This window comes from Veillonella sp. (assembly GCF_018364065.1).
Classification (GTDB): domain Bacteria; phylum Bacillota; class Negativicutes; order Veillonellales; family Veillonellaceae; genus Veillonella_A.
Genome location: NZ_JAGZMO010000004.1, coordinates 173,015 through 230,685 on the forward strand (window position 1 = coordinate 173,015; position 57,671 = coordinate 230,685).

Annotated in this window: 54 protein-coding genes and 2 riboswitches (2 of these 56 running past the window's edge); of the genes, 41 read left to right on the top strand and 13 right to left on the bottom strand. The window is 39.9% G+C overall.

Annotated elements, in window-relative coordinates; translation table 11 throughout:
• The 17 genes from rpmI to KHZ77_RS05765 form a co-directional block, all read left to right on the top strand.
• Window positions 1-136, top strand: the 3' portion of a protein-coding gene (gene rpmI, locus KHZ77_RS05685; protein WP_295196540.1) for a 50S ribosomal protein L35. It extends 62 nt beyond the left edge of the window; 136 of the gene's 198 nt are visible here — the last part of the coding sequence; its start codon lies off the left edge, out of view; it ends in the stop codon at window positions 134-136.
• 34 nt (window positions 137-170) lie between these two features.
• The gene (rplT, locus tag KHZ77_RS05690; protein WP_295196542.1) at window positions 171-521 is read left to right on the top strand and encodes a 50S ribosomal protein L20; all 351 of its coding nucleotides are present in this window, start codon (window positions 171-173) and stop codon (window positions 519-521) included.
• A 434-nt stretch (window positions 522-955) separates the two neighbouring features.
• Window positions 956-1,825 (top strand): UTP--glucose-1-phosphate uridylyltransferase GalU, encoded by an 870-nt coding sequence (galU, locus tag KHZ77_RS05695; RefSeq protein ID WP_295196544.1) that lies wholly within the window; start codon window positions 956-958, stop codon window positions 1,823-1,825.
• Between the two features lie 63 nt (window positions 1,826-1,888).
• On the top strand, window positions 1,889-3,328 hold the full coding sequence (wbaP, locus tag KHZ77_RS05700; protein WP_295196545.1) for an undecaprenyl-phosphate galactose phosphotransferase WbaP: 1,440 nt from the start codon (window positions 1,889-1,891) through the stop codon (window positions 3,326-3,328).
• Between the two features lie 48 nt (window positions 3,329-3,376).
• Entirely contained in the window at window positions 3,377-4,477 is a 1,101-nt protein-coding gene (gene glf, locus KHZ77_RS05705) for a UDP-galactopyranose mutase (RefSeq protein ID WP_295196547.1), read from the top strand.
• Window positions 4,478-5,245, top strand: a complete 768-nt coding sequence (locus tag KHZ77_RS05710; RefSeq protein ID WP_295196549.1) for a DUF4422 domain-containing protein — start codon at window positions 4,478-4,480, stop codon at window positions 5,243-5,245. It abuts the gene before it with no gap.
• A 29-nt stretch (window positions 5,246-5,274) separates the two neighbouring features.
• Complete coding sequence (locus KHZ77_RS05715; protein WP_295196551.1) at window positions 5,275-6,054, top strand: ABC transporter permease; 780 nt, start codon at window positions 5,275-5,277, stop codon at window positions 6,052-6,054.
• A 29-nt stretch (window positions 6,055-6,083) separates the two neighbouring features.
• Window positions 6,084-6,821, top strand: a complete 738-nt coding sequence (locus KHZ77_RS05720; RefSeq protein ID WP_295196553.1) for an ABC transporter ATP-binding protein — start codon at window positions 6,084-6,086, stop codon at window positions 6,819-6,821.
• Window positions 6,822-6,831: 10 nt separating this feature from the next.
• Entirely contained in the window at window positions 6,832-7,719 is an 888-nt protein-coding gene (locus KHZ77_RS05725; RefSeq protein WP_295196555.1) for a glycosyltransferase family 2 protein, read from the top strand.
• A 14-nt stretch (window positions 7,720-7,733) separates the two neighbouring features.
• Window positions 7,734-8,750: a hypothetical protein gene (locus KHZ77_RS05730; protein ID WP_295196557.1), complete on the top strand. Its 1,017-nt coding sequence runs from the start codon at window positions 7,734-7,736 to the stop codon at window positions 8,748-8,750.
• Window positions 8,747-9,526, top strand: a complete 780-nt coding sequence (rfbF, locus tag KHZ77_RS05735; protein WP_295196559.1) for a glucose-1-phosphate cytidylyltransferase — start codon at window positions 8,747-8,749, stop codon at window positions 9,524-9,526. Before KHZ77_RS05730 ends, rfbF begins: the two co-directional genes overlap by 4 nt.
• Before the next feature lie 2 nt (window positions 9,527-9,528).
• Complete coding sequence (gene rfbG, locus KHZ77_RS05740; protein ID WP_295196560.1) at window positions 9,529-10,581, top strand: CDP-glucose 4,6-dehydratase; 1,053 nt, start codon at window positions 9,529-9,531, stop codon at window positions 10,579-10,581.
• Between the two features lie 26 nt (window positions 10,582-10,607).
• Window positions 10,608-11,417 (top strand): transketolase, encoded by an 810-nt coding sequence (locus KHZ77_RS05745; protein WP_295196562.1) that lies wholly within the window; start codon window positions 10,608-10,610, stop codon window positions 11,415-11,417.
• A complete protein-coding gene (locus tag KHZ77_RS05750) occupies window positions 11,414-12,337 on the top strand; it encodes a transketolase C-terminal domain-containing protein (RefSeq protein WP_295196564.1) in 924 nt (307 codons plus the stop codon). The genes KHZ77_RS05745 and KHZ77_RS05750 overlap by 4 nt, the downstream gene beginning before the upstream one ends.
• A gap of 2 nt (window positions 12,338-12,339) precedes the next feature.
• Window positions 12,340-13,263, top strand: a complete 924-nt coding sequence (locus KHZ77_RS05755) for an NAD(P)-dependent oxidoreductase (RefSeq protein ID WP_295196566.1) — start codon at window positions 12,340-12,342, stop codon at window positions 13,261-13,263.
• Between the two features lie 4 nt (window positions 13,264-13,267).
• Window positions 13,268-14,428: a glycosyltransferase gene (locus tag KHZ77_RS05760; RefSeq protein ID WP_295196568.1), complete on the top strand. Its 1,161-nt coding sequence runs from the start codon at window positions 13,268-13,270 to the stop codon at window positions 14,426-14,428.
• Between the two features lie 274 nt (window positions 14,429-14,702).
• A complete protein-coding gene (locus KHZ77_RS05765; RefSeq protein WP_295196589.1) occupies window positions 14,703-15,452 on the top strand; it encodes a glycosyltransferase family 2 protein in 750 nt (249 codons plus the stop codon).
• Window positions 15,453-15,962: 510 nt separating this feature from the next.
• Here the strand turns inward: KHZ77_RS05765 and KHZ77_RS05770 are convergent.
• Window positions 15,963-16,937 carry a glycosyltransferase family 9 protein gene (locus KHZ77_RS05770; protein ID WP_295196591.1) on the bottom strand — a complete coding sequence of 325 codons (975 nt, stop codon included), beginning with the start codon at window positions 16,935-16,937 and terminating at the stop codon, window positions 15,963-15,965.
• Between the two features lie 464 nt (window positions 16,938-17,401).
• Here KHZ77_RS05770 and KHZ77_RS05775 point away from each other — a divergent pair, with 464 nt between their 5' ends.
• Window positions 17,402-19,180, top strand: coding sequence for a phosphoethanolamine transferase (locus KHZ77_RS05775; protein WP_295196593.1), 1,779 nt, complete (start codon window positions 17,402-17,404; stop codon window positions 19,178-19,180).
• A gap of 124 nt (window positions 19,181-19,304) precedes the next feature.
• Here the strand turns inward: KHZ77_RS05775 and KHZ77_RS05780 are convergent, their stop codons facing one another.
• A complete protein-coding gene (locus KHZ77_RS05780) occupies window positions 19,305-19,502 on the bottom strand; it encodes a hypothetical protein (protein WP_295196595.1) in 198 nt (65 codons plus the stop codon).
• 299 nt (window positions 19,503-19,801) lie between these two features.
• Here KHZ77_RS05780 and KHZ77_RS05785 point away from each other — a divergent pair, with 299 nt between their 5' ends.
• The gene (locus tag KHZ77_RS05785) at window positions 19,802-20,929 is read left to right on the top strand and encodes a M20/M25/M40 family metallo-hydrolase (protein ID WP_295196597.1); all 1,128 of its coding nucleotides are present in this window, start codon (window positions 19,802-19,804) and stop codon (window positions 20,927-20,929) included.
• Between the two features lie 252 nt (window positions 20,930-21,181).
• Here KHZ77_RS05785 and KHZ77_RS05790 read toward each other — a convergent pair whose 3' ends face one another.
• Both KHZ77_RS05790 and KHZ77_RS05795 read right to left on the bottom strand, forming a co-directional pair.
• Window positions 21,182-21,955 (bottom strand): hypothetical protein, encoded by a 774-nt coding sequence (locus tag KHZ77_RS05790; RefSeq protein WP_295196599.1) that lies wholly within the window; start codon window positions 21,953-21,955, stop codon window positions 21,182-21,184.
• Window positions 21,956-22,129: 174 nt separating this feature from the next.
• Window positions 22,130-22,819 (bottom strand): HAD family hydrolase, encoded by a 690-nt coding sequence (locus KHZ77_RS05795; RefSeq protein WP_295196601.1) that lies wholly within the window; start codon window positions 22,817-22,819, stop codon window positions 22,130-22,132.
• A 203-nt stretch (window positions 22,820-23,022) separates the two neighbouring features.
• On the opposite strand from KHZ77_RS05795, the gene KHZ77_RS05800 reads away from it, so the two are divergent.
• Window positions 23,023-24,693, top strand: a complete 1,671-nt coding sequence (locus KHZ77_RS05800) for a sugar-binding domain-containing protein (RefSeq protein ID WP_295196602.1) — start codon at window positions 23,023-23,025, stop codon at window positions 24,691-24,693.
• Window positions 24,694-24,854: 161 nt separating this feature from the next.
• Here the strand turns inward: KHZ77_RS05800 and KHZ77_RS05805 are convergent, their stop codons facing one another.
• From KHZ77_RS05805 to KHZ77_RS05835, 7 genes are all read right to left on the bottom strand, one after another.
• Window positions 24,855-26,054 (bottom strand): O-antigen ligase family protein, encoded by a 1,200-nt coding sequence (locus tag KHZ77_RS05805; protein ID WP_295196604.1) that lies wholly within the window; start codon window positions 26,052-26,054, stop codon window positions 24,855-24,857.
• Window positions 26,054-27,148, bottom strand: a complete 1,095-nt coding sequence (locus KHZ77_RS05810) for a glycosyltransferase family 4 protein (protein WP_295196605.1) — start codon at window positions 27,146-27,148, stop codon at window positions 26,054-26,056. The genes KHZ77_RS05805 and KHZ77_RS05810 overlap by 1 nt, the downstream gene beginning before the upstream one ends.
• The gene (locus KHZ77_RS05815) at window positions 27,145-27,924 is read right to left on the bottom strand and encodes a glycosyltransferase family 2 protein (protein ID WP_295196607.1); all 780 of its coding nucleotides are present in this window, start codon (window positions 27,922-27,924) and stop codon (window positions 27,145-27,147) included. Before KHZ77_RS05815 ends, KHZ77_RS05810 begins: the two co-directional genes overlap by 4 nt.
• 177 nt (window positions 27,925-28,101) lie before the next feature.
• Window positions 28,102-29,670, bottom strand: coding sequence for a polysaccharide biosynthesis protein (locus KHZ77_RS05820; RefSeq protein ID WP_295196609.1), 1,569 nt, complete (start codon window positions 29,668-29,670; stop codon window positions 28,102-28,104).
• 263 nt (window positions 29,671-29,933) lie between these two features.
• The gene (locus tag KHZ77_RS05825; protein WP_295196611.1) at window positions 29,934-31,136 is read right to left on the bottom strand and encodes an OFA family MFS transporter; all 1,203 of its coding nucleotides are present in this window, start codon (window positions 31,134-31,136) and stop codon (window positions 29,934-29,936) included.
• 91 nt (window positions 31,137-31,227) lie between these two features.
• Window positions 31,228-31,309: riboswitch (ZMP/ZTP riboswitch) on the bottom strand.
• A gap of 138 nt (window positions 31,310-31,447) precedes the next feature.
• Complete coding sequence (gene fba, locus KHZ77_RS05830; protein ID WP_295196613.1) at window positions 31,448-32,377, bottom strand: class II fructose-1,6-bisphosphate aldolase; 930 nt, start codon at window positions 32,375-32,377, stop codon at window positions 31,448-31,450.
• A 219-nt stretch (window positions 32,378-32,596) separates the two neighbouring features.
• Window positions 32,597-33,493 (bottom strand): RluA family pseudouridine synthase, encoded by an 897-nt coding sequence (locus KHZ77_RS05835; protein ID WP_295196615.1) that lies wholly within the window; start codon window positions 33,491-33,493, stop codon window positions 32,597-32,599.
• A 421-nt stretch (window positions 33,494-33,914) separates the two neighbouring features.
• Here KHZ77_RS05835 and KHZ77_RS05840 point away from each other — a divergent pair, with 421 nt between their 5' ends.
• The 11 genes from KHZ77_RS05840 to KHZ77_RS05890 all read left to right on the top strand — a co-directional run bounded on the left by KHZ77_RS05840 (window position 33,915) and on the right by KHZ77_RS05890 (window position 42,951).
• Window positions 33,915-34,409: a YajQ family cyclic di-GMP-binding protein gene (locus KHZ77_RS05840; protein WP_295196616.1), complete on the top strand. Its 495-nt coding sequence runs from the start codon at window positions 33,915-33,917 to the stop codon at window positions 34,407-34,409.
• 211 nt (window positions 34,410-34,620) lie between these two features.
• Window positions 34,621-35,778: a cobalt-precorrin-5B (C(1))-methyltransferase CbiD gene (gene cbiD, locus KHZ77_RS05845; RefSeq protein ID WP_295196618.1), complete on the top strand. Its 1,158-nt coding sequence runs from the start codon at window positions 34,621-34,623 to the stop codon at window positions 35,776-35,778.
• A complete protein-coding gene (cbiE, locus tag KHZ77_RS05850) occupies window positions 35,757-36,392 on the top strand; it encodes a precorrin-6y C5,15-methyltransferase (decarboxylating) subunit CbiE (protein WP_295196620.1) in 636 nt (211 codons plus the stop codon). The genes cbiD and cbiE overlap by 22 nt, the downstream gene beginning before the upstream one ends.
• A gap of 34 nt (window positions 36,393-36,426) precedes the next feature.
• Complete coding sequence (gene cbiT / locus KHZ77_RS05855; RefSeq protein WP_295196622.1) at window positions 36,427-37,026, top strand: precorrin-6Y C5,15-methyltransferase (decarboxylating) subunit CbiT; 600 nt, start codon at window positions 36,427-36,429, stop codon at window positions 37,024-37,026.
• The gene (gene cobM / locus KHZ77_RS05860; RefSeq protein ID WP_295196624.1) at window positions 37,023-37,817 is read left to right on the top strand and encodes a precorrin-4 C(11)-methyltransferase; all 795 of its coding nucleotides are present in this window, start codon (window positions 37,023-37,025) and stop codon (window positions 37,815-37,817) included. Before cbiT ends, cobM begins: the two co-directional genes overlap by 4 nt.
• A 61-nt stretch (window positions 37,818-37,878) precedes the next feature.
• Complete coding sequence (locus KHZ77_RS05865) at window positions 37,879-38,964, top strand: cobalt-precorrin 5A hydrolase (RefSeq protein WP_295196626.1); 1,086 nt, start codon at window positions 37,879-37,881, stop codon at window positions 38,962-38,964.
• Window positions 38,965-38,993: 29 nt separating this feature from the next.
• Window positions 38,994-39,683, top strand: coding sequence for a precorrin-3B C(17)-methyltransferase (gene cobJ / locus KHZ77_RS05870; RefSeq protein ID WP_295196627.1), 690 nt, complete (start codon window positions 38,994-38,996; stop codon window positions 39,681-39,683).
• Window positions 39,680-40,453: a precorrin-6A reductase gene (cobK, locus tag KHZ77_RS05875; RefSeq protein WP_295196629.1), complete on the top strand. Its 774-nt coding sequence runs from the start codon at window positions 39,680-39,682 to the stop codon at window positions 40,451-40,453. Before cobJ ends, cobK begins: the two co-directional genes overlap by 4 nt.
• Window positions 40,446-41,114, top strand: coding sequence for a precorrin-8X methylmutase (locus KHZ77_RS05880; protein WP_295196631.1), 669 nt, complete (start codon window positions 40,446-40,448; stop codon window positions 41,112-41,114). Before cobK ends, KHZ77_RS05880 begins: the two co-directional genes overlap by 8 nt.
• On the top strand, window positions 41,114-42,154 hold the full coding sequence (locus KHZ77_RS05885; RefSeq protein ID WP_295196632.1) for an iron ABC transporter permease: 1,041 nt from the start codon (window positions 41,114-41,116) through the stop codon (window positions 42,152-42,154). Before KHZ77_RS05880 ends, KHZ77_RS05885 begins: the two co-directional genes overlap by 1 nt.
• Window positions 42,154-42,951: an ABC transporter ATP-binding protein gene (locus tag KHZ77_RS05890; RefSeq protein WP_295196634.1), complete on the top strand. Its 798-nt coding sequence runs from the start codon at window positions 42,154-42,156 to the stop codon at window positions 42,949-42,951. The genes KHZ77_RS05885 and KHZ77_RS05890 overlap by 1 nt, the downstream gene beginning before the upstream one ends.
• Before the next feature lie 182 nt (window positions 42,952-43,133).
• Here KHZ77_RS05890 and KHZ77_RS05895 read toward each other — a convergent pair whose 3' ends face one another.
• Both KHZ77_RS05895 and KHZ77_RS05900 read right to left on the bottom strand, forming a co-directional pair.
• Window positions 43,134-44,096, bottom strand: coding sequence for an ABC transporter substrate-binding protein (locus KHZ77_RS05895; RefSeq protein ID WP_295196635.1), 963 nt, complete (start codon window positions 44,094-44,096; stop codon window positions 43,134-43,136).
• Window positions 44,096-45,121, bottom strand: coding sequence for a sirohydrochlorin cobaltochelatase (locus tag KHZ77_RS05900; protein WP_295196637.1), 1,026 nt, complete (start codon window positions 45,119-45,121; stop codon window positions 44,096-44,098). The genes KHZ77_RS05895 and KHZ77_RS05900 overlap by 1 nt, the downstream gene beginning before the upstream one ends.
• Window positions 45,122-45,370: 249 nt before the next feature.
• A riboswitch (cobalamin riboswitch) is annotated at window positions 45,371-45,549 on the bottom strand.
• Between the two features lie 891 nt (window positions 45,550-46,440).
• On the opposite strand from KHZ77_RS05900, the gene KHZ77_RS05905 reads away from it, so the two are divergent.
• The 10 genes from KHZ77_RS05905 to KHZ77_RS05950 form a co-directional block, all read left to right on the top strand.
• Entirely contained in the window at window positions 46,441-47,310 is an 870-nt protein-coding gene (locus KHZ77_RS05905; protein WP_295196639.1) for a sirohydrochlorin cobaltochelatase, read from the top strand.
• 169 nt (window positions 47,311-47,479) lie between these two features.
• Window positions 47,480-48,334: a sirohydrochlorin cobaltochelatase gene (locus KHZ77_RS05910; RefSeq protein ID WP_295196641.1), complete on the top strand. Its 855-nt coding sequence runs from the start codon at window positions 47,480-47,482 to the stop codon at window positions 48,332-48,334.
• 93 nt (window positions 48,335-48,427) lie between these two features.
• On the top strand, window positions 48,428-49,135 hold the full coding sequence (gene cobI, locus KHZ77_RS05915) for a precorrin-2 C(20)-methyltransferase (protein ID WP_295196643.1): 708 nt from the start codon (window positions 48,428-48,430) through the stop codon (window positions 49,133-49,135).
• A gap of 68 nt (window positions 49,136-49,203) precedes the next feature.
• Window positions 49,204-50,721: a cobyrinate a,c-diamide synthase gene (locus KHZ77_RS05920; RefSeq protein ID WP_295196644.1), complete on the top strand. Its 1,518-nt coding sequence runs from the start codon at window positions 49,204-49,206 to the stop codon at window positions 50,719-50,721.
• 10 nt (window positions 50,722-50,731) lie between these two features.
• Entirely contained in the window at window positions 50,732-51,394 is a 663-nt protein-coding gene (cobO, locus tag KHZ77_RS05925; RefSeq protein ID WP_295196647.1) for a cob(I)yrinic acid a,c-diamide adenosyltransferase, read from the top strand.
• Between the two features lie 318 nt (window positions 51,395-51,712).
• On the top strand, window positions 51,713-52,105 hold the full coding sequence (locus tag KHZ77_RS05930; RefSeq protein ID WP_295196649.1) for a class II SORL domain-containing protein: 393 nt from the start codon (window positions 51,713-51,715) through the stop codon (window positions 52,103-52,105).
• A 275-nt stretch (window positions 52,106-52,380) separates the two neighbouring features.
• Window positions 52,381-52,650 carry a thioredoxin family protein gene (locus KHZ77_RS05935; RefSeq protein WP_295196652.1) on the top strand — a complete coding sequence of 90 codons (270 nt, stop codon included), beginning with the start codon at window positions 52,381-52,383 and terminating at the stop codon, window positions 52,648-52,650.
• 119 nt (window positions 52,651-52,769) lie between these two features.
• Window positions 52,770-53,999: an aspartate kinase gene (locus tag KHZ77_RS05940; RefSeq protein ID WP_295196655.1), complete on the top strand. Its 1,230-nt coding sequence runs from the start codon at window positions 52,770-52,772 to the stop codon at window positions 53,997-53,999.
• Between the two features lie 295 nt (window positions 54,000-54,294).
• A complete protein-coding gene (locus KHZ77_RS05945) occupies window positions 54,295-57,207 on the top strand; it encodes an insulinase family protein (protein WP_295196657.1) in 2,913 nt (970 codons plus the stop codon).
• Window positions 57,208-57,524: 317 nt separating this feature from the next.
• Window positions 57,525-57,671: the 5' portion of a hypothetical protein gene (locus KHZ77_RS05950; protein WP_295196660.1), read on the top strand. 285 nt of this gene lie beyond the right edge of the window; 147 of the gene's 432 nt are visible here — the first part of the coding sequence; the start codon lies at window positions 57,525-57,527; the stop codon falls past the right edge of the window.

Below are 57,671 nucleotides of genomic sequence, written 5' to 3' on the forward strand. Positions count from 1 at the left end.
ATTTAAGCGTGCAAAAGCATTCAAGAGCCATATCTTGGAAAAGAAAGCTCCTGGTCGTAAACGCAATCTTCGCAAAGCTGCTTTAGTAAGTAAAGCTGACCACAAACGCGTTTCTAAATGCTTACCATACGCATAAGTCGTTAATTTGTAGATAATGGAGGAAACATAGAATGGCAAGAGTGAAAAAGGGCGTTACAGCTCATGCACGTCATAAGAAAATTTTAAAATTAGCTAAAGGTTACCGTGGTACTCGTAGCCGTTTGTTCAGAAAAGCAAACGAAACAGTAATGAAAGCCGGCTACTATGCTCGTCGTGACCGTCGTGCGAAAAAACGCGAATTCCGTAAATTGTTTATCGCTCGTATCAACGCAGCAAGCCGTATGAACGGTTTAACTTACAGCCGTTTCATCGCAGGCTTAACTAAAGCAGGCGTTGCAGTTGACCGTAAAATGTTAGCTGACTTGGCAGTAAATGATGCAGCAGCATTTGCTAAATTCGTAGAAATCGCTAAAAACGCTTAATAACAAAATACAACTTATAAAACACCAATGAGAGAAGAGAACTTTGTATAAAGTTAGCTTTAATTATTGGTGTTTTTTTTTTATATTTGAGGTGATAAGATATTCAAGTCACAACAAAATAATTTACATTAGATATAAAATAATTTGATTATATAGTTTAGCTAAATGATAATAAAATGAAATTGAGTTATTCCTAGTTAAAAACTAGTGATTAAATAAGCAAATTCGAACGATAATAAAGAAGTATTAATATTAGTCTTAATAGTCAATGTTAAATTCATAGCTACATGTTATAATGAAATAATGTGATAATTATTGATGGAGTGTTTGCGGCTGTTATAAAGTTAAAGCAAAAAGGTTTATGTATTAATTTATTTAGAAAGAGCAGCTAGTACACTATTAAAATACCATGTTTTAAGGTGAGGTGCCCTGTTATGTCAAAAGTAAGAAAAGCTGTTATCCCTGCAGCTGGTTTTGGAACACGTTTTTTACCGGCAACGAAAGTTCAACCGAAGGAAATGCTTCCTATTGTTGATACACCGGCTATCCAGTACATTGTGGAAGAAGCGTTAGCGTCCGGAATTGAAGAAATCTTAATTATTACTGGTCGTAATAAGAGAGCCATTGAAGATCATTTTGACACGAGTGTTGAGTTGGAGCAATTGTTGCAACAGCAGGGAAAGAAAAAGCAATTAGACATGGTGCGCAGATTAGCAGATGTGAAGACTCATTTTATCAGACAGAAAGCACCACGTGGACTGGGTGATGCTATTTATTGTGCCAAGGCTTTTGTAGAAAATGAACCGTTTGCAGTTCTGCTTGGTGATGATGTAGTGTACAATCCGGAGTATCCTTGTTTAAAACAGCTTGTTGATGTTTATAATGTACATAATGGGGTTGTACTAGGAACACAGCGTGTGCCGGAAGAACGTATTAGTTCGTATGGTATTATCTCAGGTGATATGATTGAGGATAACTTGTATAAAGTAAACGGGCTTGTAGAAAAACCAAAAAAGGAGTTAGCGCCATCAAATTTAGCTGTATTAGGACGTTACATATTAACTCCTGAAATATTTGAAGCGTTAGAAAATACTCCTTTAGATGCGGGAAATGAGTTACAACTTACAGATGCTATTGCACAATTGAATGGTTCTGTATATGCACTAGCTTATGATGGTATTCGATATGATATTGGTAATCGCTTGGGGTATTTAAAGGCGATGATTGAATTCGGATTACGCCATGAATTAACAGGTAAAGGATTAAGAGAGTATTTAATGAAGTTAGATATTTCTTCATTTTAAGTATACATCTATTTTTTATCTAGGATTATGTCGCGGAAAAACAAGGAAAGGGTTTGCTATGCTATGAATCAAGAAATTCCTTTGCTAAAACGAAACTGTACATACTTACTGCCTTTATGTTTGTTAATAATTGATTACTTTATGGTGGTTTTAGGGCTAAATAGCGCTTTACATCTTCGTAAGATATGGATGTTTCCACCTGTAAGTGAATCATTTTATATACGCAGTATTTATATTTACTTGATAGCACCGGCATTGTTTCTATTCATGCAATTTCTTACCAATTGTTATGAGATTGCATTGCCTTACTGGGACCGTGTTCGAAATATATTTAAAGGCGTTTCCTATAGTGTTTTGCTCACTGTATTTTTAATGTATGCAGCTAATGTGGCCGGAGATGTGTCACGTCTATTTATATTATTTTCCTGGATACTTACCTTCATATGGGTGTTGGTAGGGCGCTATACGTTAGAGCGCATATTAATTTATAAAGGTATCCTTAAAATTCCTGTAATCATTATTGGAGCAGGAAAAACGGCAGAATTACTACTAAAATCTTTTGAACGACATCCGATCATGCGTTATGAAATCGTAGGGTTTATTGATGATAATCCAGTTTGCAAGACTCTAGTAAGAAAATATCCTTTACTCGGTGGATTTTATGATATTGAAAATATAGTGCGCAACAGCAAGATTGAACATGTTATTGTGTGTGCGCCGGGATTACCGCCGGAGCAATTAATTACACTCATAAATCGTTTGGAGATATTAGTTAAAAATGTATCCTTTGTACCAGAATTAATCGGCATGCCGGCAGCGAATGTGTCCGTTCAAGGTTTAATGGAAGAGAATATGCTGTTGGTTAGCGTAAAAAACAACTTGGCAAGGCCTTATTATCGATTTGTAAAACGACTCTTTGATATATGCCTGATTATCCTTTCAAGTTGGTTCATTATACCGCTCATGATTTCTATTGCAGCTTTGATTTATATGTCGGATCCTGGCCCTATAGTTTTTCCACATAAGCGAGTAGGACAACACGGAAAGGAGTTTTACTGTTATAAATTTCGATCTATGGTCATCAATGCAGAACAGGCTTTGAGTGAATATTTAAAAGATAATCCTGAAGCGAGAAAAGAATGGTATCGTGATTTTAAGTTAAAGGATGATCCGCGAATTACTAAAATTGGACAATTTTTACGAAAGACAAGTCTTGATGAATTACCACAGTTGTTAAATGTTTTAAAAGGAGAAATGAGCTTGGTTGGACCACGACCTATTGTTTCTGAAGAAGTTGAACGATATGGAGAGTATATTCAAGACTTTTACCTCGTGCCGCCTGGAATTACCGGTGTATGGCAGGTGAGTGGCCGTAGTGACACGACCTATGATGAACGCGTTCGTATGGACTCCTGGTATGTGCATAATTGGTCAGTTTGGGTTGATATTGTATATTTGGTTAAAACAATTTCGGTAGTAATTAAACGTAAAGGGGCATATTGATTGTGATAAAATTAGCACTTTTAAATAATTTATGTTGGAGGCTCAGAGATGAATATATATGATTATTTAATTGTTGGTGCAGGGCCATTCGGCTCTGTGTTCGCTCATGAAGCATATAAACGTGGTAAAAAAGTGTTAGTTATAGATCGTCGAAATCATATTGGTGGCAATATGTATTGCGAAAATAAAGATGGCATCAATATTCACGTATATGGAGCTCATATTTTCCATACCTCTATGAAATATGTATGGGATTATGTAAATCAATTCGCAACTTTTAATAACTATGTGAATTCTCCAGTAGCTAATTATAAGGGCGAAATATATAACTTGCCGTTTAATATGAACACATTCAGTAAAATGTGGGGCATTTCAACTCCGGATGAAGCAAAAGCTATTATTGAGAAGCAACGTTCAGTGATTACTGATATTCCTAAAAACCTGGAAGAACAGGCTATTAGTTTAGTAGGTACCGATATTTACGAAAAGCTCATTAAAGGCTATACAGAAAAACAATGGGGACGTCCTTGCACGGAAATTCCTTCCTTTATTATCAAACGCTTACCGGTTCGTTATACCTATGATAACAACTATTTTAATGATCGTTACCAGGGAATTCCCGAAGGTGGTTATACTAAACTCATTGAAAATATCTTAGAAGGTATTGAAGTTCGTTTAGGCGTAGATTTTATTAAAGAACGGGAAGAATTATCTAAGATAGCGGATAAAATTGTATATACAGGTCCAATTGATGAGTACTATAATTATGAATTCGGTCAATTGGAGTATCGTGGTTTGCGTTTTGAAACTGAATGTTTAGAAACAGAAAATTATCAAGGCGTAGCCGTAGTGAATTATACAGATGATGATGTACCTTATACTCGAATTATTGAACATAAACATTTTGAATTTGGTAAACAACCGGTTTCGTATGTGACGAAAGAATATCCGGCAGATTGGAAAGTAGGCGATGAAGCATATTATCCTGTAAATAATCAGAAAAACCAGGACTTATACACTAAATATGCGTTAAAAGCCAAGGAAGAAAATAATGTAATCTTTGGTGGGCGTTTAGCCGAGTATGTGTATTATGATATGGATAAAGTAATTGCAAGTGCATTACGCTTAGTGGAAAAGGAATTAAATTAAGTGGTTAATATTAAGATTCTTGTAGCGACTCATAAACAATATTGGATGCCTTCCGATAATGTGTATATGCCAATTCATGTAGGTAAAGAAGGAATGCAGGATTTAGGTTATATAGGCGATAATACAGGGGACAATATTTCGCTTAAAAATCCTAATTATTGTGAATTAACTGCTTTATATTGGGCCTGGAAAAACTTAGAGGCCGATTATATAGGGCTTGTTCATTATAGACGGTATTTTACAAATAAAGAGGTTCGTAATTTAGATAAGAAGAAGCATCAAATTCTTACTGGTGAAAAATGGCAAGAATTGCTATCCAATTATCCGGCAGTAGTAGCTGATAAGCGTAAATATTATATTGAAAGTAATCGCTCTCATTATAATCATGCGCACTATAGTACAGGGCTGGATGTAACAGAGCAAATTATAAGAGAAGTTTGTCCTGATTATAGTTATGCATTTGATCTGGTGTGCAATCGTACATGGGCACACATGTTTAATATGTTTGTAATGAGAAGAGATTTATATAATCGGTATTGCGAATGGCTATTTACTATTTTATTCGAATTAGAGAAGCGAATAGATATTTCAGAATATGATACATATGAAGCTCGGGTATTCGGTTTTGTCAGTGAAATACTGCTAGACGTTTGGCTTGAAAAAAATAACATTCTCTATAAAGAACAAAATGTTTCATTTATGGAGAAACAGAATTGGTTAAAAAAAGGAGGGCGTTTTGTTTTTAGAAAAATACGGAGTTTTATTTAGTAAAATGTTAGTTTATTAAAGAGGTCGCAATGGTAAATAGCAAAATTGATATATTATATAATTATATGCCTTTATTAAAGGAATTAGTTTTAAGAGATTTACGGATTAAATATCGAAAATCTTTTTTTGGATATTTATGGAGTTTAATGAACCCTTTAATGATGATGTGTATCCTGACAATAGTTTTTTCGCATGTCTTCAGATTTGATTTACCTAATTATTCTTTGTATTTAATTATAGGGCAAGTTGTATTTAATTTTGTTTCAGAATCTACTACTTCAGCTATGTACGGAATAGTTGGTAATGCAGCATTACTTAAAAAAGTATATGTACCAAAGATAATATTCCCATTATCAAGAGTACTATCTAGTTTTGTAACAATGTTATTTAGTATGGTTGCAATTTTTATTGTTATGATTGTTACAAATGTACATATTACAAAAAAATTGATACTATTGCCAATACCATTATTACTCCTTTTGGTTTTTTCGTTAGGTGTTAGCTTGATAGTATCTTCTGTTGCAGTTTATTTTCGAGATATGTTTCATCTTTATGGTGTTTTTACAACTGCATGGTCTTTTTTAACACCTATTTTTTATCCATTTACTATTGTCCCAGAAGAGTTTAAACAAATTTTATTATTAAATCCACTTTATTATATTTTATTGTATTTTAGAGAAATTATTTTAAATAATACAATACCATCAATTGAATTAACGGTGTTATGTTTTCTTGTAAGTTTTTTTACTTTAATTGTGGGAACGCTTATCTTCCGAAAACTACAAAATAACTTCTTAATGTATATATAATATAAACTTTATTATTGCTGGAGAAAATTATGGATTGTATTTCGATTAAAAATGTGAGTATGGAATTTTATTTAGCTGAAGAGCAATTTTCAGGCTTAAAAGATTTTGTCATTATGGCAACAAAGCGCCGGCTAAAATTCAAGAAATTTTGTGCTTTAAAAAATATTAATTTAGAGATAAAAAAAGGAGAATCATGGGCACTAATAGGTGAAAATGGATGTGGAAAAAGTACTTTATTAAAGGTCATTTCAGGCATATATAAACCAACAAAAGGAGTAGTACGAGTTAACGGATCTATTGCTCCATTAATTGAATTGGGCGCCGGATTTGACTCTGAACTTACAGCACGTGAAAATATATACTTAAATGGAGCTGTATTGGGGCATAGTAAGAAAGTAATGAACCAATATTTTGATGAGATTATAGAATTTTCGGAATTAAAAGATTTTTTAGATGTTCCTATTAAAAATTTCTCATCAGGGATGGTGGCTCGTTTAGGTTTTGCAATTGCAACAGCAATCAAAGCAGACATAATAATCATTGATGAAATACTAGCAGTAGGTGATTATGCATTTCAACAGAAATGTTATAAACGAATGGAAGAAATGAAAAAAAATGGGACCACAATTATTTTTGTTTCTCATGATGAAGATCAAGTAAGAAGTATGTGTAAGAATGCAGTTTGGATTTCGCATGGTGAAATCCAAGCTATTGGTGAAACTAAAGACGTATGTGATTTATATAAAGAATATATAACGAATAAATAGAGGTGATTAAATGAATGATATTGTTGCTATTGTAGTGACATATAATAGACTTGAGCTATTAAAAGAATGCATTCAGAGTTTGCAAAGTCAGAGTATACCTTTAGATATTTTAGTAGTTGATAATAATTCAAATGATGGGACTAGAGATTACGTTGAAAGTCTTGTTTTAGATCAAGAAAATATTATTTATAGAAACACAGGTAAAAATCTAGGAGGAGCAGGTGGTTTTAATTTTGGAGTGAAACAAGCTGCTAATTTAAACTATAAATACGTATGGATAATGGATGATGATTGTATTGTTCAGCAAAATACATTAACTGAATTTTTAAACTTTACAGGAAAAAATAAAGAAACATATGGTTTTTTAGCAAGTAAAGTGTTATGGAGAGACAGTTCTTTATGTACTATGAATATACAACGAAAGAGTGTTTATAGAAATGTTACTGTGAAGGAATTTAATGAACCTATAATAAAAGTAAAAATGTCATCATTTGTTTCTTTGTTTATTCCGATGTGTGTAGTGAAAGAGGTTGGATTTCCAATAAAAGATTTTTTTATATGGTCAGATGATTGGGAGTATACGCGAAGAATATCTAGAAAATATACTTGTTATTTATTAAATAATTCAACTGTAGTTCATAAGAGTAAATCAAATAAGGGCGCAGATATTTCGACTGCTGATTGGAGAAATATTGATCGGTTTAATTACTTATATAGAAATGATGTTTATTTGTATAGACGTGAGGGAGTTTTAGGATGGACATATCAGGCGTTTAGATTGCCATATCATATCTTAAAAGTTTTGTTAAAAGCACCAAATAATAAAATAAAACGTATAGGTATTATTGTCCGAGCAACACTAAAAGGATTAACCTTTTATCCTAATATAGAGTTTTAAAATTGGTAAAATTTATGGAAAAGATAAGCGTAGTAATACCAACGAATAGGGGCTCATGTATTGAGAAAATAATAAGTGATTGCATTATTCCTTATAAAGGTAAACTTTTTGTTTTCGAAATCCATGATAGTAGTAAAGATAATCAAATAGAGAATTTAATAAAAGAAGTGACTCAATCTTGTGAAATAAATCTGCTATATAAATCTTATCAAACAGATATTAGTGCTGATAATAAGGCAATTAAAGCTATTGAGTCTGTTTCAACGGCTTATTTTTGGTTAATGGGAGATGGAAACTTAGTTGATTTCAATCAAATTGAATCAATCTTATTAAAAGAAAAATATTATTTATATAAGGTAATTAATGTTGATATTGCTAGTAGAAGGGGGCATCTAAATCAAGACTCTGATAAGAAAATAAATTGTATATATGAGGAAGAGGAGTGGTTAGTATATTGCCGTAAGTATTTTTCAAGATTGACGTATTGGGGAGCTCAAATAATACAAACAAGTTTTTATCATCAAGTTTTTTCGCTCAATATTATAGATAAATATATTGAAAGGGAAATTCCTTGGTGGATTGCGTTTAGTTTATTAGAATTAATAGAGCGTGAATGTAAAAAGAAGAATAAATTGGGTTATATTTATACTAATTTTATATCTTACAATCCTAATAAAAAAGATCATTGGTGGACACATGATGAAAGATATTATGTATATGTGTTCAATAAGATTAATGAGGGCTTTTCGATTTTACCTGCAATTTTTAAAAGTATAGAATATCAAGCTATTGATTTTTTTAGAAAAGATGCACTTATGTCTAATAGTTATTTAATATTTTTAAGGAGTATTGGGGTAATAAATCTAGTGTGGGTTAAAAAGTACAGAAACTCAATAAATGTCATCAAGGGAGATTATTTGAAATTGCGTATTATATCTTTAATACCAATTTGGGTCGCAAAAGTATTAATGTACTTTAAGCAATATATTAAGTTATTAAGAAATGTTTTTTGTTTTAGGAGGAGACAATGAAAGTTGTATTGTTAGCAGGTGGCTTTGGAACTAGGATTTCTGAAGAAAGTCAATATAAACCTAAGCCTATGTTAGAGATTGGTGAAATGCCAATTTTGTGGCATATAATGAAGTCATATAATTATTATGGATTTAATGAATTTATTATTTGCGCGGGATATAAACAACATTATATTAAAGAATGGTTTGCAGATTATTTTCTGCATACATCAGATATTACATTCGATTTTACTCAAGGAAATAAAATGATTGTTCATAATAGAACTTGTGAACCATGGAAAGTAACTGTTGTTGATACCGGATTAAATACTATGACTGGTGGACGAATAAAACGAATAGAAGAGTATGTTCAAGGTGAAACATTTATGATGACCTATGGTGATGGAGTATGTGATGTGAATATACTTGACTTATTAAATTTCCATAAAAAACATCATAAGATTGCGACATTAACTGCAGTACAATTGGAACAATCAAAAGGGATATTGAATATAGGTTCTGACAATGCAGTTCAATCATTTAGAGAAAAATCAGCTAGAGATAGTGCACCGATAAATGCTGGCTTCATGGTCTTAGAACCTGAAATTTTTGAATATATTGATGGTGATGACTGTATTTTTGAAAGAAAACCATTAGAGGAGTTGGCAAAAGAAAAGCAATTGATGAGCTATATGCATAAGGGCTTTTGGCAATGTATGGATACTAAACGAGAAAAAGATGAATTAGAAAAATTGTGGAAATCGGGTGCTGCACCTTGGAAGGTATGGGAGGATTAAATATGTATTTTGATAAAGATTTTTATAAAAATAAAAGAGTATTGGTGACAGGTCATACTGGCTTTAAAGGATCTTGGCTTTGTAAAATTCTGGCTAACTTAGGCGCTGATGTCAGCGGATACTCCTTGAAACCACCTACAAATCCAGCTTTATTTACAATTGCAGATATTGATAAAGATATTAAATCTTTTATTGGAGATATTAGAGATTTTTTTACTTTAAAAAAGGTTTTTGATGAGATAAAGCCTGAAATTGTTTTTCATCTTGCGGCACAACCAATAGTTCGAGATAGTTATCAGAATCCTGTATATACTTATGAGACAAACGTTATGGGAACTGTTAATGTTTTAGAATGTATTAGATTAAGCGACACAGTAGTATCTTTTTTAAATATTACTACTGACAAAGTATATAAAAACAATGAATGGGAATGGGGTTATAGAGAAAATGAACCCCTCGACGGTTACGATCCATATTCAAACTCTAAATCCTGCAGTGAATTAGTCACTCATGCTTATCGTAATAGTTTTTTTGAGGAAAGAAATGTTAGTATATCTACAGCTCGAGCCGGTAATGTAATCGGTGGCGGTGATTTCGCTAATGATAGAATTATACCGGATTGTATAAGAGCTGTAGTAGAAAAAAAAGATATAGTAGTTCGCAATCCATTTTCAACAAGACCATATCAACATGTATTAGAACCACTTATGGCATATTTAATGATTGCATATAAACAATATAACAATAAGTCATTTGAAGGTTATTATAATGTTGGGCCTGATGATAGAGATTGTTTTGAAACGGGGCGCTTAGTTGATTTATTTGTTTCAAAATGGGGAGAAGGTATTAAATGGATAAATCAATATGATGGAGGACCTCATGAAGCTAATTTCTTAAAATTGGACTGTTCTAAATTAAAGAAAGTATTTGGTTGGGAGCCTAAATGGGATTTGGAATTAGCTATTGAGAAGGTTGTTGAATGGAACAAATGTTGGCTTTTAGATGGTGATATTAGAGAATGTATGGATAAACAAATATCCGAGTTCTTAAAATAACTTAGTAAATGGAAATGGAGATTGGAATGAAGAGCGAAGAATTAGCAAAGAAAATAAGAATTCATGCTATCAAAATGGTTAGTCATGCTCATGCTTCTCATATTGGTGGGATATTATCTTGTGCAGATGTTATTGCAGTTCTATATAATGATATTGCTAGAATATATCCTAATGATCCTCAAAACGAAAAACGTGATAGGATTATATTGAGTAAAGGGCATAATGGGGTTGCAATATATGCAGCTTTAGCAGAAAAGGGTTTTTATGATATTGAAAAACTGAATACATATGGTGATAATGGTGGATGGTTCTCATCGCATATTTCTCATAAGCTAGTTCCAGGAGTAGAGATTTCAACAGGTAGCTTAGGGCAAGGCGTTTGTGCTGCTTGTGGTATGGCGTTAAGTGGTAAATTACGCAGTAAAGATTATCATGTTTATGCAATTGTTGGCGATGGTGAATGTAATGAAGGCGCCATATGGGAAATGGCATTGTTTGCAGCTCAATATAAATTAGATAATTTTACCGTTGTTGTCGATAGAAATCGCATGCAGGCAATGGGAGATTGTGCAGATGTATTAAATATGGATCCATTAGATGAAAAGTGGAAAGCTTTTGGGTGGAGCGTAATTGATGTAAAAGATGGTAATGATCATAATTCATTGAAAGAAGCCTTTCAATATAAGGGGAATAAAAATAAACCTACAGTGATTATTGCTAATACAATTAAGGGAAAAGGCGTATCATTTATGGAAAATTCGTTATTATGGCACTATAGAGATCCACAAGGTGAGTATTTAGAATCAGCTCTAAAAGAGTTAGGGGGGGAAATATGAGAGATCATGTAATATCAGAATTAGTAGAGTTGGCAAAAGATGACAAAATTATGTTAGCTACTGCTGATTTGGGATTTAATGTTGTAGAAAAATTTAGTGAAAAATATCCTGACAGATTTATTAATGCTGGGATCGCAGAACAAAATATGACTTCAATTGCAGCAGGACTAGCATTAGAAGGGAATGAAGTTTATACTTATTCGATTGGTAATTTTCCAACCTTAAGATGTATTGAACAATTACGCAATCTAGTTTGTTATCATAATGCTAATGTCAAAGTATTGGCTGTAGGTGGTGGATTTGCATATGGAACTTTAGGAATGACTCACCATGCTACTGAAGATATTGCAATGATGAGAGCATTACCTAATATGGATGTGTACGTACCAGCTGATGCTATTGAAGCCATTTGGTGTTTACGAGCAATTCATGATAAAAAAGGACCGGCTTATTTACGTATGGCTCGTGGTAAAGAAGCATTAATTCATAGTGCAGAGGAAAAACTTAATGTCAAATCTATTATTCCAATCAAAGAAAACGGAAATGATGTTACAATTTTGGCATCTGGAACTATTTTATCAGAAGGAATTAAGGCTTATCAGTTGTTAAAAGAACACGATATTAAGTGTAGTGTATATTCTGTTCCTTGTATAAAACCAATTGATGATAAGAGTATAATTGAGCTCGCTCAAAGTTCAAAACTTTTAATTACTATGGAGGAACATAATGTAATTGGAGGTTTAGGTGGAGCTGTTGCTGAAGTCATCAGTCAATTGTCACATCATTCTAGCTTAATTAGATTTGGACTTCAAGATAAATTTTCTTCAATCGTAGGAAATCAAGATTATTTAAGAGAAGTGTATCATATTGATGCTCAATCAGTTTATGAAAAAGTAGAAAAAACTTTAGGAGAGATTTAGAAATGAGAATTGCGATTTTAGGCGCTTCTAGTTTCATAGGTAAACAACTTATAGAATCATTATCTTTATCCAACCATGAGTTATTAGCAATAATTCGAGAAGGAAGTTCAAGCAAAGATTATTTTAAATCATTTGAATCAGTAGAAATAATCGAATGTAATATGGATAAATATCCTACTTTAGCTAATCAAATTATGAATTTAGATTGTTTAGTGTACCTTACTTGGGATGGAACTAGAGGTTCAACTCGAGATGATTATGAAAAACAAGAAAATAATTATAAAATAGGGCTAGATACTATTCATGCATTTGCAAAAAATGGTTGTAAAAAAGTAGTTTTAGCAGGATCGCAAGCTGAATATGGTCCATTATTGGATAACAAAAAAGTTACCGAGAAAGATTTAGCCAATCCGAATACAGAGTATGGAAAGTTTAAGTTAAAACTTTACCAAGACGCATTGGTGCTTGCTGAAAAATACTCTTTTACATTAATTGAACCTCGTTTTTTTAGTTTATATGGTCCTGATGATTATGAAGGGACAATGATTATTTCAGTTTTGCAGAAAATGCTGAAAAATTTGCCTTGTGATTTAACTGAGTGTATTCAAATTTGGGATTTTCTATATATTGATGATGCGATTGATGCCTTAGTAACATTAATTGTGAAGAAAAATAATACTGGAATTTATAATTTTGGTTCTGGAGAGAGTCATAAATTAAAGTATTATATTGAGTGCATGAAAAACATTACTAAAAGTCAAAGTGTATTAAACTATGGAGTTATCCCTTATCCAAAAACTGGAATGGTAAACGTTAATCCTTCTGTGGAAAAATTAAAATCTATTGGATGGTTACCAAAAGTTAAATTTGAAGATGGAATTAAGTATGTTTTAAATTCTATTGAGAATAAAATGAAGGATAATTGATGATATGGATAAACCAAAAAAATTAAAAAAAGAATGGGAAATAGTAAATAAATCATTATATGAAAAATCTTTGCAGCCTTCTTTTAATGATAAATGTGCGATTACATTTGTCTTAAGTGAACAATATATACCTTATTTTACAGTTACATTAATATCCATACTTGATTATATTTCTAAAGATAAGGAATATGAAATTGTTGTACTTACAAGTGAAATCGATTTGCATGATTGTAATATTTTACTTGACTTAGTGAGACCATACCCTAATGTACGTTTAAAGTTTTTCGATCCAAAACCATATGTCAAAGAATATATAAAAAATAGTAGATTCAAATATTTATATTTAAACTATTTTAAATTAGCTATTCCATGGCTATTTAAAGATTATAATCTTGTTTTAAATTTAGGCGCTGATATCCTAGCAAGAAAAGATGTATATGAGTTATTAGAAACAAAATTTACAGATCAAGAATATATCGGCGGTGTTGTTGATTTAGGATATTTAGGACGACTTAAAATGGATATTCCGTTAGAGGAATTAGACTTGAAACATCCTGATGGATATGTAAACGCAGATGTATTACTTTTTGCTGTAGAAAATATTAGACGTGACTTTTCAGCTGATTATGTTATGGGATTATGGCAAGAATATAAATTTAGATGTGCAGAGCAAGATGCTTTTAATGTGTTATTTGATGGTAAGATAAAGCATTTAGATTCTCGTTGGAATGTTTATCCTATTCGGATGGCATCCGTTGAACATATAATGGAAAATAGTAAAGAAAAGATTCAAGAATGGAAGAGTAATTTAAAGAATCCATTTATTGTGCATTATGCTGCTTTTCCAAAACCATGGGATTATCCATTAGTTGGTGAAGGTAAAAGTTGGTGGGAGTGTGCTCGTCGATCTCCATATTATGAAGAAATAATTAGAAAAATGTGTTTACTATCAATGCGTGGAGAGCTTAATGGTCGTAAACGCTTAAATATGAGGCAAATAGCTGAAAAGGTATTCCCAGAGGATAGTGATAGACGATTAATGTTAAGAAAATGGTTTCCCAAATACTCAAAACAAAGAGAATTTATAAAGAAAATCTATTATCTATTTTTCACTAATCCTAATTCTGAATGGAATAAAAAATTTGGGAAAATGATAAAAAAATAATTATTACCTAAGGGCTATCACTTAAATTCAGATCTAACCTGAATTTTACGTGATAGCCTTTTCACATTATTTCATTTAATGATAGTATTAGTCGTAGGTGAGTGAGAGCAGAGGACTTTTTAATTATAAGTCTAAAGTAAGTTTATGAAATGCGCGGAATGCTTCCATTTACTTTTAAATACCTATATCAATTAATATTTTAGTTTAGTGGGTAGCGGCATATAAATATAATAATTCAGTATATACTATACTAAGATAATTTGATTGAGATAATATGTTAGTAAATTTAGGTGATAGAATGTTATCTGTTGTTACATTAACAAAGAACGAAGCTTCTAATATAGTAGCGGCGATTAATAATGCTAAACTTGTTACATCTAGTGTGTTAGTGATAGATTCCGGAAGTGAAGATAATACAGTAGAACTTGCTAAAAAAGCCGGAGCTAAGGTTATATATAGAGCTTGGGATGATGATTTTGCAGCCCAGCGTAATTTTGCATTGGAACATCTTGATAATGAGTGGGTTCTTTATTTAGATGCTGATGAGCGCTTGAGTGATGAACTTATTAGCTCGATTAAGATTGCTGTATCTGAAGGAACTGCTGCTTTATACGAAATGGAACGACGTAATAGTGCTTTTGGAAGGGATTTCAAGTATGGTGTATTATCGGCTGATTCTGTAAAACGCTTATTTCCGGTAAAACAAGGCAAATGGCAGGGTAAGGTCCATGAAAGTGTTAAAACAGAATTACCTACAATTAAATTAAATGGTTATATTCAGCATTATACATACAAAGATTTTGATCAATATGTCTATAAGATGAATATGTATTCTACTATTTGGGCTAAAGATAGTAAGAAAAAGGCTAGTTGGTTTAAAGATATTTTACTACGACCAATTTTTGCCTTTTTTAAGATGTATGTTTTAGAACTTGGCTTTTTAGAAGGCTGGCTTGGATTCATATTGGCTGCCAATTATGGGTTATATACATTAAATAAGTATGCGAAGCTTAAAATTAAATAAGACAAAGGATATCTTTAAAATTTGATAATAAAAAGTAAATAGGAAATATCTTTTAAAAAGTAGAGTTATCACTTAAATTGGGTTTGAAATTCACATTTAGGTGATAACTCTTTTATATTGCTTTATTGAGCGTTAAATATCAGATTTTCGTAAACATATTGATATGGAGGCTTTATTGAGCACTATTTATTCGGAAAGAACTTTGACAGTGGATTATTTTTTTACTAGTGATACGATTGAAAATATTTGTGAATTACCGGAAGAATAAGTCTATATTAATCTAACGGAGAGCAGAGAATGGTTTCTTCAGGGAATATTTGATCTTCCATAATAAGTCTAAGATTGATGTAAACACATTCTGGCATGTAAAAGTGGATACTCTCCAATTTGAGAAAACATAATGGTAGCATGTCTTGAAAGTTTTGTAAGCTTGCATAGAAATATTACAAAGTTAGTGAAATAACAAATCCCTCTTGATATCAGCAAGATATAAGAGGGATTTTAGTCGGCTTATTTTATAGGGTTATTGATAGCGGTGAGATAAGAGGATAAGGTATTAATAATTTGAGAATTGCTTATGTTATTTACATCTTGCTCGTCATATAAATGTAGAACTTCATCTCCAATAATACCCCAATGGGCTATTGATGTTTTCCCGTAAAGTGCTACGACTTTCTTGCTTAATGCGCCGGCAATATGACCTAATCCCCCATCTCCACATAGTACAATATCTGCTGCATTTACATAGGATAAAAATTCATCAAAGTTTGGAGTAGTGAATATTGTTGTGTGTGGGTTAAGGTTAGATTTTAACGAAAGCGCTTTATCGTAGTCTTTTTCTTTGGCTGTGATAAGTATAGAAAAGTTAAATTTTTGTGCTAGGACATTAAGAATTGTTGCTGTTTTTTCTTGGCATAATTGAGATGTTGGTCTATTATTGGATACTTCAACCATGATTTTAGGTAATGTAGTCTCAGGCAAAGAATGTTTAGCAATTAGTGATTGAATAAATTTTGGATAACAGTCTTGAGGAATTTTTGAAAGTGTTTGATCATAATATTTTAAGCTGCAAAGTCCAACGGACATGTTATATAAATCTGAAGTATCCTTACAATGATAAGGGTGATTAAAATATTGTGTAAACATGCTATTTGTAACTCGGCCATACCTTTCTTTGGCACCAATTAGGCGTAGAAACAAACTGTTGAGTTTAGGATAATCCGGCATAGGAGAGAAACCAATATCCGGCTTTATATGAGCATTTTGTAATGCTGTTTTTAAAGTTTGTATATATTTGTTGCCACTGGGAATATGATATACATGTGCATCAGGAAAAAAGTATTTTACTAAAAATGAGTTATGTTTTTCCATAAAAAAATGAAATTCGCATTTTCCATGAATTTTTTCTAAGTAATTACAGATAGGAACAGTACCTGCTATAAAATCCCCTAAACCTGTTCGTCGAATCATGACAATTTTCTTCATTGTATCTCCCTAATAAATAATATTGAGTAAGTCTCTAATAATGTAATTTACCTATAACTATTATTCATTTTAACACATAGATACATACTCTTATAAATCAAAAAAAGTGATTATTTTAGCAAATGTAAAGAGAATGTAATAAATTTTAGGGAATAAAATTTATTATATAGAGAAAGATTTTCAATTCTTTTTATTTTTTATAAATTATAAGAGAAATTAATTTTTATATAGAATATGAATTATCGGTAACGATTGATTATTTAAAAATATTTTCATATTTCACGTAAACCCTCTAGAGCATTTCATCAATTTGTGATACCATAGTTTAGATAAGAAAAGTTTTACAAAATTTTTACTAAAACTTTAATGAAAATCAATAAATTATCAATTATGTAAGAGTTTTGAAAAGTTGATATCGAATTTTATGAATGAGTCGTGTTACCTAGGGAAAGAGGGGGTTAACATTGGATATAAGTTCTGTATATTTAGCACCGGGCTTGTACTTTTTCTCCTATTTTTATTACTTAGCCGTATCTCATGGCTTGGGGAATAAGGCGACGTTTTTACAATTGCGTCGATTTTTGCCATGTGCTATTGTAGCGGTATTGCCGATTCTTATGGGGCATGTAGAAATAACAGCTCCTTATTTGGGTACGAGCCTGCTCACCGGCGTTGCGTGGATTGTGACATATCCGCTGCTATATTTTATTACCTATCGTAAGAGTTCAACTGACTTCGGATTTCATTTTGATCCGGTGTTCGGTATGTACATCATCGGCTGGATGATGGCTTTGAAAGTACTGGTACTGCATTTTAACTTGCTTCCCGTAGTTATGATGCCGATACTAGCCACAATCGAATTTCTAATTTTCATGATTCCGCTTGCCCAGTGGGCCTATTACTACCTGTATCGTTCCTGCGTTACAGAAGATGGAATGATGATGATTCAGGAAACCCATTACAATGAAATCATTGAGTACTTTAAATCCTTTTCTATGGGGTTTAATATTGTAACATTTGCGTCTGTCATTGGAATGTATGCCTTGTTTATTTGGGCTAATTTGCAGTATACGGCGGTTTCAGTAGATTTATGGCAGGCTGTATTCCTGGCCGGTCTTTCCGTGGTTCTAGGCGTTTATATGTGGAAAAAACGCAAAGGTGTTTTCGTCCGTACAGGGATTGTGGAACTATACTTTGATATTAAAGAGTATTTTGAAACTACTATGTTGTATCAGACTAACATGGAAGAGCGTATTAAGGATTTGGAAGTTACGCCATCTACGCCTGTGTTTGATCAACCGTCTACGATTATCTTGGTCATCGGTGAATCCGCTTCGCGCGACTATATGTCGGCGTTTACAGACTACGAACACGAAACGACGCCTTGGTTGTCTGAGAAAAAACGGGATCCTCGTTTTATTTTGTATCCGAACAGTTACTCCAGTATTGCTCATACCGTATCTTGTTTGGAACGAGCCTTAACTGAGTTTAACCAATATAATGACAAGCAGTTCTATACGTCCTGTTCTATCATTGATATCGCTCGTAAGGCGGGGTATACCACACATTGGTATAGTAATCAGGGGCATTTAGGTTGTGCCGATACACCGGTTACCTTGGTAGCCAATACATCAGGCGTAGCAAAATGGACCAAGCAGAATCTCAATGAGGTTCAATATGATGAAATGCTGCTTGATTATCTTGACGAAGTAGATCCAACGAAAAACAACTTTGTTGTTGTTCATTTAAAAGGAAACCATTTTAACTTTATTAACCGTTATCCGCAAAGTTTCGCAAGATTCAGCGAACCGGACAAATATGATTTGATTAATAACTACATTGACTCTATTGCCTATACGGATCACATTTTGCAGAAAATCTGGGAATACGGTAAAGACAAACTCAACATGCAGGCCATGTTGTATTTCTCCGACCATGCAACTATTCCGGACAAACGACGTGCGCCGGACTTTGGCGGATTTGGAACCGTGCGCATCCCGATGTTTACATACTTCTCTGATACTTATATTGATAAGTTCCCGGAAACGTATAAAACATTGGTGAATCACAAAGAGAAATACTTCACAAATGATCTGGCCTACGAATTGGTGTGCGGCATTTTAAATGTAAAATCCAATCACTATGACGAAACCAACAGTTTGGCATCACCACTTTATAAATACACACGCGACATGCTTAAGACAAACTTGGGTGAGCGGAGTATAAGTGAGGATGTGGATTAAATATACTTTAATCTTCCAATAAAAAAGCAGCCTTTAAAGGCTGCTTTTCTTTTTGTTCGGTTATTAAGCTATTGAGTTATTGAGTTATTACATAGCACTGACGCAATTGTAATGTGCCGGTTAATTATCGGCAGCAAGGTCCATAACCGTTGTTATTGTACGTACGGTTATTATTGTAGTTGCTATTGTAGTTACTGTTGTAATTGTCATAGCAGTACTCGGAGTTGCCATAGTTGTTTGAATAGGTGTAAGCTGCTACGAGTGGTGAAGCCATAAGGGCAAAAAGACCTGTGAGTACTAAAATAGATGTTAATTTTTTCATACAAATACCTCCTTAGTAATGAACCTATGTTCAATCGGCTTCCCCCGGGCCGCTTGAAGTGAAGTGCGTGCTATTGTTATAACTGGTGTAATAGTTCTGGCAAGGCTCTAATTGCACCAATATAATGTATGTTTATTTTTTAACAATAGCGATAAAACATGTACTTATTATTTACAATTATAAACTCTTTCATTTTTTAAGACAAGGAGGGGGTATAGGGAAAGGTTGTTTCGTGATACAATACATGTAAGAAGGACATTTGTATTATTTCCTGAATGATTTTAATAGGGGAGGATATTATGATCCAGAAGGAACGGTTATTAAACGAACTTTTTGAATTTGTGCAAATGTATACGCCTACGTTAGATGAACGTGAAATTGCAGACCTTTTAACGAAGCGTTTGGAAGACTTGGGCTTTGAGGTTGTAGAGGATGATGGGGGCAAGAAGTTGGGCGGTACAGCCGGCAATTTAATCGCTACACGAAAAGGGACTGTACCGGATGCACCGATGATTATGTTAACGGCACACATGGACAGTGTGGAACCTTGTAAAGGCATTAAACCACAGATTAAAGATGGTCTCATTGTGTCTGACGGAACGACTGTGCTTGGCGCTGACGATAAAGTGGGGATTGCCGTTATTTTAGAAGCCTTACGCGTTGTAAAAGAACAGAATATTCCACACGGTGATTTGCAGATTGTTTTTAATATTGCAGAAGAAGGCGGCGTTAATGGCTCTCGTGTTATGAATTCGTCATTATTAAAAGCGCAATATGGATTCGTGTTTGATACGATCAATTCGCCGGGCCGGATTGTGCGTAAAGCGCCAGGTAAAAAACGCATTGAGGCTCGTATTATCGGTAAATCTGCTCATGCAGGCAATGCACCGGAAAAAGGTATTAGTGCCATTGTAGTTGCCTCTCACATTATTAACAAATTACCACAAGGCCGTATTGATGAGGAAACAACGGCCAATATTGGTACTATCCACGGCGGTAGTGAAACGAATGTCGTGCCGGACGAAGTTACCATTGCTATGGAAACACGCAGCCGTGATAAAGATAAATTGACAGATCTCACTGACGATGTGGTACGTAAGTTTGAAATGATTGCTCGTGAAATGGGCGCTACCGCAGAAGTTACCGTTATTAAAAACTATTCACCGTTTAATTTAGTACCGGATCATCCAACCGTACAGTTGGCGCAGCGTGCCTGTGAAAACTTAGGCTTTACCGTGAACATTACTGAAGGTGGTGGCGGTAGCGATGCCTGCTTCTTTAACGCTTATAACGTGCCTACCGTAGTACTTGGCGTAGGTATTCGCAATCCACATTCCAAAGAAGAATACATTCCGGAAAAAGAACTCTATGAAACAGCTGAATTGGCGTTGGAGCTTATAAAGGAAGCGGCAGCGATGAAGGTATAAGATATTAGAAGAAGCTAATTTAGATTTCTAATATTTGTGTACTTAGAAATTAACCTAATAGAGGGATATAGGGTAAAATTAATTGCCTTATATCCCTTGTTTAATAAAAAAGAGAGGACATCATATTTAATATATGATGTCCTCTTGGGGGCAAGCCCCAGTCTTTGAAATGTGGCAAATTTGCCAAGAGCGTATAGCTCTGTTGATATCCTAATTATAGGATATGAAACAGGGAATGTCAATTTGGCTTTTTTAAATATTTTGTTTAGTAAATCTCCTTATAATTTCTTGATCTAGCTTATTTAAGGTTTTAGTCGTTAGTTTAAGTTTATACAAGGGATGATGTGTATATTTTGGAAATTTAATTCTAGCTTTACTAATTGTAGTAATGTCGTCTACTCTTAAATAACTGTGTTTTAATAACTTGGGAGAGTCATCTAAAAACTTTTTAAATGATTCTAGATTAGATAAGATTTTATTTAAAACTGATTCCGCATCAATTGTGACTAAATCCTTTGGTAATGCTGCAAACTCATCTTTTAATCTTTTTATATGGGCAGTGCAGTTAGGATAAACAGTAGAGTAGCATCCTATTGCAGGTGTACCAAAACTAAGACCAGTAATATTTTGGCATTGCCTTTCAAGAGCTCTATATGGAATCCAAAATGTAGAACGTTCTTTATTTCTAATTAATGTTTCTAGGTTATCAGCCATTTCATAGCCGATATCTATTTGATGTGGATGCTTTTTTGAAGTGATTGGAACTACGGTAACTTTTGGTGTTTTTTTAGGACTATTATGAAGTGCTACACAATAATGAAAGTTCCTAAATTCACTTTGTATTCCATATCCAAAATTTACTGCTAGTATTTGTCCTCTAGTTATATTGGGGATTTTTTGCTCATAAGGTTTCGAGAAATTTTCGTTTTTAGCAGCAGAAAGATAAATATTCAGCCAATTTCGTATTTGTTGAGCTTGATCTGGATTAATTTTTTCTATTTCTTTTAACTGTTTATATATATTCATATAATTACCCTTTAAATTAAATACTAAATAATATAATGATTAAATAATTTTGCAATTAAAAGCTTATTCTTTCTGATCTTCTTCTAGAAAAATTTAATTCCCTTAATATTCCCTCAGCATTTATCAAGTACATTTGAATTATATCATATAATTCAAATATACGAAACGATGTTCTTATTTATTTAATTCTCCCAATATCTCCAACACATCCTCCGGTTTATGAGCAATGTGCACCGCACCTTTTTCTTTTAAAAGGGCTTCTTCACGGAAGCCCCAGGTTACGGCGATAGGGAGAAGTTTGGAGTTTTGCGCCGTAGCCAGATCGACTTCGGAGTCGCCGATGTATACGGATTCTTCAGTGGTGCTGTTTAATTCTTGAAGTGCAGTATTCACCATGTCAGGAGCAGGTTTGCGAGCTAGGCCCGGGCGTTCGCCGATACCAACCTCGAAGTAGCCTTTGAAATATTGTTCGTTCAAGGCCGTAACGCCTTCCTGAATTTTATTGGACACAACGGCGATTTTATAGCCTTCTTGTTTGAGCGTATCTAGCAGTTCATAGATTCCTTCGTAAGGGGCCGTTTTATCTTGCCAATGTTCAGCGTAGTACTCTTTGAATTGAGCAAGTAGGTCAGCCTGAGTTTCAGCGGATGTGCCTTCCGGTACGCTTCGTTCTACTAATTTGCCTAATCCATTGCCTACGAATCGGCGGATTTCATCGAGAGTTCTTGTAGGATAGTTATTAGCTTTCAGCACGTAGTTCATTGTGTCTGCCAAATCATCGAGAGTGTTGAGTAAAGTGCCGTCGCAGTCAAATACGATGGTAGTGTAGCGTCGATTGATTGATGTATTATTTGTGGATGTCATAAGATTCTCCTTTACCGAAACGTTCATTCTTTTATATTTTAACATAAGATTTGAAAAATATTAAAAACAAGGAATTAGAAAAATGTATGATGATAATTTGATATAAATATTTATGCAAAGTACTTAAATTTCGTAATAAATTAATTGTCTATGTCCACTGATTTAGTATATACTTATATAAGAGAGCATAGGAGGAGTCATTAATGAGTACGATGGAGTTATTACAGCCTGTAGACAACGCATTTCGTGACTACTTGGATTTAAGTGGACAGTGGTTTTTTGCATTTGATCAGGCAAAGGACAAAAGTTATGAATCCGGTGTAGCTCGCGACATTTCAGTTCCTGTTCCCGCCGCGTTACAGGATATTTTTGTGTTGCCTGAAGAACGGGCCTTTTGCGGTAATATGTGGTATGAACGCCAAGTCTATATACCGAAACGGTGGCTAGGCTCGGATGTATTTTTGCGTTTTGACGGCATCGGCAATCGGGCAGTCGTTTATGTAAACGGCATGGAAGCGGGTCGTCATGAAGGCATTTATACATCGTCAACCATTGCGATTACAAGACAGCTTCGTTATGGCGAAGACAATCGCATCGTAGTAAAAGTAAATAATGAATTATCACCCTATGCATTACCGGCCGGACAGGTGGTTTCCTCCCCTAAGGGGCAGCGTGTGAACCAACCTCATTTTGATTTTGCTGTACCATCGGGCATGTATGGTAAGGTAGCGATGTATACGGAACCATCTACACGTTTAATCGATGTTATGGTACAGACTGTATCGATTACGAAGGAGCAGGCGGTGCTTCAATATATGGCACATGTACAGGGGAACTGCTTGGTAACTGCTACATTGCGTACCCGTGATGGTCGTTTAATTGCTACCGGTGTAGGTGGCAATGCAAAATTAGTCATTGATGATCCGCACATTTGGACTGTTGGTGACGGCTATTTATACAATTTGGAATTGGAAGTCAGTCGTTTAGGCAAACAACACGATGCGTATAAGATGAAAGTCGGCATTCGCACAGTGGCTATGGAGAACGGCAACTTTAAACTGAATGACACGATCACTCGCATCAAAGCGGTACATTGGTCAGATTCAGATAACGAAAGTCTCAGCCCATCACCGGCCCAGATCAAAAAGCGTATGCTTCAGATTTTAGCCATGGGCGGAAACTGCATTTACAATGGCGGTCGCGCTTTATCTCCTGACGTATTGGCTATGGCCGATGAATGCGGCTTGATGGTTATCGGGGAGATTCCGGGAGCCGGTCTTAAAGCGAAAGACTTGAAACCGGGTGAAGCGAATTTCAGTAAATCGGATATTAAATCTCGTTTATTAGATGCGCACAAAGAAACCATTCAAGATATCATTCGTCGAGATAAGAATCACCCGTCTATTATTACATGGTCTCTTATGTATAATCCTGTAACTGTTTTAAAAGACGATGAAGCGTATTATCAGGGATTAGTTGATGCGGCTAAAGAAGTTGATTGGGAAGAACGTCCGTTGAGTATTACGGTGAATCAGCTGGTCAATACAATGTGGTCGAACAACTTAAAAGCGTTCAGCATGTGTATTTTGACACAATGGGAACACATGTGGCGCAAGCAGTCGGAACTTTTGGAAAGCGATATTTACAAAGAACTGGTAGCTTGGCAGGCGAAATATCCTGATAAAGGTGTAGTGGTAACTATGGATTCAGCCGTTCATGAGCCATCCATTTCTTACAGCGCTTACAAAGAACAAGTGGAGAAGCTTACTTCTTTGCTGAAAATGTTGCACAGCATGCCAAATGCACAGGGTGAATGTCTCGTAATTAACGATCGAGGGTTGCTGGATGCGTTGAAAGCAAACTGGAACGTTTAGTAAGGCCATTTACGAAACTATTAAGAACTGAAAACATAGAATATTAGAATTTATAAATACATAACATTAAAATTAAAAGTTCTATAAAAAGAGGACAGGCTATAGGCCTGTCCTTTGTTTTTTGCAGAAAGAATATCTTAGAGATAAAATTTCTTTTTAAATTAATTATATTCTTTTGGTAGTGTTTCCAACGATAAACTAATAGCTACATAGTACCAATAGAGTTTCATAATCGCTGAAGCATCAAAGGTATAATCTATTAAGCCGAAAAGTAGAAAGAACGTTGTAGCAGCTAAACGAATATATGCGTAAGGATTTCCCTTTAAAGTGTTTCTGAAAGCTGAGATTTCTATATAACCGAATAATATAAGAAAGGCTAAAAAACCTAAAACACCTGATTCAACGGTAACTTGGATAAAGTTATTATGGGTATGAATCATATTTTGTGTTACTTCCGGTAACTTATAGTGCGCATTGTAAACATTTGAAAACTCACCCGGACCAACACCAAGAATAGGATGATCTTTTATCATCATGGATGCAGATTCCCAAACAACAATTCGATCGGCATTAGAGCGGTCAGTAGTTGTATTAGTTGTTGAAAGAATTCGGTTTTGCATAGCCGGACTGGATGCTATATAACCGCCAATAATAGCAAACAGTATAATGCAGGCAATTAGGAAATATTTATTTTTACGCCAATACTTCATAGAGAAGAATGGTGTAAAGGCTAATAATAACCAACTAGCTCGGCTTTGACCACCAATTAATCCCAAAATACTTGTTAAAATAGATATTGCGGATAGCTTTCTTAATAGTAAGGGGAATACAGTTTCTGCGCTTATAATTACTTGTACCGGAATTGTCATAACTAGAATAGCGGCTAAGTTTAATGGATTATTACTGAATCCGGATGGACGTGGATTTTTTAATATTACATGTTGAAACAGCGCTAATAATGAATCCACGTTTAGTGAAATAAAAACGGCACCTAAGAGCCAATACATTGATCTTCGATTACGCACACAAACCGGAATAATAAATAAGGGTAAAGCGCGATAAACCCAGACTTCAAACATTGTTTTAAAAGAACGGCCTAAATGGTCACTAATAAGAACTGACGGTAGAATTAAAATAAGAGAGAGACCTATTAACTTTAAGTAAGGCAATGCCTTTTTTAAAACAGGATTATCTTTTAACGTATGATTTTTATACTGTTTATATAAGCTTATTAAGAAAAAGAGGATACTTAAACCGTAAAATATATTACCGGCACCAATCGAAATTCTTTGAACAGTAACAGCCGTTCCCATAAAAAGAAGTGCATATGATTCAACAGTAAATTGTTTTAAATAGTTCATCATTTTATTCCTATAATATTCTTAAAAATTGAAAGTAAGTTTTTAGTCGTTTTATCTATAGTAAAGTTATTAATGACTTTTAGATGTGCTTGTTCGGCCATTTGTTGTATCTCTTGAGGATGCTTAATTGCAAATTCTATTGCGTGAGCTAAGGTATCTTCATTAAATGGCTCAAGAATTCGCCCATCCACTTTGTCGGTGATAATTTCACTTTGAGCCCCGCTATTGGTAGTGATTGTGTAAACTTTACTATACATGGCTTCGCACAAAACTAAACCAAAACTTTCTTTTACTTTGGAAGGCAATACAAAGACGTTTAGGTGCTTGTAAAAGTCTCCTATATGATTAACTAGACCTAGGAAGGTTACACTTGATTCTAACTGTAAGTCTTTTATTAATTCCCTAAGGTAGTGATCATAATTTTTCTCCGGCATTCCGGCTAAGAGCAAGTGGACTTGAGGATGTTCTTTTTTTAAGGAATGAATACATTTTATGAGTGTAGCAATTCCTTTATTCTCGGCTAATCGGCCGGCATAGCCAATATAAAACGGATTATCTAAGCTTGGTAAACGTAATGAATCGTTAGGGGATTCATTTAATCTGTCTGCCAAAATTCCGTTATATACTAAGTGCAGTTTATGTACTTGTGAGTTATCCAGGGCCGGTTTTTGTAAATTATATACTAATTTTGAGACACAGATAATGGCATCTAATTGTTTGGCTATCCATTTATGATAAACGTCGCTTTTTCCCGGAGTAGCGCTATGTTTAAATAAGACTACCGGTATGTTTAAACTTTTCTTTAATAGAATACCTAAAAGTGTCAATTTTCCACTATGTACATTGATGATATCAATGTTTTCTTTTTTTATTATCTTTTTTAAAGTGGAAAAGGCCGGCAGTCCACTCAAAGAGTAGAGGCTGGTTGGAATAACGTCGCCAACCTCTTTATATTTTTCTTGAAATGTTATATTTTGGGCATCTACGGCAATTATAGATTTAACATTCTGTGTCTTTAAAGAGGCGGCAATGTCAAAAACATATTGTTCGCCTCCGCCCCAAACTTTGGCACAAACTAAATGTAATACTTTCATTTTTCACTTATGCCTTTCACTCGATTTAACTCTAACAGCTTAATATATTTAGTAAACGTGTATACGGCATGATAATAGGTAAAAGTAAATCCAAGTTTTCCTTCAAGAAAACCGCCTCGAAGAATTCCCATTTTGAGAAATCCCAATGTACTGTGTAGTATAGCTTGAAGAAAGCTGGTTCTCTTCCCTGAGTTATAGGCATTTTCCGCCCAAATTGTAGTGTATTGATTAAATTTTTGCCAATACTGCTCCCAAGAACTATATGAATAATGTTTTATATAGCCGGGGAGTTTTTTTATTGGCAAATCAGTAACAGGTCGCTCATGAATTTTATTTACCCAAGTTACTTTGTTAGAAGGAAATAGTCGGGTAACTATGTCCGGTTTCATGGCGCCTCTTTTTAATTCTTTGCCAAAGATAACAGAACGACGCTCCATAGAGAGGGCATGACTTAATAGATCGGAATCTACAGTTGATTGTATTGCTTTAATTAGTTCGTCAGAAAGGCGTTCATCAGCATCTAAATAAAATATCCAAGATGTGGTTACGTGATTAAGAGCAAAATTTCGTTGCGCTGCAAAGTCATTAGTCCAAGCTCTAAATACTACAGTAGCTCCCAAAGATTCTGCCAATGCTACCGTGTTGTCAGTACTTCCTGAATCGATAATAAGAATATGATCGGTAAGCTTTTTGACATTATTTATTAAATCGGGAAGTTGAGATTCTTCATTTTTAGTTAGTATTACGGCAGTTAAATCTTGGCGTGAATTTTTCATAAATATCCCTTTCTTTACTTTTAGTTAATTGTAGCATATTTATAAGATTTCAGGGAGTAGAGTCAGTAAATAATCAAGAAAAAACCACTAAAGAAGTTAATCAATTAGTGGTTTTATTTAAAGTCTGACGATGAGAAGCTACAGAATTTGCAACGTTTAGTTTTTTAAGCTTTTATCTTACGCCTTCTCTCTAAAAAATTTCCCAATCACCGGCATGCGCTGCGCATCGTGTTTGTTCAAGCCTTTTAGGAGGAACATGATGATGACGTAGATGACGCCGCCAATAAAGGCTGTAATGGCCATGGCGAAGAATTTATGCATCACTGATTCCAATGGCGGATACATGAAGTACATGGCGATGCCCATGATGATGGCACTGACTACGTTTTTCCAAAGGAGTGAGAAGTCCAGGAAGTAGCCAGTGTATTTTTTTATCCAGATCAGGTTGAGCAGGGCTGCTACGCCGATGTCGGCTACAGTGGCCCAAGCGGCACCGGTAATGCCCATCCAAGGCAAGGCGGTGAGGTTCCAGTTTAAGATAACTTTGCAAATAGCGGCGAAGCCCATGTTAATAACCGGTAAGGTCGGTTTGCCTAAGCCCTGTAAAATACCGGTGGTTACCTGGTGAAGACCGAGGAAGAAAATGGCAATCGCTGTGATTTGCGTTGCACCTGCAGCGCGCGGTGCGTTGTAAATAACGCTGACTACCGGTTCAGCCAATACATAGAGCATGATGGTGAACGGCACGGTAGACATGAAGCTGATGCGCATGGCGCCGGCTGTACGATAGAATACGTTTTGTTTATCCCCCGTAGCGTTAGCGTTGGAGATGGCCGGTACGATGCTGGTAGCCAAGGCTGCTGTAATAATGGTGGCCAAGTTGATGAGTGGCACCGCCATACCGGTTAAGTAACCGAAGAGCTCCGTCGCCTGGCTGGTGGAGAATCCCGCTACGGCCAAACGGCGAGGTACGATAATTAAGTCTAAATTAGATACGATCGGTAACATGAGACTGGCCAGGGAAATTGGCAAGGCTAATTTAATGAGTCGTTTAATAATGGAGTTAACCGATTCACCCGGTCCGTCCGGTTGTTTATGCCCATCTGTCGGTGCAGATGGCAATTTGTAATAGTAGTAGAGTAGAACGAGTAATGCGCCAAAGGCACCGATGCCGGCACCCATGCTGGCACCGCCGGCTGCAGCGGCCAAGCCCTGTGGTAATAAGAGGTAGGCTGCGCCGAGCATTACGATAACGCGCAATAATTGTTCAACAATCTGACTCACGGCGGTCGGTGTCATAAGCTGCCAACCTTGTAAATAACCGCGGTAACAGGAAATGAGTGTTACGAAGAAGATGGCCGGCGCTAAAGCAATCAATGCCAAGTAGGCGCGGTCATCGATAATGATGCCGGATGAAATGAGCCAATCGGAGCCGAAGTACATGAGAATACTGAATAAAAGCCCGGTGGCGAACAGAAGATAAAAGGAGATTTTAAAGACCTTGTGCGCTCCTTTGTAGTCGTAAAGCGCTAATTTTTCCGCAGTCAATATGGAGATGGCGATCGGAATACCGGCGCTCGACAGTTGTAATGCCAAGAGGTAGATAGGGAAGGCCATCTGGTAAATCCCGATACCTTCACCGCCCAGTACGCGCGATAATAAAATCCAGTTAATACTGCCAATTGCTTTTACCACAAAGCCTGCAATCGTTAAAATGAGCGTGCCTTGTAAAAAACGGTTAACCATTTATGATATACTCCCAACTTCTTGTGAATCTTGCTGAAAAAGTGTTCTGCTTATTAAAAAATTTCGAAATAAAAGTGGCCGAAGCCCGTCAATAGTTAATTTTAACATAGATTTTGAGAGTACGCATTAGGTTTTTCAGGACTTCCCGAAATGAAAATAACCTCCTACGATGAGAACTTTAAGTCTCACAGTAGGAGGTTAGTGGTTAAACGACAGCGTTATTGGATAAAATTCCAAATACTGACGTTAAAAGACAAAACTTATTATTCCATTTCAAAGTGACGGTCTTGTTTGAAGACGCGTAATACGATGGCGATTACCAGGTTTAATACAAACAGGGCGCTGAATACGAAGAGCGGCTGGCTGTAGCTGGCTGTGCTTTCACGAAGGAAAGAGATAAGCATTGGACCGGCGATGCCTGCAAGGCCCCAGGCTGTTAATACACGGCCGTGGATGGCGCTTAACTGTTTAGTACCGAACAAGTCGCTCAGGAAGGCCGGCATACAGGAGAAACCGCCGCCGTAGCAAGTGATGATTAAGAACACCAATAACTGGAACATGAACGGTGTATCGGTTAAGCCTAATAAGGCAAAGGCGATGATTTCAATTACGAAGAATACGATGTACGTGCCGGGACGTCCCAAATAGTCGGAGATGGTGGACCAGAAGATACGGCCCAAGCCGTTCAAGAGGCCGATGATACCAACCATGGAAGCCGCTTCCGTAGCCGTCATGCCTACAACTTCTTGTGCCATTGGGGATGCTACGGCTAAGAGCCCGATACCGCAAGTGATGTTGATGAAGAAAATCCACCAGAGTGCAGGGAACTGCCAGGTTTTCATGGCTTGTTGAGCTGTAAGACCGCGATTAAAAATATGAGATTTGCCGGTAGATTCTGTGGCATCAGCCGGTGGTTTTAAGTAGAGAGCGGACAATGCCATGATAATTACATAGGCGGTGCCCAAGATTTGGAATGTTTTTGTTAAATCGTATTGACTGGTTAAATACTGCATTAGCGGACCGGCAATGAGGGAGGCGAAGCCGAAGCCCATGATGGCCAGACCGGTGGCAAAGCCACGGTTGCGAGGGAAGTATTTAACTAATGTGGAAACAGGGGTAATGTAGCCTACGCCGAGGCCGATACCGCCGATAACGCCATAGAAAATGTAGAGGAGCATTAGGCTGTGGGACTCTAATGCAAAGGATGTGCCGAACATACCGACACCGAAGAATAAAGTACTGAGAAGGCCGCTTTTTTTAGGGCCGATCTTTTCAACAAAGCTGCCCAGCAAGCCGGCGGATAAGCCTAAGAATAAAATAGCTAACGAAAAAGTCCAAGTTGTTTCTTTCAAAGTCCAACCCATAGTGGCCATGATTGGGCGTGTCAAAACACTCCACGCATAAACACTGCCGATACAAATGTGAATGCCGATAGCGGCTAGGGCGATAAGCCAACGATTTCGCATGTGATGATCCTTTCCATAACATAACATTACTTAACATTACTTAAAAAAGGAGAGACAGGTTTGGTCTTAATAAAAAAAGACCGCCTGAGCAATCTCCTGCCCAGACGGTCGGCTTTTCCCAATATACAATACATGTGGTTAATTCCACTCATCCGTCAGCATTGCATATCCTTATTACGTTCTCAGTATAGCAAATACATCGAAAGAAGTCAATTTGCTATATATCCTTGTACGTACTGAATTTCAGAGTATAACTCTATAATTCGGTGATTTTTAAATTTCTTGCCTGTTAATGGCAAATTTTGCAGAATTTACGCCTTGCCGGAGCAGCCAAGTACGTTTTTAATTTTGTGCTGTACCATGTCTTTAATAGCGGAACGAGCAGGGCCCAAGTATTTACGAGGGTCGAATTCGGATGGAGCATTTACGAAACATTCTCGAATGGACGCAGTCATTGCCAAGCGAAGGTCTGTATCAATGTTGATTTTACATACAGCCATGCTTGCCGCTTTGCGAAGCATTTCTTCAGGAACGCCTTGTGCGCCCGGAATGTCGCCGCCGTATTTGTTACATTTTTCCACGAATTCAGGAAGAACTGTGGATGCACCGTGTAATACGATAGGGAAGTTAGGTAACAATTTACCAACTTTTTCCAAACGTTCGAAGTCGAGGTAAGGAGTGCCTTTGAATTTGTAAGCGCCGTGGCTAGTGCCGATTGCGATAGCAAGGGAGTCAACGCCGGTACGTTCTACGAATTCAGCAGCCTGATCAGGATCAGTGAAGATAGCGTCGTTGTCGCTTACGTTTACGTCGTCTTCAACGCCGGCCAAACGACCTAATTCGCCTTCAACCACTACGCCGTGAGCGTGTGCGTATTCAACTACTTGTTTAGTGAGGGCTACGTTAGTTTCGAAATCATGTTTGGAGCCGTCGATCATAACGGAGGAGAAACCGCCATCGATACAAGCTTTACAGATTTCAAAGTCATCGCCATGGTCTAAGTGAAGAGCAATTGGTAAGCCGCTGTCTTCAAGAGCCGCTTCCACGAGTTTTACGAGGTAAATATGTTTAGCGTACTTACGAGCGCCGGCAGATACTTGTAAAATCAAAGGAGCGTTTTCTTCTTTGGCCGCATCTACAATGCCTTGAACGATTTCCATGTTGTTTACATTGAACGCGCCTACTGCATAGCCGCCTTCATACGCTTTTTTGAACATTTCAGTAGTTGATACTAATGGCATGTCATTTCCTCCTCAGTTACCGGTTGTAAATCCTTACGCTTCGAGAAGCGTTATAATTGCGGGATTTACAAGGTAAACCTAATTAATTAAGACATAATTAAAATTGAAATTTACATTAACTTCAGTATAGCAAGAAGCGCCGTAATCGGCTACTGCTATTTATGCATAATGGGAAAGACAAGCATACGTGGCGGTCAACGCCCTTGAGTGCTCACAGGCTTACTTGGCTGAGAAATTCGCCTGTAGTAAGGGTTTCCATGTGTCCGGTAAGGGTGCACTCAGTTGAATTGGCTCTTTTGTCATGGGGTGGACAAATTGAAGCCCGCTTGCATGGAGGGCTTGGTGTTGAAGTAAGTCTAAACTGCCACCGTATAAATCGTCACCGACGAGGGGATATCCGAGTTGCGACATGTGGACGCGAATCTGATGTGTACGCCCGGTGTGTAACAGAAATCGCAAGTGAGACAGGCGTGGTGACGCATTGAGACAGGTAATGTCAGTCCAGGCCGGTTTGCCGTAGGGTGAGCAGGTGCGTTCTATGATACTGCCTTCTTTGCGGCTGATGGGCCAATGCACGCTGATGCGGGGCGCCGGAAAGCGACCGTCACACAGGCCTTCGTAGAGTTTCTGTATTTTTGTATGTCCTTTTGAAAAGGCGTGCTGCACCAAGGCATTTTTGGCAATAATAACCAGACCTGACGTGTCCTTATCCAAGCGATGGACCGGATGGAATGATGCATTAGTCTGACTGGTTTTGTTGTAGTAATAAATCAGACTGTTCGCCAAAGTGTGAAGCCGCTCAGTGGAGGTAGGGTGCATGAGCCAGCCCGTCGGTTTATTCACCACTACAATATGTTCGTCTTCAAAGACAATGGGCGGCTCCACTTCCCAAGGTTCAAAGCGCGGCTGAGTCTGCCAGTAGATGATGAGCTCGTCGCCGCCTTGAAGCAGTGCATCCCAATGAGCGCGCTCCTTGTTGATGAAGATAATGCCGTCCGTGCGCAAGCGGCGGCGTAATGCTTGAGAAACGCCTTCGCGACGTACCGCGTGGTTTACGGACATGCGTGTAACTTCCGGATCTATATGAATATGTAGTAATGGTTTTTGATCAATCATTGTGTTCATAGGAAAAAATATTTCAACTCCTCTGTGTTGAGGTATAAGGAAAACCTTCCAATGGCAAGGTGTAACGTTTATTTATTGTATTGGAATGTACGTTCAATTCTGTTATGTACGTTCAATTCTGTTATGTACGTTTAATTCCGTTGTTTAGTTTACGGGTAACAATTTATTGTATCGAAGGAGCGGAGTTTATACAAGTGGGAAGCGTAGAATTTGTATAAGGGCAAAGTGCGCAACATGTACAAAGATAAACGAATAAACCGAGCGACACATGTAGAGCTAGATGAGTAAAGTGCGAAGCATGCAGAAGAATAAAGTGAATAACTCTCGTATGTATTTTACAATATTCAAAGTACTTCTAAAAATGGTATAATGTTTATATATTATTATCAATTTTTATTAGGAGGAGTCATACATGGCTAAAGATTGTTCATTTGACGTTGTATCAGAAGTTAACATGCAGGAAGTGGATAATGCTATCAATCAAGCAAAGAAGGAAATTGGCACACGCTATGATTTTCGCGGCAGTAAATCCGAGATCTCTTTAGAAGGAGAGACTATCAAAGTTATTTCTGATGATGAATATAAATTAAATGCCGTTGTGGATGTTATCAAGGGCAAAATGGTTAAACGTAATGTGGCGTTGAAAAACTTGGATTACGGCAAGGTTGAACCTGCTTCCGGTGCTACGGTGCGTCAGATTATTACCATCAAAAAAGGTATCGACAAAGAAACGGCTAAAGATGTTGTTAAAATGATTAAAAACATGAAGCTGAAAGTACAGGCTCAGATTATGGAAGACCAGGTACGTGTTACCGGCAAAGATAAGGACTCCTTACAGGAAGTTATCCAAATGTTGAAACAACAGGATTTACCTGTAGAATTACAGTTCGTAAACTTCCGTTCCTAATAGGGATTTACAGAATACGTATTGTAAGAGGAAACTGTGTGATAAGGTACCTGCCAGAGACGGCTTCATACGCAGTTGTGAGTTGGGAAGAGCAGCGTAGTTACGCTGCTCTTTGCTTACTTCTGAGGGGAATCGAGCTCCGGGTATTAATTTTTAATATAGGTGTATGGGGATTTGTGATTTAACAAATAGTTAGGAAAGAGGCGAGGACATGACAGACAGTCAAAAGGCCACGAATCAATCAACAAAGAATTTTGTGCATAAAGAAATGCGCAGCGGTTATACGACCGGATCCTGCGCAACGGCGGGAATGAAGGCGGCCCTTTTGGCGCTTTTACGTGGCGAAAATCCTCGTCAGGTTACAATTACAAATCCGCAGGGACAGACGATTGATATTCCTGTGGCCGGCATTGACATAATTTCCTCTGAAATGGCGGAAGCCACGATTATTAAAGATGCAGGCGACGATCCGGATGTAACTCACGGAGCTGAAGTGGTTACTACGGTAACACTTACTCATGACGGCGTGCTTCGATTTGAAGCGGGCAGCGGTGTAGGTACGGTGACTAAGCCGGGCCTGGCACTTTCTGTAGGTGAACCGGCTATCAATCCGGGACCGCGCGCCATGATGGGGCTCGTGTACAATGAACTTTGTCCTCCGGCGGAAGGGGTGCTGGTAACGGTCAGTGTAACGAACGGCCGTGAACTGGCCAAGAAAACCTTAAACGCCACCTTGGGTATCGAAGGGGGTATTTCCATTATCGGAACCACCGGCATTGTGAAGCCTATGAGTGAGGAAGGGTTTAAAAATTCCTTAATTCCTCAGCTTCATGTTATGAAAGCGGCCGGCTATAAAACGGCGGTTCTCGTGCCGGGGCGCATCGGCCTTAACTTGGGACAAAAGAAGCTTGGCATTTCCCCGATACAGATGGCGGAAACCAGTAATTTTATCGGCTTCATGCTGGAAGAATGTGTGAAGGCCGGCTTTAAAGATATTTTAATTATCGGCCACATCGGTAAAATTGTGAAATTGGCCTCCGGCAGTTTCCATACGCATAACCGCATGAGCGATGGCCGTATTGAAACGCTTATGGCCTATGCGGCGCTGGAAGGGGCGAGCCGTGAGGTGGTACAGGAAATTATGGAATGTAACACTACAGAAGCGGTTATGCCGATTTTGGAGCGGGAACACTTGACCGGTGTATACCAACGCATTGCGGACCGAGCCTCGTTGCGTTCGGAGCGCTACATTGCTAATGAAGCCCATGTAGGGGTTATGATTGCTACATTGGACGGCAAAATTCTCGCCATGGACAAAGAGGCGAAGCGCATGGGAGGTGATTCGGAATGGAACATACCCTCTATGTAGTGGGCATTGGTCCGGGGAATCCTGACTATGTGGTGCCTAAGGGACTGCGACTCATTGAAGAGGCGACCGTACTTGTAGGCAGCGAACGGGCTTTGCTCGATTTTGCTCATGAAGGCCAAACCACCTACCCGGTAACCGGTAAGCTTACAGAACTGGTAGCATGGCTCAAGGAACAGCTGGCAGAACACGATGTGGTGGTGCTGGTGAGCGGTGACACCGGGTATTATAGCTTGTTGCCTTATTTAAAACGCAATTTCGCTGAGTATCCTATTGAAGTGGTACCGGGAATCAGTTCCATGACTTTTGCCTTTGCCCGCATCAATGAAGTGTGGCAAGATGCAGACTTATTGAGCTTCCACGGACGCGTACCGCCTGAAGAGGCACTCCTGTATGCACCGAATCGGAAACTGGGATTTTTAACCGATAAAACATATAACGGTGCGGCGATTGCCAAGGTTCTCATGGACCATGGATGGCCGTCCGACTGCCGTATTGTCGGTTGTGAACGACTCAGTTACGAAGATGAACATGTGGAAGAGTTTACCTTGGAAACAATGACGCAAAGCGAAGGCTTTACCCATGCGGTTATTATTGCCTTTGCTCACGGAGAATAAAGTACATATATTTTAACGTTGGAAAGGAGTTCGTATGGCTCATTTTTATGGCATTCCTGATGAGGAGTTTATTCGCGGCGATGTACCTATGACGAAGCGCGAAATTCGCATGGCTGTGCTCAATGAAGCGCACATTCAGGAAGACAGTATCGTTCTTGATGTGGGCGCCGGCACAGGCTCGTTATCTATTGAAGCTGCGCTGGGAGCTCCTAAAGGGCATGTATATGCGATTGAACGATTTGATAAGGGGATTGACCTTATTGAACAGAATAAAGCGAAGTTTAATACGCCGAATTTGACGGCCATTAAGGCGAAAGCGCCGGAAGGTATGGACACTTTGCCGGCTCTTGATGCGGTGATTATCGGAGGCAGCGCCGGCGGTATGGAAGTCATTTTAGACGAAGTGGAACGCCTGTTAAAAGTCGGCGGTCGTCTCGTTGTAACGGCTGTGACTATGGAAACCGGTTATACTATTTTGAAAGCGTTGAAACAGCGTCCCTTTACTTATGAAGGGTATCAGATGGCTGTAAGCCGTTTCAAAAAAGCCGGTCCGTATCATATGATGGATCCGTTGAGCCCGATTTTTATTGTCACGGCAACGAAGGTGGCACAAGATGAGGAGGCGAGTGTATGACCGGTTCTGATATGCAAGCAACAGTGCCGACCGGCAAGGTTTTCTTTGTCGGTGCCGGCCCGGGAGATCCGGAACTGATTACGCGCAAGGGTTACCGATTGGTAACAGAAGCGGACATCGTGATTTATGCAGGATCCTTGGTAAATCCGGCGATTCTGGCAGATTGCAAACCGTCCTGTAAGATTTATAACAGTGCCACGATGAACTTGGATGAAGTGCTGGCCGTTATGAAAGCGGGCGCTTCTGAAGGCAAGCTGATTGTGCGCCTTCATACAGGGGACCCGGCTATTTACGGGGCCATTCAGGAACAGATGGATGCACTGAACCCGTTAGGCATCGATTACGAAGTGGTGCCGGGGGTAAGTTCATTCTTGGCTACGGCAGCTGCGTTAAAGCAGGAATACACGCTTCCTAACGTGAGTCAAACTGTAATCATTACACGTATGGAAGGGCGTACGCCTATGCCTCCTAAAGAAAAGCTGGCTTTACTGGCGGCTCATGAGGCGACTATGTGTATTTTCCTTAGTGTTCAAATGATGGACAAAGTGGTGGAAGAGTTGATTCGCGGCGGTTACGATAAAACGACGCCTGTAGCCATCGTGGTAAAAGCGTCCTGGCCGGATCAGCGCATTATTCGCGGCACCTTGGAGACTATCGGACAGATTGTGGCGAAGGAAGGCGTGCTTCGTCAGGCTATGATTGTAGTCAGCAAGGTGTTGGACAGCGATTACGAATTATCGAAGCTCTACGACAAGGGCTTCAGCCACATGTATCGCAGCGCGAAAGAGTAAGAGACATCTAAGAAGAGATATATTGGACGCGCGTTAAAGCTTGTAAAAGCGGGGTGAGTGTATGAAGACGGCTATTGTATCGGTTACGGCTGCAGGTGCAAAGTTAGGGCAGCAGATTGCCAATGCCTATGATGAAGTTCATATTTACGAGAAGGAAGAGCGGAGTTCAGGCGCAGAGGTTCACGCGTACTTTACATCGCTCAAGTCCATGATGCCTCAGTTGATGGCAGAGTATGACCGCCTGTTGTTTATTATGGCCACAGGGATTGTAGTGCGTCTCATCGCCCCTTTTATTGTCCATAAATCGACGGACCCTGCCGTAGTCGTTATGGATGAACAGGGACAATTTGCCATCAGCTTATTGTCCGGCCATTTGGGTGGGGCCAATGAGTGGACTCAGGAAGTGGCTCGTTTGGTCGATGCTATTCCGGTCATTACCACTGCTACCGATGTGAACGGCTTGCCGGCGCCCGATGTGCTGGCCCGCAAGCTGCAATGTGAAGTAGAGGACTTTGCTGTTCTAAAAGCGGTAAATGCGGCTATTGTGGCTAAAGAACCGGTTCGCTATTACTTGGATGATACACTGTATTTTAGCAATCAATATAAAAAAGTGGCCAATCGGATGGGCATTGAGGTGGCGAAGTTTAATCCCTTTACGGCGTGTGGACAATCGTTGTGCCACGATGATTTTAAAGGGATGCGCGTAATTATTACCGACATGGTGATGCGCGGTTGTGAACGGACTTTGTTTTTACGGCCCAAGACAATTACATTAGGTATAGGGTGCCGTCGTGATACGCCGAAAGAGGCGATTGTGGCGGCTATAGAGGAGGCGCTCCGAGAGGTAAAGCGCAGTCCCAAAAGCGTGCGGAGTATAGGTTCCGTGACGGTAAAACAGGATGAAGCGGGATTATTGGCGGCGGCGAGAGAGTTCGACCGGCCCATTCATTTTCACAGTCCCGAAGCAATAAGAGAAGTGATAGAAACGCAAGGGCTTGAAGAGTCGAAATTTGTTAAAGAAACGATAGGAGTAGGCAACGTATGCGAGACAACAGCATTATTGGAAGCGAACAGTCAAACATTATTACTGAAGAAAACAAGATTTCCCAACATAACCATAGCCATTGCACAGGTACAATCAAGGTAATCGGCATCGGCCCGGGCAATGAGGAGTTTATGACTCCCCAGGCCAAAGACGCTATTTTAGCGGCAGACCGTGTAGTTGGGTATTTGACGTATTTAGATTTAATTGCCGATTTGATTAAGGATAAGGAAACAGTGGGCACCGCCATGATGCAGGAAGTGGATCGTTGCCAACAGGCTGTGGATTTGGCGCGTGCCGGTCATCAGGTGGTCGTTGTATCCAGCGGTGATTCCGGTATTTACGGCATGGCCGGTTTAGTTATGGAATTGGCCAATAAAGTGCCTGCCGAAGAACGTCCTGACGTAGAAATTATTCCTGGCCTCAGTGCCGTTAATGTGGCGGCTGCCGTACTGGGCGCACCGCTTATGCATGACTTTGCAGTCATTTCCCTCAGCGACTTGATGACGCCATGGGATTTGATTAAAAAACGCGCCGCCTTAAGTGCGGAAGGTGATATGGTTATCGCCTTGTACAATCCGCGTAGTAAGAAGCGCATTACTCATTTGGATGAAGTGCGCGATATTGTACTCAAGTTCAGATCGCCGGATACACCGGTCGGTATTGTGCAAAAAGCCGGCCGCGCCGGTCAGCACATGGTCATTTCCGACTTGGAACATTTCACGAAGGAAGAAGTGGACATGCAGACCTTGGTTATTATCGGCAACAGCCAGACCTATGTGGAAAATGGCCGCATGATTACGCCGCGAGGCTATAAATTATGATTTGGGTCATAGCCGGAACTGTGGACGGTCGCACCTTGGCCGTTCAGATTCAGCAGCATACGCAGGAGGCTGTGTTGGTGTCCGTGGTCAGTCAATATGGTGCGCAACTGGCAGCCCATGAAGGTATTGAAGTTCATCAGGGGCGTCTCGATAAAGAGGCGATGGAAGCGTTGATTCGCGACAAACAGGTGAGCCTGCTTGTCGATGCCAGTCATCCTTATGCGGCGGTGGTGACCGCTACCGCTCGCGAAGCGGCCGGTGACATGGACATTCCCTATGTGCGTTTTGAGCGCAAGGAAGTTCCGTTGCCGGACTATGATAAGCTTCATCATGTAGCGAATGAAACGGAAGCGGCGGAATTGGCGGGACGATTAGGACAATGTGTTTATTTGACTACCGGCAGCAAGACGATGCACATATTTGCGAAAGCACAGGCTTTGAAAGGCAAGCGTGTTTGGACGCGCGTACTGCCAACGGCGGAAGTATTAACCATGATGGAAGAGCTCAATGTGTCGCCGAAAGATATTGTGGCCATGCAGGGACCTTTTTCCTATGATATGAACCGCGTTATGTTTAAGGATAGCGGTGCAGACGTGGTGGTTATGAAAAACTCAGGCCTTATCGGCGGCTCCGATACGAAGTTGAAAGCGGCTATGGACCTGGGGCTTCATGTCATTGTGATTGATCGCCCTCGCCTGGCGGAAGGGGCCGTTACCATTACGGATGTAAATGAGTTTTATGAATTATGGAAGGATTTAAAGGATGAATAATTACATTAAAAACCCGAAAGCAATTGAAGATAAAAGTATGGAATTAATTTATCCCTATGTGAAGGATTTGAACTTAACCGATGATGAAATCCGCGTATATTCCCGTACGATTCATGCATCCGGCGATGTGGAGTATGCGCAGCTCGTTCGCACCAGTGAAGGGGCCGTAGCGAAAGGGATTGAAGCCATCGAAAAGGGCGCTCACATTTACTGCGACGTGGAAATGGTGCGCACCGGTATCAATAAAGGGGCCTTGGCGTTGCGCGGCAGTGAAGCACATTGTCTCATTAAAGATGAAAAAGTGGCTGAAATGGCGAAAGAGTTGGGCGTGACCCGTTCCATCGCCGCTATGCGCACATTCGGCAAAGCCTTGGATGGTCAGATTGTAGCCATCGGCAATGCACCAACCGCATTGTACGAAGTATTGCGCCTCGCCTTGGAAGAAGGCGTTAAACCGGCTCTGATTATCGGCATTCCCGTAGGATTCGTGGGCGCAGCGGAGTCCAAAGATTATTTAATGGAAGTATCTCCTGTGCCTTATATCACTGTAAAAGGCAATAAAGGGGGCAGTTCCATTGCAGCGTCCGTTGTTAATGCCTTGCTTTACACCGGCGTTAAACGGGACGGCATGCTCTTTGTGAAAGGGAAGGATGAGAAGTAATGACTTCATCGTCATCTGATTTTGATGTAAATACTGCTGCTACTGTAAAGAAAGGAAAATCACGCAAGGCCAGGCGCCTTGCATGGGTGCTTCTGTTTCTCGGACTCGCCTTGGCCAGTCTGGTCATTTCTCTGATTTACGGTGCGGCCGATATTTCACTGGGAAAAATTTGGCATACCTTGTGGAGCTCGTCTCTGGTAGATACGGAAGACATGGTTATTTGGAATATCCGTTTTCCACGCAATATTGTAGCTGCTCTGGTGGGGGCTAACTTGGCAGTAGCCGGTGCCATCTTGCAGGCGGTTATGAAAAACCCTTTGGCAGACCCGCAGATTGTAGGGGTTTCCTCCGGTGCCGGTTTGGCCGGTGTCATCATCTTTATTTTATTTCCCAGCTGGGAGTATTTAGTGCCTCTGGTGGCCTTTGTGGGCGCTATGGCGGCGGCCTTGCTGGTGTATGCACTGGCTTGGAAACAGGGGATTCGACCTACGCGTATCATATTGGCCGGCGTGGCGGTGGCCGCTTTCCTCGGATCCGGCATTTCCGCATTGCTCGTGTTTTACGGCGATCGCGTGCAGGGTGCCTTGCTGTGGATGGCCGGTGGGTTGTCCGCGCGCAGTTGGCCACATGTGTATATATTAGTACCTTATACCATTGGGGGCTTATTATTGGCTTTCTTCGGTTCCCGACGCCTTACGATATTGAGTCTTGGCGATGAAACGGCGAAAGGTCTTGGCCTTCCGGTGGAACAGACGCGCTTTATGATGACTGCCGTAGCGGCTTTATTGGCGGCCAGCGCGGTCAGCGTAGCGGGCCTTATCGGCTTCGTAGGGCTTGTTATTCCTCATGTGGTGCGCATGATTATCGGCAATGATTATACTTATTTGCTACCCGGGTCGGCATTTTTGGGCGCCACGGTGCTCATTATCAGCGATACTATAGGGCGCGTAGCCTTTGCGCCGGTGGAAGTACCGGTAGGCATTATTATGGCTTTTCTGGGAGCACCTTTCTTCCTGTATTTATTGAGGAGGGAAGCGTAATGAGTGAAAAACAGACAGCCATTGCTGTAGAAGGGTTAGACGTAAGCTTCGTTCAAAAAGATGTGCTGAAGGATATAAACTGGCAAATTCCGAAAGGACGCATTACGGCGCTCGTAGGACCGAACGGCTGCGGCAAGAGTACCTTGTTAAAATGTATTATCGGCAACTTAAAGCCTCATAAGGGGCGCATTTCCATAAACGGTCAATCTTTGGAATCCTATTCCGCCCGTACGCTGGCTCATACGGTGGCATTCTTACCGCAGTCTCCGGAAGTGCCCGGCGATATGACGGTGGAAGAACTTGTATATTGCGGCCGCTATCCCCATCAGAAATGGTGGATAAATTCCGCAAGGGAAGATCGAATCGCCGTAGAAGAGGCGTTGGGGGCCACGAAGACATTGCACTTAAAGGATCAGATTGTGCAGTCTCTGTCCGGCGGTGAACGGCAACGCGTGTGGATTGCCATGGCGCTGGCGCAGGAGAGCGATATTCTATTGCTTGACGAACCGACCACGTATTTAGACATCAATCATCAGCTCGAAATTATGGAGCTGTTGCAGCGTTTAAATAAAGAAAAGCAACTTACCGTAGTCATGGTACTGCACGAGTTGAACCAGGCTGCGGAATATGCCCATGAAGTGGGGGTCATTCATAAAGGTGGACTGAAGGCGGTGGGTACACCGGCCGAAGTTTTCACGGAAGAACTGTTGCGTGACGTATTCGCTGTCAGTGCCCGCATTGAAGAGGGCGAGAAGCGCGGTGCGCCGTATATAAAGATAAAGGGTCTTTTGAAGTAAGCTTGGAAAGTATTTCAACGTAGTGCGCAGATACATTGCCTTTGGGTGAGGGCAATGTTGAAAGGCTTTTAACGAAATATAGACAAACAAAAAGGAGTTCACTCCCGAGGGAGGAACTCCTTTTTGTATACCTATATCTTACAAAAGAGGTTAGAGAGTAAAGCGTATTTTAAGGATAGGTGTTAAAATATTACCTCTTTATTGTAAGCCATTTTAACAAGCTCTGCCATCGCATCCGGAGTATGGAGTCCCGGATTGAGTAAGAAGTAATTTGATGGCAGGTAGAAAACTTTATTGTTGCGTACGGCTTTCAGATTTTGCCAAGCCGGATTATCAGTCATTTCTTTGGCCATGGTTTTAGTGATTTCATCTTTTTTACCCATAGTGGAAATGAAGATAATGTCCGGATCGTCAACGGTCAATTTTTCCAAGGAATAAGGAATCGTTTTGGCGGAATGGTCGTAGTCACCACTGCTGAGGACTACATTATTCATGCCTAATTCTTTGACCATGGACGCCGTAATGGCTAAGTCTGTTTCCGCGGTTACCGCTTTGGCTGTAGCGCGCAGAACGGCTACTTTAGCGGTACCTTGCTGAGCGGCGCTGTCAGCGGCGGCTTTTTTCGCAATATCAATCTTGCGGTTATAGTCGGCCACAACAGCTTTCGCTTTATCTTCGTTGTGGGTTAATTCGCCCAAGAACAGAAGCAATGGTACATTATCTTTTATGCCGTCGTAGTTAAAGAGGATATAAGACAAGTGGTTGCTCTGTAATTGTCCTTCGTATTTACTGTGCTGGTTGCCAAGTCCAAGTACCAGGTCAGGTTTTAAACCTAACAGTGTTTCCATGTTGATGTTGGCGGTAGTGCCGATGGAAGGCAGGTCCTTAAACGTATCAGGCAACGGCTCAGTGCTGTCAACGCGGTCAATGGATTTACCGCCCACTGCATCGAGCAGAGCCAGTACGGAGTTGGACATGGTCGCAATTCGCTGCGGATTTGCCGGTACCGTATAGGTCTGATCTTTGTAAGTCAGCGTACGGGTCTCATTGGACTGTGTTGTATCAGTTTTACCGCACCCTGCAAGGACCAGCAAGGTAAGAAGAGACACAACGAAGAAGAGTATGTTATGCTTCGAAAATTTCATTATTCAGCCTCAGTTGGCGCCTGTAATGCTTTCCATGCTTCGTCAGCACGTTCGGAGTAGATGTCGCGGATTTTCTGGTTTTCACCAAGACCGTGAATGTAAGTATCTACTGTAAAGCCTGCGTCGATTAATTGTGATTTATGGGAATCAGGTTCGTCACCGGCCATATCGTTGTTCGCATGGTCGCCTGCTACCATCATGAATGGCATTAAGGTTACGTGGTTGATACCTTTTGCTTTAAGAATAGGGATAATATTTTCTAAACGAGGATTACCTTCTACTGTGTAGATGTAGGTGTTTTTCAAACCTTCGGAATCAATGCGGTCCTGAATTACGGAGTAGTACGCATTGGAAGGATCCGGAGTACCATGTGCCATGATCAATACGGCATCGTTCGGTCCTTGTTTAGGGAACTGAGTGGCGGTCGCTTTTACAACTTCCACTACATCGTCAGCCTGATCTTCCTGGCCCATCCAGTACATAAGCGGAGTACCGAACGTCATTTTTTTGAAGTTTTGTTTGTAGGTGTTGAATACAGCTGCTTTGTAGTTGTATTCGATACCCGGAATTACGTCTAATGTAGTTAAGGCAACGCGAGTGTAGCCTTCAGCTTTTAATTGATCGAGCGCTTCTTCAGGAGTAGGGTATGTAATACCTTCTTTGGCTTTGATGCGGTCGATGATGATGTGAGATGTGAAAGCAGTTACCACTTTTACATTTGGATGTTGTTCCTGAATTTCGTTTACAGTAGCTGTAATCGTTTTATCACGGGTATCTTTGAATGTAGTACCGAAGCTCATCACTACGATAGCGTCTTTGTTTGGTGCATTCATAAGAACAGGATCAGTTGTGTTGTATGTTTTTAAACCGATCTGAGTGGCTTCCAATAGAGCCGGAGTAGCCGTTTTAACTTCGGAGCTCAATGTGTAAGCTGCGGAAACGGGATTGCTCACAAAGCCGGCGCCTACGAGTGCCGCCACAGTAAGAGCTACAGTGATAGAATACTTAAATACCTGTTTTTTCATAATAATCCTCCCTGACTATAATCCGGACAGTTTGCTGTCCTAAATATATTTCGAAAAAGCTTTTGGAATGAGTATCCGAAGGCCTTCGAAATAGCCTCCCTATATAAAAAATCCTCGTACCACAGAGTCGGTCGAGGATAATAAGGGCAAATCAAATATATCCTTAGCCACATCACTTTTTAACACAAGGGATGTGAGTAAGAATTGTTTTCATGCTGACTTCGATATACCTCGCCATCTCTCGTGGGTTTACGGTAATCCATTTCAGGCAGTTCTTCTGGCTCGAGTTCATCGTGGACATCGCCTTCCCGGAGTACTGAAACTCCAGTGACATATTGATGGCACTCCCTCACACAGCGGCGGGACCGCAGCAGCGTTTACTGCATTTCTCTATTAAGTAGGGTTACACCTGATATGGTCTTATTCACTTTTACTTTTTTTTATCATAGCAAAATCATAAAGTACCTGTCAATTAAAAGAATGTACGCATGTGAAGGAATAAAAATGGGATAGGCAAAACTGAAAAAGTCTGTTACTATTACTTCTGCAACTACTTCGAAAACGATAAAAGTCTCAATTGATATCGTGATGTGCTCCGCAAACAGATGATCATGTGCTTCCGGTGAAGCATTCAATTTATGTAACTTGCATGGGAACGCATAAAAAACAATATGCACAGTATAAGCATTAGATGTATGAAATTGTTGTGAGCATACGAGTAATTGATAAAACCGATAACAGAATTACAATAAAATGATGACAATACCTGCGGTATAAGCAGAGTTGCCATTAATTTGGTTTCGGAGCGTCAATTATGATGGCAGTTCAGATAATTATGTTGGAGATTTAATAGTTGTTAAAATGTATAAAAATACATTAAATGTATGAAAATAGTATAAAGTGACTGAATGATAATTATGAGGTTTGAAGTGGATTTCTCATTTGGACCGAATGAAGAAGTCAACTTTTATTATCGTAATTATTAATACCTCTCACTCTGCAGTATCTATTCGGGAACTATGTTTCCAATTAAATAGCGGTAAATCGATAATAATCGAAGTAAATCGTTATAATTAGATATACTTTTTGGTACTTATTATGAAAATTATATCTTATCATTGATATTCAATGATAAAACCATAAATGAGATAAATTCTCATTGACTTACTTCCTAAAGTAACGTATTATTATACCATCAAAGGAAAATTCAACATACATTTCGAGAATTTTCGATAGAACGAAATATGACAGTTTTCGGAACTTTTATAGTCCCATCATGGTAATGATGTTATAGGTATATTAATATGGAGGATTATCGTATGAGTACAAAGGGTATTATCTTAGCAACATTCGGCTCGATTTACGGAGAGGCCGTGGAGAAGTCCGTTGGTATAATGGAAACAAAGATTAAAAAAGCATATCCCGATGCCATTGTGCGCCGCGTATTTTTGGCGGATGCGCTCATTGAAAAATGGAACGAAAAATATAATACACCTGTACACTCATTATCCGATGCATTGAACGAGTTTAAAGGGCAGGGCATTAATGATGTTTTCGTATTGCCATTCGCCTTGGTGGCCGATCAATGTTACCAGAAGATGCGCAAAGCGATTGCCTCTTTCACCTATGCGCAGGATCGAAACAGCGGCATGCGCATTCATGTGGGCAAACCGCTATTGAGTTCCTTGGGCGTAAAAAACTACGCTGATGATTATGTGGCAACTATTGATGCGATTATGAAACACGTAAATATTCGTGCCTTAAATAAATCCGTATTGTTGATGGCGAATGGCCAGAATCAATTGGAATTCAGTGCGCTGCAGCTTAAATGCCTATACGGTAACGGCCAAAATGTGGCGGTGTTCACATCCAACGGATTCCCGAACTTCAAACAGGCGCTTACTTTATTGGAACGCCTTGATCACAAAGAAGTGTTGGTTGTGCCTTTAGCGCTAATCGGCTCGGAGCATTTGATGGATTTCCTCGGCGGCGATCGTTCCGATTCCGTGGCAACCCTACTCACCGAAGAGGGGTACGGCGTAGCCATTTGGAATGAAGGCTTAGGCGAAAATCCATTCGTTCAGGAGTTGTTCTTAAAACACTTGGCACAGTCTGTTCGCATGATTGAACGCAAACAGCAGGGGCAATCGAAACAGGAACAGTCTAAAGTAGCACATTTGGCAGGTTAACAAGCAACGTAAACGTATATGACAGATAATTAAAGATAGATAAAACGGTCCTTATAAACAGGGCCGTTTTGTTTTTATAGAAATAAACAGGTCACAATAGTGGATGTGAGTTTTTGAATTTGTTTAGTATAATGAAAGTAATAGTGAAGATTCAATCAGGGAGGTTTTGATGAAACAGGCAATTTTGGTGGTCGCCTTCGGCACCACGGTAGAAACGGCGCGACAACGGCAAATTAATCCGGTTGTGGAGCATATACGAAAGACCTGGCCTGAGTTTGAAGTGCGTTTAGCATTTACATCGCGTATTATTATAAAACGCTTGCGCGAACGGGGCGAGGAAATCGCTACGGAATTGGGGGCCATGGAAGCGTTAATCGCTGAAGGTTATGATACGATTTATGTACAGCCATTGCATTTTACCGGTGGCGAAGAATTCGATAAATTAAAACACAATATTTTAGAGTTTGAAGGGCAAGGAAATTTAAAAACTGTCCGAATTGGTCGTCCTTTGCTGTATTTCATGGGGCAGGAAGAACGCCCTGATGATTATGAAACCTTAATTGAATCGTTTATAAAGCCGTTGAACATTCCTGATGATGAGGGATTACTACTCATCGGCCATGGTGGCACGAGCGTAGGTAACGGCTGTTACGGTGTGCTGCAATTGAAATTGTTGTGCAGCGGATTGTCTCGTGTGCGCATTGCCGCATTGGAATGTTTCCCTGAAATTGATGATGTGGCATTGCCTTGGGAGCAATTGGGCGGTCCTGTTCCGAAACGTGTTCACCTCCATCCGTTGTTACTGGTGGCAGGAGATCATGCACTAAACGATATTTTCGGTGATGAACCGGATAGTGTGGTAAAGCAGCTGGAAGCAGACGGCTTTGAAGTGGTTCGTCATGAAAAAGGCCTTGGCGAATATGAGACCATTCAGAAGCTATATGCATCCCATTTGGAAGATGCGATGGCGAATCGCTATGAAGGGCGGTCAAAACGAAAACCGGCAATCCCAAATATTAAATAGAAATATAGTCCCTAACTAAATAAATATTAAAGAGAAGTGTAGTCTCTCTAATATTAATATAGAAGTATATAACAGTGTAAAAAGGAGCATCTTATGAAAGGCAAATTATATGGAATCGGTGTAGGACCTGGTGATTCGGAATTAATGACAGTAAAAGGGGCCCGCATTATTGGCGAGGCGGATGTAATTATTACGCCTAAAACGGAGAAGAAGGACGGATCCGTAGCGCTTACAATTGCAGAACCTTATATTCAATCTCATACGGAAATCGTGCCGGTTGTGTTCCCTATGGTGCTTGACAACAGCCAGCAACAAGAAGGCTGGGAAGAAGCACGCCGCATTATTGTGGGCTTATTGGAAGAAGGTAAGAAAGTGGTATTCCTTACCTTAGGAGACCCTATGTTTTATAGTACCTACATGTATGTGTACCGCTTGGTGGAAAATGCCGGCTATGATATTGAAACGATTCCCGGTGTTACGGCTTTCTGTGCCATCGGCTCCCGTCTTGGCTATCCGATCGTAGAAAAAGAAGAAGTGCTGGCTATTGTGCCGGCTACGGCGCCAAAGGAAAAAATCGACAAGGTGCTGGCCGTTGCTGATGATGCGGTAATCATGAAAGTATATCGCAACTTTGGTGAAATTCAGGAAACACTTAAAAAATATGACATGGCCGATGAAGCGGTTATGATCAGTCGTTGCGGCTTGGACGGCGAAGAGATTTATCGCGGTTTAGATGAATTACCTGAAGATTTGAAATTAAATTATTTATCAACTATTTTGACGAAGCGTAAAGATCGATAAGTGGGAAATCCCTAAATATTAATAAGAATATTATAAGAACGCTATAAGATTGATACGAGGTAAGGCGTATGCTTGATAAGGAAACGGTAAAACGTCCCCGCCTTGTTATTGCAGGGACGAATTCCGGTGTAGGTAAAACTACAATTGTAGCCGGGATGTTGCGTCATTTACGTGATGTGGGACACGCGGTACAGGCGTTTAAAGTGGGGCCCGATTATATTGATCCGGGGTTTCACAAGGAAGCGAGCGGTCGCGACTGTTATAATCTGGACACCTGGCTCGTGCCAGCGGAAAAGTTGAACGACTATTTTGTAAATGCCTCAGCCACAGCCGATTTGTCCATCATTGAAGGGGTAATGGGCCTTTATGACGGTGGACGGGACGGCGTGAGCTCTACAGCGGAAATTGCAATACAGCTACAGGCGCCGGTGGTGCTTGTTATTGACTGCAAAGCTATGGGTGAAAGTGCGGCTGCCATTGCTAAGGGATTTCGCGATTATGACGAGGAATTGGATTTTCGTGGTGTTATATTAAATCGCATCGGATCGGCTAACCATGAACTCATGATTCGCAATGGGCTGGAACGATTGAATATTCCGGTGCTTGGTGTTATTCATCGAGATGAACGCATGAAATCGCCGGAGCGTCATTTAGGGCTTACACCGGTTACAGAACTGGATGTGGAACAGACGTTGGTTGTTATCAGCGAGTGCATGGGCGAGAGCTTGGATTTTGATGCACTTCTGAAAATTGCTGAGTCAGCTCCTGCTTTAGAGGGGCCCGTAAAATATCATGAGGTGTTGGATTCAAAAAATGCTTCTAAGTTTAAAACAGCTGGACACATTAACCAAGCTGGGGATATTAACCAGTCTGTAAAAATCGGCGTTGCTTACGATGAAGCCTTTTCCTTCTACTATCCTGCGAGCTTGCAGGTCTTAGAGGTACAAGGGGCGGAACTTATTTATTTCAGTCCGTTGCGGGATAAGACGATTCCAAAGGTAGAGGCGCTTATATTTGGCGGCGGTTTTCCGGAAATGTTCTTGCAATCGCTCAGTGAAAACGAGTCCATGAAAGAGGCGATTCGAGAAGCAGCCCGGTCAGGTATGCCGGTGTATGCGGAATGTGGCGGTCTCATGTATTTATCTGAAGAGGTAGTGGATTTTGAAAAAAATACATTGCCTATGGTTGGTCTTGTGCCGGCGCGCTGTGCCATGCAGGACAGTTTGCAACGCGTAGGATATGTAGAAGCGACCGCACTTCAGGATACAGTGCTGGTACGGAACGGTGAAACACTGCGCGGCCATGAATTCCACTTTTCCACTATGGAAGTGATGGATGATTCTGTTTCGAAGGATGATAAAGCTTCAGCGGAAAAGACTTCTGATTCGATAACAGGAGTCTCTGCCGAGGACGTAGACTTCCCTTGGGCGTTCCGCTTTGAAGGAGGTCGTAAAAAGCAGGTCTACGTGGGTGGTTATAGCAAGGATAATGTATTGGCGTCCTATTTACATATTAACTTTGCCGGCAATGATGAAGCGGTGGCCCGTTTCATAGAAGCGGCGCGGCAATATGGCGGAAAGAATTGAGGTGCCCCTTATGGCTACAGAACATACAGAACATACAGATAATCAAACGCATGAATCATCATCCAACAGACCGGCTGATGTATCGAATAAATCAACAGCTAATGCATCGAATCATTCCACAGCTGATTTGCCAAAAGGATTAATTCTGGTTAATACAGGGAACGGCAAGGGCAAGACGACCGCAGCGTTGGGCACGGCTATGCGCGCCGTAGGTCAGGGCTTGCGCGTGCTGATTCTTCAATTTATCAAAGGGGCTATGAACTATGGCGAGCTCACCTGTATAGAGGCGCTTAACAAAGCGGGCCTCCCTATCGAGATTCGCCAGATGGGCAAGGGCTTTGTGTACCATAAGCAGAAGAGCACGCCGGAAGAAATTAAGGCTCATGAAGAAGCGGCCGCTGAAGGTTGGCGCATGGTGGAGCGCGAAGTGCAGTCCGGAAACTGGGATCTCATTGTGTTGGATGAGATTAATTATGCCATTGGCTTCGAACTGGTGGATGCGGAGAAAGTAGTGCAGCTTTTAAAAGATAAGCCGAAAGATTTGCATATGATACTTACAGGACGTAATGCGCGCCCTGAAATTATTGAGCTGGCACATACAGTAACATCTATGGAGCCGGTAAAGCACGCCTATGAACAGGGCATCAAAGCGGCGAGGGGCATTGAGTTCTAGTTAATGCTTTGGGAGTTATGATTAAAGTATAATAAGAATGCCCTCTGTTAACTATATAAAGGGCATGCTGTTGTCCCGGCATATAAGTTATTTTTCAGTTGGTTGTCCCTGTAGTTTACTACCGGTTTATATAAAGTTTACTCAAATTTTATATCGAAATAATTCGTGTCAATGCTTGAAAAAATACTTGTATATGCGTATAATTAAAGTGAAGTTAAATGATTATCAATACTTGATAACTTTAATTTACAAAAAGTATAAAGTTATACTATAAGAATTTTCTTATAGACGATTTTAATTTCCAAGGGGGTTATACTAATGACATTAGGTAATTTCGTAAAATCTGCAGATTTCAAAAATGAAAAACACGTTCCTGTAATTACTGCACCTGATACAGTAGCAGCCGGTGAAAAGGTTCATATCGAATTAGAAGTAGGTAAGGACATTGCTCATCCTAACACAACAGAACATCATATCTCCTGGATAAAATTATATTATGTTGAAGAAGGTACTACTTTGCCTTACGAAGTAGCTCGCTTAGAATTCAACGTGCATGGTGAAGCTCCTGCAGGCGCTAACGAAGGCCCTGTATATGCTGAAGCAGCCGGCGTAGTAGTAGCAAGCTTTAAGAAATCCGGTAAGTTAATCGCTACTTCCTACTGCAACATCCACGGTTTATGGGAATCCGAAAAAGACATCGTAGTTAAATAAGTAATTTAACCTGATGGCGGATTCGATGTATCGTGAATTACATTGAATTAGATAAAGCGCTGAGACCTTGGTCTTGGCGCTTTTTTGCATACGACTTAAAACCTTAGAAACGTTGTTTGCGTATGACTTGAAACTTTGGAAATGTCTGCGTACGCATAACTTAACACCTTGGAAATGAAAGAATTCAAAATAACTTTAAAAGAATAAAGGATTTAAAATAATAAAGGATTTAAAATAATAAAGGATTTAAAATAATAGAGGAAGGAACGATTAATATGTATAAAATTGTTCAATATGGTTCAGAAGCCTGTCCGGCTTGTGGGGCGCTAAATGTAAAGCTCAATCAGTGGCTTACGACCCACAAGGATGTGGAATATACCTATGTGAATGTGAAAGAGGAACCGGCTGTGGCGGCGCAACAGGGCGTGTTCTCTGTACCGGCACTGGTGGTGTATCGCGATGATAAGGAATTGGACCGCCGGGCCGGCTATTTCAGCCTGGAGGAATTTTTAGCGCGCGTAGAAGAATTGAAAGCGCGAGCGTAAAACGCTGTGATAGGGAGAGAATAAAAAGATTTTTACTTTACAGACGGCGTCTATATGTGTTAGATTATTTTTATATATTTTACTAGTGTATGGTTGTTTTTGAGTAAAGAGGGATTGCTGTGGCATTAATTGTTAAAAAATTCGGTGGTAGCTCCGTAGCTACACCAGAAAAAATCTACAATATCGTAAATCGTGTGCTACGCGATAAAAAAGAAGACGACCGCATCGTGGTGGTTGTTTCGGCCATGGGGAACACAACAGATGATTTAGTTAGTTTGGCTAAAGAAGTAACGTCCCGTCCGTATGGTCGTGAGATGGACCGCTTACTTTCCATCGGCGAACAGATTACAATCGCCTTAATGTCCATGGCATTTATGGAAAAAGGGCAACCGGCTATTTCCATGACCGGTGAGCAGGCGGGGATTATCAGTAGTGATAATCACGGTAAAGGCCGTATTTTAAATATTGATCCAAGTCGTGTATTTGCCGCGTTAGATAAGGGCAATATCGTTGTAGTTGCCGGTTTCCAGGGGATTACCGATGCCGGTGATATTACCACATTGGGCCGTGGGGGGTCCGATACGACGGCGGTGGCTTTGGCCGGCGCTATGAGTGCCGATGTGTGCGAGATTTTCACAGATGTGGAAGGGGTTTATTCCACAGATCCGCGCATTGCACCGAACGCTATAAAGTTAGAAGAAATCACATATGGCGAAATGCTTGAGATGGCACGTTTGGGTGCAGGTGTAATGCAGCCGCGTGCAGTTGAAATGGGGGTTCGCTATGGAGTACCTATCCATGTGCGTTCCACATTCACTGATAGAGAAGGGACAATAATTCGGGAGGACTATACAATGGCAGCAAATAAACATACCGTTATGGGGGTAGCTGACGATACAAATGTAGCAAAAGTATCGATTATGGGCGTTGAAAATAAACCGGGCGTAGCTCATAAAATTTTCCAGAGCTTGGCTGATAAATCCGTAGATGTGGACATGATTGTTCAAAGCATCCGCACTGTGGAAGATACGGTAACTGATATTGTATTCACCATTACCCGCGATGATGTTGTATTGGCCCGCGAAGTGTTGGACGAATTGAAGAAACACACTAAAATGGAAGGCTACAGCATTAACGAACAAATGGCGAAAGTGTCTATTATCGGCGCCGGTATGTTAGGCCAGCCGGGCGTAGCAGCTCAGATGTTCGGCATTTTCAGCCAGGAAGATATTAACATTGAAATTATCTCCACCTCTGAAATCAGCGTAGCTTGTTTGATCGACGAAGCGCGCGTTAAAGATGCAGTTCGTGCTATTCACGACAACCTGATTATTAATCAGCGCGGTTAATCTGAAGGCGTTAGACATACGAGGCTAACGAACCGATGAGTCTATGGTGTCTTTGAGATAATAAATAAAAACTGAATGTCCGCTCCGTCGGTGAGCGCGAATTTATAAAAGCAGATTTCTCTTATGGGAAATCTGCTTTTTGGCGTCATATTTAAAAAAGTCAATATAAACTAATGAAAAAATCTATCAGTTGTGATACTATTAAATAGTGACAATATTAACATATGTGCTAATTCGATGATAAATTTACGTCATTTTAGCCGATTAAATAAATTTGTTTGAAAGGAAGAGTTATATGAAAGTAAATGAAATGTACCATGGATTTCGCGTGGAACGCGTAGAATTTGTGGCAGAGCTCAATAGCGAAGCGTATTTACTGAAACATGAAAAATCAGGCGCACGCCTGTTATATATTGATGCGGACGACAACAATAAAGTGTTCTCCGTGTCCTTCAGAACACCGCCTAAAGACAGCACCGGTGTGGCCCATATTTTGGAACACTCCGTACTTTGCGGCTCCCGCAAGTTCCCGTTGAAAGAGCCATTCGTTGAATTGGTAAAAGGCTCTTTGAACACATTCTTAAATGCCATGACTTATCCGGACAAAACTATGTATCCGGTAGCGTCTAAAAATGACAAAGACTTCCACAACTTGATGGACGTATATTTGGATGCCGTATTCTATCCTCGCGTAGCCAACGACAAGGAAATCGTTATGCAGGAAGGCTGGCATTATGAATTGGAATCTATGGACGACGACTTAATTTACAAAGGCGTTGTTTACAATGAAATGAAGGGTGTATACTCTTCGGCGGATTCTATTTTAGATACGCACATGATGGCTGAATTATTCCCTGACACAACCTATGGTGTTGATTCCGGCGGTAATCCTGATAATATTACAGATTTAACCTATGAAGGATTTAAAGAGTTCTATCACAATTATTATCATCCGTCCAACAGCTACATGTTCCTTTATGGCAAAATGAACATTGAAGAACAGTTACAGTTCATCGATGAAGAATACTTGTCGAACTTTGACGCTATTACCGTAGATTCTTCCATCGCATTGCAGGCTCCGTTCGGAGAAGGCAAAGTGGCTTCCTATGCTTACGGCATCGGCTCCGAAGAAGATGAAGCGGGCAAAACAATGCATGCTCTTACTTATGTAATGCCTGAAATGAATGTGGAAAAGAATTTGGCTTTCGAAATTCTGACTCATGCTTTATTAACTTCGCCGGCGGCCCCTCTTAAAGAGGCGTTGGTTAAAGCCGGTATCGGCAGTGACATTAGCGGCTACTATTTAGACAGCTTGCGTCAGCCAATCTGGAATATTTCCGTAACCGGTTCTGAAATGAAAGAACAGGCTCGTCTGCAGTCCATCGTGGAAAGTGAATTATCCCGCATGGTAACAGAAGGCTTGGATAAGACTTTGTTGGAAGCGTCTTTAAACATTACAGAATTCGCTCTTCGCGAAGCTGATTTCGGCGGTCGTCCAATCGGCCTTGCATACGGCATTCGTGTAATGGACCAGTGGATTTACGATAAAGATCCTATCGAAGTACTTCGCTACGACGGCGCGTTGGCCGCCATCCGCAAAGGCTTGGAAGGGGATTACTTCGAAACATTGATTCGCCAGTGCATTTTAGAAAACACTCACAAAGCATTGGTTTCCATCTATCCTGAAAAAGGCTTGCAGGAACAGAAAGAAAAAGCGGAACGTGAAAAGCTTCAAACATTGAAAGCCGACATGTCCAAGAAAGAAATTGAAACAATTATTGAAGAAACAAAACGTCTGAAAGCACGTCAAGCTGCACCGGACACAGAAGAAGCGCTTCATACGATTCCATTGTTGGAATTGTCCGATTTGTCTCCAAAAGTAGAGCATATTGACCGCTACGATGAACCGGTTGATGCCGCTCGTCTTCACTTTGTGCCTACGAATGCAAAAGGCATTAACTACTTGGCTTTCTACTTCAATTTGGACAGCCTCACTGAAGATGAATTATTCTACGCAAACTTAATCAGCGAAGTGTTGGCCCGTGTAAATACAGAAAAACGCACCTATGAAGATATTGCTAAAGATATTAACTTGAACTTGGGCGGTTTCAGCGCTGAAGTGGTGGGCTTGCCTAAGTACAATGAACGTCAGGCCTTTGTACCGCTTATGGTGGTACGCGCCAAAGCATTGCATGCCAAATTGGCCGATGTAACACGCATCATCACTGAGTTGGTAACAGCTACGTCTTATGCGGATACAGCTCGTCTTACAGAACTTGTAAACGAATCGAAAACGATTTGGGATACCGATGCATTCCGTCGCGGTCATACTATCGTTTCTAACCGCGTTATGGCGCAGGTTTCCGATATTGGCAAATTCCGTGATGCGGACGGCTTAACATACTTCAAACAATTGGCGGATCTTTTGAAAGATAAAGAAGCCTTGGCACAGTTACCTGAAAAATTAGTTGCTGTAGCTCGTAAAATCTTCCGCGCCAATAATGTGGACATCATGTTCGTTGGCGAAAAAGCGGAATACGAAGTATTCAAGCCTCAAATAGCTGAAGCTCTTACATCCTGGTCTCACGAAGAATATGCAACCGGCCAGTTGAAGATGACGAAGACTTACGAAAACGAAGGTATCGTTACAGCCGGCAAGGTTCAGTATGTAGCGCAGGGCGGTAACTTCAAGGACCACGGTTTCAAATACGAAGGACCTATGAGTGTATTGGCTACGATTTTGCGTTACGAATACTTGTGGACCCGCATCCGCGTTCAGGGCGGTGCGTACGGCGCCTTTGCCAACTTCTACAACAACGGCAACATGGTACTTTGCAGCTATCGCGATCCTAACTTGACTGAAACATTGAATGTGTACGAAGAATTGGCTCAATTCTTGCGTAATTTTGAATTGTCCGACCGTGAAATGCGCAAATATATTATCGGTACTATGAGCGGCTTGGATATTCCAATGACACCTGCATTGCGCGGACCTCGCGCTATGGGCTTGTACTTCGGTGAAAATAACGAAGCGGCCGCTGAAAAATTCCGTGAAGAAGTTATCGCAACTCGTCCGGAAGATATTCGTCGTCTGGCCGATTTGGTTGAAGCCGTTATGGGTGACAAACACATCAGCGTTATGGGCAATGAACAGAAAATCAGAGCTGCCGGCGATGTGCTTGGTCAGGTAAACACGTTACCACAATAAAACGGATTTGGAATTTCTACAAAACGTGAAATACAATTTCACATAGCCTTGCTGCTTATTGAAGAAAATTCTTCATAATAATAAAAGAAGCTCTTTGCACAACGTCATTTCTCTGAAATATTGAGGAAAGAGAATGACGGACGTATGAAGAGCTTCTTTTTCGTTGAAAAGCCTGTTTTATAAGGACAAAATGACTTATGTATGGTATAATTTAGTGTAAATGTAATGAGCCTGTAGCTCGTATTTTGCTTGAGAGCCAGAGCCTTATATTTGATTAAGATTGAATATGTCAGACGCTCTAAAGGGAGGACATACATATGAAAAAGAAACTATTAGCAGTCGCATTGGTTGCATCACTTACATTTTCTACCGGCATGGTAGCAACTACACAGGCGTTCAGCTTGGGCAGTATTTTAAAAATCGGCGGTGTAGGTATTTTGGTTGACCGCTTCGGCGATCAAATC

Excerpts from the sequence above, each read along its gene's own strand:
- KHZ77_RS05905 (WP_295196639.1), top strand. The coding sequence starts at position 46,441 with ATGAGTACAAAGGGTATTATCTTAGCAACATTCGGCTCGATTTACGGA.
- wbaP (WP_295196545.1), top strand. The coding sequence starts at position 1,889 with ATGAATCAAGAAATTCCTTTGCTAAAACGAAACTGTACATACTTACTG.
- KHZ77_RS05815 (WP_295196607.1), bottom strand. The coding sequence starts at position 27,924 with ATGAAAAATTCACGCCAAGATTTAACTGCCGTAATACTAACTAAAAAT.
- KHZ77_RS05765 (WP_295196589.1), top strand. The coding sequence starts at position 14,703 with ATGTTAGTAAATTTAGGTGATAGAATGTTATCTGTTGTTACATTAACA.
- KHZ77_RS05945 (WP_295196657.1), top strand. The coding sequence starts at position 54,295 with ATGAAAGTAAATGAAATGTACCATGGATTTCGCGTGGAACGCGTAGAA.
- galU (WP_295196544.1), top strand. The coding sequence starts at position 956 with ATGTCAAAAGTAAGAAAAGCTGTTATCCCTGCAGCTGGTTTTGGAACA.
- KHZ77_RS05935 (WP_295196652.1), top strand. The coding sequence starts at position 52,381 with ATGTATAAAATTGTTCAATATGGTTCAGAAGCCTGTCCGGCTTGTGGG.
- KHZ77_RS05760 (WP_295196568.1), top strand. The coding sequence starts at position 13,268 with ATGGATAAACCAAAAAAATTAAAAAAAGAATGGGAAATAGTAAATAAA.
- KHZ77_RS05755 (WP_295196566.1), top strand. The coding sequence starts at position 12,340 with ATGAGAATTGCGATTTTAGGCGCTTCTAGTTTCATAGGTAAACAACTT.
- KHZ77_RS05840 (WP_295196616.1), top strand. The coding sequence starts at position 33,915 with ATGGCTAAAGATTGTTCATTTGACGTTGTATCAGAAGTTAACATGCAG.
- rfbG (WP_295196560.1), top strand. The coding sequence starts at position 9,529 with ATGTATTTTGATAAAGATTTTTATAAAAATAAAAGAGTATTGGTGACA.
- cobK (WP_295196629.1), top strand. The coding sequence starts at position 39,680 with ATGATTTGGGTCATAGCCGGAACTGTGGACGGTCGCACCTTGGCCGTT.
- glf (WP_295196547.1), top strand. The coding sequence starts at position 3,377 with ATGAATATATATGATTATTTAATTGTTGGTGCAGGGCCATTCGGCTCT.
- KHZ77_RS05730 (WP_295196557.1), top strand. The coding sequence starts at position 7,734 with ATGGAAAAGATAAGCGTAGTAATACCAACGAATAGGGGCTCATGTATT.
- KHZ77_RS05790 (WP_295196599.1), bottom strand. The coding sequence starts at position 21,955 with ATGAATATATATAAACAGTTAAAAGAAATAGAAAAAATTAATCCAGAT.
- KHZ77_RS05795 (WP_295196601.1), bottom strand. The coding sequence starts at position 22,819 with ATGACATCCACAAATAATACATCAATCAATCGACGCTACACTACCATC.
- cobI (WP_295196643.1), top strand. The coding sequence starts at position 48,428 with ATGAAAGGCAAATTATATGGAATCGGTGTAGGACCTGGTGATTCGGAA.
- KHZ77_RS05770 (WP_295196591.1), bottom strand. The coding sequence starts at position 16,937 with ATGAAGAAAATTGTCATGATTCGACGAACAGGTTTAGGGGATTTTATA.
- KHZ77_RS05800 (WP_295196602.1), top strand. The coding sequence starts at position 23,023 with ATGAGTACGATGGAGTTATTACAGCCTGTAGACAACGCATTTCGTGAC.
- KHZ77_RS05725 (WP_295196555.1), top strand. The coding sequence starts at position 6,832 with ATGAATGATATTGTTGCTATTGTAGTGACATATAATAGACTTGAGCTA.
- KHZ77_RS05900 (WP_295196637.1), bottom strand. The coding sequence starts at position 45,121 with ATGAAAAAACAGGTATTTAAGTATTCTATCACTGTAGCTCTTACTGTG.
- KHZ77_RS05880 (WP_295196631.1), top strand. The coding sequence starts at position 40,446 with ATGAATAATTACATTAAAAACCCGAAAGCAATTGAAGATAAAAGTATG.
- rfbF (WP_295196559.1), top strand. The coding sequence starts at position 8,747 with ATGAAAGTTGTATTGTTAGCAGGTGGCTTTGGAACTAGGATTTCTGAA.
- KHZ77_RS05865 (WP_295196626.1), top strand. The coding sequence starts at position 37,879 with ATGAAGACGGCTATTGTATCGGTTACGGCTGCAGGTGCAAAGTTAGGG.
- KHZ77_RS05810 (WP_295196605.1), bottom strand. The coding sequence starts at position 27,148 with ATGAAAGTATTACATTTAGTTTGTGCCAAAGTTTGGGGCGGAGGCGAA.
- KHZ77_RS05805 (WP_295196604.1), bottom strand. The coding sequence starts at position 26,054 with ATGAACTATTTAAAACAATTTACTGTTGAATCATATGCACTTCTTTTT.
- rplT (WP_295196542.1), top strand. The coding sequence starts at position 171 with ATGGCAAGAGTGAAAAAGGGCGTTACAGCTCATGCACGTCATAAGAAA.
- cobJ (WP_295196627.1), top strand. The coding sequence starts at position 38,994 with ATGACTCCCCAGGCCAAAGACGCTATTTTAGCGGCAGACCGTGTAGTT.
- KHZ77_RS05745 (WP_295196562.1), top strand. The coding sequence starts at position 10,608 with ATGAAGAGCGAAGAATTAGCAAAGAAAATAAGAATTCATGCTATCAAA.
- KHZ77_RS05910 (WP_295196641.1), top strand. The coding sequence starts at position 47,480 with ATGAAACAGGCAATTTTGGTGGTCGCCTTCGGCACCACGGTAGAAACG.
- KHZ77_RS05885 (WP_295196632.1), top strand. The coding sequence starts at position 41,114 with ATGACTTCATCGTCATCTGATTTTGATGTAAATACTGCTGCTACTGTA.
- fba (WP_295196613.1), bottom strand. The coding sequence starts at position 32,377 with ATGCCATTAGTATCAACTACTGAAATGTTCAAAAAAGCGTATGAAGGC.
- cbiD (WP_295196618.1), top strand. The coding sequence starts at position 34,621 with ATGACAGACAGTCAAAAGGCCACGAATCAATCAACAAAGAATTTTGTG.
- KHZ77_RS05820 (WP_295196609.1), bottom strand. The coding sequence starts at position 29,670 with ATGGTTAACCGTTTTTTACAAGGCACGCTCATTTTAACGATTGCAGGC.
- KHZ77_RS05930 (WP_295196649.1), top strand. The coding sequence starts at position 51,713 with ATGACATTAGGTAATTTCGTAAAATCTGCAGATTTCAAAAATGAAAAA.
- cbiE (WP_295196620.1), top strand. The coding sequence starts at position 35,757 with ATGGAACATACCCTCTATGTAGTGGGCATTGGTCCGGGGAATCCTGAC.
- KHZ77_RS05895 (WP_295196635.1), bottom strand. The coding sequence starts at position 44,096 with ATGAAATTTTCGAAGCATAACATACTCTTCTTCGTTGTGTCTCTTCTT.
- cobM (WP_295196624.1), top strand. The coding sequence starts at position 37,023 with ATGACCGGTTCTGATATGCAAGCAACAGTGCCGACCGGCAAGGTTTTC.
- KHZ77_RS05780 (WP_295196595.1), bottom strand. The coding sequence starts at position 19,502 with ATGAAAAAATTAACATCTATTTTAGTACTCACAGGTCTTTTTGCCCTT.
- KHZ77_RS05750 (WP_295196564.1), top strand. The coding sequence starts at position 11,414 with ATGAGAGATCATGTAATATCAGAATTAGTAGAGTTGGCAAAAGATGAC.
- cobO (WP_295196647.1), top strand. The coding sequence starts at position 50,732 with ATGGCTACAGAACATACAGAACATACAGATAATCAAACGCATGAATCA.
- KHZ77_RS05835 (WP_295196615.1), bottom strand. The coding sequence starts at position 33,493 with ATGATTGATCAAAAACCATTACTACATATTCATATAGATCCGGAAGTT.
- cbiT (WP_295196622.1), top strand. The coding sequence starts at position 36,427 with ATGGCTCATTTTTATGGCATTCCTGATGAGGAGTTTATTCGCGGCGAT.
- KHZ77_RS05920 (WP_295196644.1), top strand. The coding sequence starts at position 49,204 with ATGCTTGATAAGGAAACGGTAAAACGTCCCCGCCTTGTTATTGCAGGG.
- KHZ77_RS05720 (WP_295196553.1), top strand. The coding sequence starts at position 6,084 with ATGGATTGTATTTCGATTAAAAATGTGAGTATGGAATTTTATTTAGCT.
- KHZ77_RS05825 (WP_295196611.1), bottom strand. The coding sequence starts at position 31,136 with ATGCGAAATCGTTGGCTTATCGCCCTAGCCGCTATCGGCATTCACATT.
- KHZ77_RS05715 (WP_295196551.1), top strand. The coding sequence starts at position 5,275 with ATGGTAAATAGCAAAATTGATATATTATATAATTATATGCCTTTATTA.
- KHZ77_RS05890 (WP_295196634.1), top strand. The coding sequence starts at position 42,154 with ATGAGTGAAAAACAGACAGCCATTGCTGTAGAAGGGTTAGACGTAAGC.
- KHZ77_RS05785 (WP_295196597.1), top strand. The coding sequence starts at position 19,802 with ATGATCCAGAAGGAACGGTTATTAAACGAACTTTTTGAATTTGTGCAA.